General features: G+C 64.1%; 36 protein-coding genes (1 of these 36 running past the window's edge). 29 read left to right on the top strand and 7 right to left on the bottom strand.

Annotated elements, in window-relative coordinates:
- The 15 genes from F2P46_RS29735 to F2P46_RS29665 all read left to right on the top strand — a co-directional run.
- A protein-coding gene (locus tag F2P46_RS29735; RefSeq protein WP_166897113.1) for a hypothetical protein crosses the window boundary here: on the top strand, positions 1 to 3,734 show its 3' portion. 1,285 nt of this gene lie to the left of the window's left edge; the window shows 3,734 of its 5,019 coding nt (coding positions 1,286-5,019); its start codon lies off the left edge, out of view; the stop codon is at positions 3,732 to 3,734.
- Positions 3,735 to 3,743: 9 nt separating this feature from the next.
- Entirely contained in the window at positions 3,744 to 10,328 is a 6,585-nt protein-coding gene (locus F2P46_RS29730) for an Ig-like domain-containing protein (protein WP_166897110.1), read from the top strand.
- A 14-nt stretch (positions 10,329 to 10,342) separates the two neighbouring features.
- A complete protein-coding gene (locus tag F2P46_RS29725) occupies positions 10,343 to 14,956 on the top strand; it encodes an RHS repeat-associated core domain-containing protein (RefSeq protein WP_166897107.1) in 4,614 nt (1,537 codons plus the stop codon).
- Between the two features lie 522 nt (positions 14,957 to 15,478).
- Complete coding sequence (locus F2P46_RS29720; protein ID WP_166897104.1) at positions 15,479 to 19,300, top strand: putative Ig domain-containing protein; 3,822 nt, start codon at positions 15,479 to 15,481, stop codon at positions 19,298 to 19,300.
- A gap of 49 nt (positions 19,301 to 19,349) precedes the next feature.
- Positions 19,350 to 20,606 carry a type II secretion system F family protein gene (locus tag F2P46_RS29715; RefSeq protein ID WP_166897101.1) on the top strand — a complete coding sequence of 419 codons (1,257 nt, stop codon included), beginning with the start codon at positions 19,350 to 19,352 and terminating at the stop codon, positions 20,604 to 20,606.
- Entirely contained in the window at positions 20,603 to 22,285 is a 1,683-nt protein-coding gene (locus tag F2P46_RS29710) for a GspE/PulE family protein (RefSeq protein ID WP_166897098.1), read from the top strand. The genes F2P46_RS29715 and F2P46_RS29710 overlap by 4 nt, the downstream gene beginning before the upstream one ends.
- Positions 22,272 to 23,633 (top strand): hypothetical protein, encoded by a 1,362-nt coding sequence (locus F2P46_RS29705; RefSeq protein WP_166897095.1) that lies wholly within the window; start codon positions 22,272 to 22,274, stop codon positions 23,631 to 23,633. Before F2P46_RS29710 ends, F2P46_RS29705 begins: the two co-directional genes overlap by 14 nt.
- Entirely contained in the window at positions 23,621 to 24,250 is a 630-nt protein-coding gene (locus F2P46_RS29700; protein WP_166897092.1) for a hypothetical protein, read from the top strand. Before F2P46_RS29705 ends, F2P46_RS29700 begins: the two co-directional genes overlap by 13 nt.
- Positions 24,247 to 24,783 (top strand): hypothetical protein, encoded by a 537-nt coding sequence (locus F2P46_RS29695; RefSeq protein ID WP_166897089.1) that lies wholly within the window; start codon positions 24,247 to 24,249, stop codon positions 24,781 to 24,783. The genes F2P46_RS29700 and F2P46_RS29695 overlap by 4 nt, the downstream gene beginning before the upstream one ends.
- Positions 24,784 to 24,785: 2 nt before the next feature.
- Positions 24,786 to 27,167, top strand: coding sequence for a cohesin domain-containing protein (locus F2P46_RS29690; protein WP_166897086.1), 2,382 nt, complete (start codon positions 24,786 to 24,788; stop codon positions 27,165 to 27,167).
- Positions 27,167 to 27,646 carry a type II secretion system protein gene (locus F2P46_RS29685; protein WP_166897083.1) on the top strand — a complete coding sequence of 160 codons (480 nt, stop codon included), beginning with the start codon at positions 27,167 to 27,169 and terminating at the stop codon, positions 27,644 to 27,646. Before F2P46_RS29690 ends, F2P46_RS29685 begins: the two co-directional genes overlap by 1 nt.
- Entirely contained in the window at positions 27,646 to 28,035 is a 390-nt protein-coding gene (locus F2P46_RS29680) for a prepilin-type N-terminal cleavage/methylation domain-containing protein (protein ID WP_166897080.1), read from the top strand. The genes F2P46_RS29685 and F2P46_RS29680 overlap by 1 nt, the downstream gene beginning before the upstream one ends.
- Entirely contained in the window at positions 28,010 to 28,615 is a 606-nt protein-coding gene (locus F2P46_RS29675; protein WP_208296825.1) for a type II secretion system GspH family protein, read from the top strand. Before F2P46_RS29680 ends, F2P46_RS29675 begins: the two co-directional genes overlap by 26 nt.
- On the top strand, positions 28,612 to 29,544 hold the full coding sequence (locus tag F2P46_RS29670) for a rhodanese-like domain-containing protein (protein ID WP_166897077.1): 933 nt from the start codon (positions 28,612 to 28,614) through the stop codon (positions 29,542 to 29,544). Before F2P46_RS29675 ends, F2P46_RS29670 begins: the two co-directional genes overlap by 4 nt.
- A gap of 6 nt (positions 29,545 to 29,550) precedes the next feature.
- Positions 29,551 to 30,426 carry a transglutaminase domain-containing protein gene (locus tag F2P46_RS29665; RefSeq protein WP_166897075.1) on the top strand — a complete coding sequence of 292 codons (876 nt, stop codon included), beginning with the start codon at positions 29,551 to 29,553 and terminating at the stop codon, positions 30,424 to 30,426.
- A gap of 60 nt (positions 30,427 to 30,486) precedes the next feature.
- Here the strand turns inward: F2P46_RS29665 and F2P46_RS29660 are convergent, their stop codons facing one another.
- Positions 30,487 to 31,212 carry a sterol desaturase family protein gene (locus F2P46_RS29660; protein ID WP_166897072.1) on the bottom strand — a complete coding sequence of 242 codons (726 nt, stop codon included), beginning with the start codon at positions 31,210 to 31,212 and terminating at the stop codon, positions 30,487 to 30,489.
- A 416-nt stretch (positions 31,213 to 31,628) separates the two neighbouring features.
- On the opposite strand from F2P46_RS29660, the gene F2P46_RS29655 reads away from it, so the two are divergent.
- Entirely contained in the window at positions 31,629 to 33,689 is a 2,061-nt protein-coding gene (locus F2P46_RS29655; RefSeq protein ID WP_166897069.1) for a S8 family serine peptidase, read from the top strand.
- 98 nt (positions 33,690 to 33,787) lie between these two features.
- Positions 33,788 to 34,426, top strand: a complete 639-nt coding sequence (locus tag F2P46_RS29650; RefSeq protein ID WP_166897066.1) for a glutathione S-transferase family protein — start codon at positions 33,788 to 33,790, stop codon at positions 34,424 to 34,426.
- On the opposite strand, the gene F2P46_RS29645 is transcribed toward F2P46_RS29650, so the two are convergent.
- Both F2P46_RS29645 and F2P46_RS29640 read right to left on the bottom strand, forming a co-directional pair.
- The gene (locus F2P46_RS29645; RefSeq protein WP_166897063.1) at positions 34,427 to 34,918 is read right to left on the bottom strand and encodes a GNAT family N-acetyltransferase; all 492 of its coding nucleotides are present in this window, start codon (positions 34,916 to 34,918) and stop codon (positions 34,427 to 34,429) included. It lies immediately after the preceding gene.
- Between the two features lie 63 nt (positions 34,919 to 34,981).
- A complete protein-coding gene (locus tag F2P46_RS29640; RefSeq protein WP_010395943.1) occupies positions 34,982 to 35,185 on the bottom strand; it encodes a cold-shock protein in 204 nt (67 codons plus the stop codon).
- A gap of 320 nt (positions 35,186 to 35,505) precedes the next feature.
- On the opposite strand from F2P46_RS29640, the gene clpS reads away from it, so the two are divergent.
- From clpS to F2P46_RS29625, 3 genes are all read left to right on the top strand, one after another.
- Positions 35,506 to 35,808, top strand: coding sequence for an ATP-dependent Clp protease adapter ClpS (gene clpS / locus F2P46_RS29635; RefSeq protein WP_099881541.1), 303 nt, complete (start codon positions 35,506 to 35,508; stop codon positions 35,806 to 35,808).
- Positions 35,805 to 38,105: an ATP-dependent Clp protease ATP-binding subunit ClpA gene (gene clpA / locus F2P46_RS29630; protein ID WP_166897061.1), complete on the top strand. Its 2,301-nt coding sequence runs from the start codon at positions 35,805 to 35,807 to the stop codon at positions 38,103 to 38,105. The genes clpS and clpA overlap by 4 nt, the downstream gene beginning before the upstream one ends.
- 448 nt (positions 38,106 to 38,553) lie before the next feature.
- A complete protein-coding gene (locus F2P46_RS29625; RefSeq protein ID WP_166897059.1) occupies positions 38,554 to 40,143 on the top strand; it encodes a phage tail sheath subtilisin-like domain-containing protein in 1,590 nt (529 codons plus the stop codon).
- A 44-nt stretch (positions 40,144 to 40,187) separates the two neighbouring features.
- Here F2P46_RS29625 and F2P46_RS29620 read toward each other — a convergent pair whose 3' ends face one another.
- From F2P46_RS29620 to prpR, 3 genes are all read right to left on the bottom strand, one after another.
- The gene (locus tag F2P46_RS29620) at positions 40,188 to 41,366 is read right to left on the bottom strand and encodes a PLP-dependent aspartate aminotransferase family protein (RefSeq protein ID WP_368737974.1); all 1,179 of its coding nucleotides are present in this window, start codon (positions 41,364 to 41,366) and stop codon (positions 40,188 to 40,190) included.
- 8 nt (positions 41,367 to 41,374) lie between these two features.
- Positions 41,375 to 42,751 carry a cystathionine beta-synthase gene (locus F2P46_RS29615; RefSeq protein ID WP_166897056.1) on the bottom strand — a complete coding sequence of 459 codons (1,377 nt, stop codon included), beginning with the start codon at positions 42,749 to 42,751 and terminating at the stop codon, positions 41,375 to 41,377.
- Positions 42,752 to 42,905: 154 nt separating this feature from the next.
- Positions 42,906 to 44,534 carry a propionate catabolism operon regulatory protein PrpR gene (gene prpR, locus F2P46_RS29610; protein WP_166897053.1) on the bottom strand — a complete coding sequence of 543 codons (1,629 nt, stop codon included), beginning with the start codon at positions 44,532 to 44,534 and terminating at the stop codon, positions 42,906 to 42,908.
- Between the two features lie 206 nt (positions 44,535 to 44,740).
- Between prpR and prpB the strand changes: the two genes are divergently transcribed.
- From prpB to F2P46_RS29585, 5 genes are all read left to right on the top strand, one after another.
- Positions 44,741 to 45,625, top strand: coding sequence for a methylisocitrate lyase (gene prpB / locus F2P46_RS29605; protein WP_166897050.1), 885 nt, complete (start codon positions 44,741 to 44,743; stop codon positions 45,623 to 45,625).
- Positions 45,626 to 45,658: 33 nt separating this feature from the next.
- Positions 45,659 to 46,825, top strand: a complete 1,167-nt coding sequence (gene prpC / locus F2P46_RS29600) for a 2-methylcitrate synthase (RefSeq protein WP_166872925.1) — start codon at positions 45,659 to 45,661, stop codon at positions 46,823 to 46,825.
- A gap of 9 nt (positions 46,826 to 46,834) precedes the next feature.
- Positions 46,835 to 49,432, top strand: a complete 2,598-nt coding sequence (acnD, locus tag F2P46_RS29595; protein WP_166897047.1) for a Fe/S-dependent 2-methylisocitrate dehydratase AcnD — start codon at positions 46,835 to 46,837, stop codon at positions 49,430 to 49,432.
- On the top strand, positions 49,432 to 50,631 hold the full coding sequence (prpF, locus tag F2P46_RS29590) for a 2-methylaconitate cis-trans isomerase PrpF (RefSeq protein ID WP_166897044.1): 1,200 nt from the start codon (positions 49,432 to 49,434) through the stop codon (positions 50,629 to 50,631). The genes acnD and prpF overlap by 1 nt, the downstream gene beginning before the upstream one ends.
- Before the next feature lie 169 nt (positions 50,632 to 50,800).
- Entirely contained in the window at positions 50,801 to 54,421 is a 3,621-nt protein-coding gene (locus tag F2P46_RS29585) for an EAL domain-containing protein (protein WP_166897041.1), read from the top strand.
- 250 nt (positions 54,422 to 54,671) lie between these two features.
- On the opposite strand, the gene xth is transcribed toward F2P46_RS29585, so the two are convergent.
- Entirely contained in the window at positions 54,672 to 55,442 is a 771-nt protein-coding gene (gene xth, locus F2P46_RS29580; protein ID WP_166897038.1) for an exodeoxyribonuclease III, read from the bottom strand.
- A gap of 473 nt (positions 55,443 to 55,915) precedes the next feature.
- Here xth and F2P46_RS29575 point away from each other — a divergent pair, with 473 nt between their 5' ends.
- From F2P46_RS29575 to F2P46_RS29560, 4 genes are all read left to right on the top strand, one after another.
- Complete coding sequence (locus F2P46_RS29575) at positions 55,916 to 56,293, top strand: hypothetical protein (protein WP_054267055.1); 378 nt, start codon at positions 55,916 to 55,918, stop codon at positions 56,291 to 56,293.
- Positions 56,293 to 56,481, top strand: coding sequence for a DUF1653 domain-containing protein (locus tag F2P46_RS29570; RefSeq protein ID WP_166897035.1), 189 nt, complete (start codon positions 56,293 to 56,295; stop codon positions 56,479 to 56,481). Before F2P46_RS29575 ends, F2P46_RS29570 begins: the two co-directional genes overlap by 1 nt.
- A 67-nt stretch (positions 56,482 to 56,548) precedes the next feature.
- Positions 56,549 to 57,022 (top strand): CreA family protein, encoded by a 474-nt coding sequence (locus F2P46_RS29565; protein WP_166897033.1) that lies wholly within the window; start codon positions 56,549 to 56,551, stop codon positions 57,020 to 57,022.
- Between the two features lie 74 nt (positions 57,023 to 57,096).
- On the top strand, positions 57,097 to 57,549 hold the full coding sequence (locus F2P46_RS29560) for a hypothetical protein (RefSeq protein WP_166897030.1): 453 nt from the start codon (positions 57,097 to 57,099) through the stop codon (positions 57,547 to 57,549).
- Positions 57,550 to 57,671 lie beyond the last annotated feature (122 nt).

The following is a 57,671-nucleotide window of genomic DNA, read 5'->3' as shown; positions in this document are numbered from 1 at the left end:
CGCAACTGGCACTCACGCCAGCGAGCGCATCGATCGTCAAGGGCGCGGTCCGGACGTACACGATTACCTTGCCTTACCCGGCCCCGGCCGGCGGCTCGTCGGTCAATCTGGTCTCGAGCGTACCGACCGTCGCCAACCTGCCGGCCAGCGTGCTTGTGCCAGCGGGCCAGAGCAGCGCGACGGTCCAGTTGACGGCCGCCGAACTGGGTGCCACAACCATTACCGCAAGCAAAGTTGGACTGGGCAGCGCGCAGGCCCAGATCACCGTTGTTGCGCCTCCGACCCTGACATTGGCGCCTAACCTGTTGAACCTGGGTGTCGGCCGCAAAGCCGAGTTGACCTTGAGTTCGAGCGTGCCGGCGGGTCCGGGCGGCCTCGTGGTTGCGGTCACTTCCAGTTCGCCCGCAACAGCCACGGTGGTCTCGTCGGTCACCATCGCCGCAGGCAGCAGCAGTGCCGTGGTCAGTGTGTCCACGCTCGCCTTGGGTAGCACCATCATCAGCGCCGATGCGCCGGAGTTCGTTAAGGCGAGCGCGACGGTCAAGGTGCGTCCTTTGTCCCTGAACCTGCCTGCCGGAGCGCTGGTCGCACCCGGCCTGACCCGCTCGATTCCGCTCACCTTGTCCGATCCGGCGCCAAGCGGTGGCCTGGTGGTCAAGCTGGTCAGCGATAACCCGTCCGCCGCCACTGTGCCGGCATCGGTCACCGTGCCGCAGGGCGAGAGTTCGGTCAATTTCATCTTGACCGGGGTGGGGACTGGTTCGGCATGGGTCAATGCGAGCGCCGCCGGCCATGAGGCCGCCTCTATGAGGACGGACGTCGATACGGTCAGCATCCGCTTCGGCAGCCCGGCCGTGAACAGTCTGTTTTTGCCGGAAGAAATCAGCAGCACCTTGGTAGTGACCTTGTCACGCCCCGCTCCGGCGGGCGGCGTGGTGGTGGCCTTGGCCAGTGGCAACGCCGGCGTGGCTGCGGTGAGTCCGGCAAATGTCACCATTGCTCAGGGTGAAACATCGAGCGGGGCGGCGACGGTCCGGGGCGTCCTCAAGGGAAGTACGACTTTGTCAGGCACGGCCCAGGGCCTCAGCCCGGTCAGTATTCCGGTCAGCGTCAGCGCCAAGCCGTTCCTGCAATTCGAAAGCAGCGCCATCGTGGTCGGCAAGGGTCTGCAAACCTCTGAAGTCTATCTTTATCGGCGCACCGAAAACGGCGCCTATTCGGCAGGCACAGCCTTGACAGTGACCCTGACCAGTAGCGATCCCGGCAAGGTGAGCGTGCCCGCCAAGGTGGTGATCCCAGCCAATTCATCGTATGTGAATTTCAATATTGCCGGCGTTGAGCTGACGGCGACCGACGTCACCATCAATGCCACCCCAGGCGAGAGCGCCTATGCTGCGCCGTCGGGCAAGCTTGCGGTGAAAGTCGTCAACCCGCTATTCAATTTTGGAGCCCTCGATAAGGACCGTATGGTGGGTAGCGCCCGCGATGATTTCTACCTGCAGGTCAACGTGCCAGGCGCGTCCAGCCCAACGAGTCAGACAGCAGCGGCCGACCTGCCGATCAGCCTGTCGATCGTCGATGCCAGTGCGGCGGGGATTGTTTCTCAATTCTTCGCCGCGAGCACCGGTGGCGCCCCCGTGACGCAAGTTGTTTTGTCGAAAGGCCACTCCTACACACATTACGCCAGTGGCGTAACCTACCTCGACTCGCCACTAGCCGTCGGTACCTACAAGGTGAAGGCAACTGTCTTCGGTGGTGCCGGCTCGGTCTCGCCGCTGGTGACGGTTGGAACACCGCAGTTGAAGTTCTCGCGCACCGATGTCGTCGTGGTGGGCAAGGGCATGCGGACCAATAGTTCCGAGATCTCTGTGTCGCGCGTCGCTAACGGCGTCGCTAACAACGGCGCCGAAACCCTGACGGTGGCCTTGACCAGCAGTGATCCGTCGAAAGTGACGGTGCCGGCCACGGTCACCATTCCGGCAGGCAGTTCGGAAACCCCCGTTTATGTGACCGGTGTGGAACAGACAGGTGCGAGCCCGGTGACGATTACCGCCAGCGCCAGCGGTATCGCGCCGGTAACCTTTACGGCAAAAGTCATTGTGCCGGTGTTCAAGTTTTCGCACTTCGAAACCATGCGTACTCCTGCGAGCGTACGCGACGATTTTCTGCTTCGCGTCAATGTGCCGGGCGCTAACTACCCCGATCAGACGGCCGCCAGGGATACGCCGATCGACCTGACGATTGCCGACGCCAATCCCGCCGGCGTGGCGCCCGAGTTCTACAGCGTGCAGAGCGCCGGGACCCCGATCAAGCAGGTGATCTTGCGTAAGGGGGAGACGTACACTCATGCAACGGAAGGGGTTTCCTACGTCGGCACCCCTGGCATGCCCGGCAGCTACAAGATGCAGGCAAGCGTGGCCGGTATCGGCAGTGCTGTGTCGGAGTTGGTAACCGTATCGCAACCGGATCTGATGTTTAACCGATCAAGCGTGGTCGTTGCCAAGGGCTTTGATACCGCCAATGAAGAACTGTTTATCTCGCGCTCGGTGGGCGGCACCAGGTTCAAGGGTACCAACCCGCTGACGGTCACGCTGACCAGCAGCGATCCCACCCGCGCCAGCGTGCCGACGACCGTCACCATCGCGGCTGGCCAAGAGTACATATCCGTGCCGGTGAGCGGTGTGAATTTGACGAGCGCAACGCCGGTCACCATCGAAGCGACAGCGGCAGGCTACAACGCTTCCGGAAAAGTTGCGACGCAGGTCGTAGCGCCCGTGTTTTCCTTTTCCGAGCTGGACGCGGACCGCAGCCCGGCCAGCGGGCGCGACGATTTCTATATCACGGTTGCCACGCCGGGATCCAACAATTCGGGAAGCCAGGTCGCCACCACCGATCTGCCGCTGGCCTTGTCGATCGTCGACGCCAGTCCAGCCGGCACGGTGGAAGGGTTCTACAGCGCCCAGACCGGCGGTGCCGCGATTACCGAGGTCGTGATACGCAAGGGGGCTACTCACTCGCGAACGACTAATGGCTACACCTACGTGGCCACGCCAGCCACGTCCGGCAGCTACAAGGTCAGGGCAGCAGTGCAGGGGGGCGCCAGCGTGACGTCGAGCGGAACCAATGTCAGTGCCCCGGAATTGCGCTTCAGTCTAGCCAGTTTCCCGGTTGGCAAGGGTTTGACAAGCTACAACGGCGACCTGACCGTGCACCGCGCTTCGAACGGAAAAGATTTCAAAGGTGTTGCCGCGCTGACGGTGAACCTGAGCTGTACATCGACCGCCATCTGTTCCGTACCGCCGAGCGTCGTCATTGATGCTGGCAGCTCGTACGCCACGGTCCAGGTGACCGGTACCGGTATCGGCAGTACCACGGTCACCGCCAGCGCCGTCGGCTATAGCGCCTTGCAGGACCTGGCGCTGAGCGTGATCGCGCCTGAGCTGCTGATGAGCGGACCGGGCAATACCAAGGTCGGTGAGGCGAGCAACGTGTCGGTGTACTTCAGTGTGCCCGGCGCCTCGAACAGACAGTCGCCTGACAAGGACCTCGTAGTGAACCTGACCAGCAGCGCACCAGGGGTGGCGACCGTGCCCTCGACGCTGACGTTCAAGGCTGGCAGCACCACTTCCCAAAGCGTCAAGATGACCGGTGTGTCGGCGGGAACCACGACGGTGACCGCCAGCGGTATCGATATGAAGAGCGTGACGTCCGACGTCATCACCGTGTCACCCTAAGGAACGGCGATGACTCATTTCAAGAACAATTTAAGCGCGCACCTCATGCATAACAACGTGACCGATTACCGCACTCCCAACACTTCCCAGCGCCTGGTGGCGCGGGCGGTGATGACGGCCATGCTGGCCCAGATGATTCCGCTTCCGGCGCTGGCCGGCCAGTTGACGGTGGCCGACGGCGTAACCGTCAAGTTCGGCCAGGATGCCCAGCTGGTCGTGCGCGACCAGCTCACGGTCGGCAAGAGCGTCGTGCTGACCAGCCAGAAGGACGATAGCGCCGGCGGCGCCAGCGGCGCCACGGCGCAGAAAGCCGCCCCCGGCGACTGGCGCGGCGTGCGCCTGGAAAAATCGGCGGCCAGCTACGGCACCGTGAACCTGTCGGACCTGGTGCTGCGCTTCGGCGGCGGCGCCGATATCGATGGCGCGGGCGCGGCGCTGACCGTGCGCGCGGTCAATTCGGTCATGCAGAACCTGGACTTCAGCGACAACCTGGTCGGCCTGCGCCTGCTGGACGTGTCCAACGCCACCTTGCAAGGCACCAGCTTCATGCGCAACGGCACCGGCATGGACGTCGACAAGAGCGCGCCGACGGTCTCGGCCAGCCAGTTTGTCGGCAATACCGCCTTTGCGATCAATAACAAAACCCCGGCCACAACGGTGCTTGCCACCAACAATTGGTGGGGCAACGCCAGCGGTCCGCGCGAAGCGGGCGCCAATCCGCAAGGGCAGGGCGACAAGGTCTCGACCGGCGTCAACTTCGCCAGCTACCTGGCGGCGCAGCCCTTGCTCAATCCGACCTTGCGCATGGCCGTGCCGGCCATCTACGTCGAGCAGCACGCGGTGGCGCTCGAACTGTCGTGCCTGAACGCGACCGAATATCGCCTCGCTGAAAAGGGCGCCTTTGCGAACGTCGCGTTTGCCCCGTTGACGAACGGGCGCGCCCAGGTCACGTTTACCACGTCCGACGGCGACGGTAACAAAGGGATCGAGGTCCAGTACCGCAATGCGGGCGGCGCCATCGTCAGCGCGTCGCTCGCCGGCGGCGTGCTGGTCGATACGCTCGCCCCCGTGGTCAGCATCAGCTCCCCCGCAGCCGGCAGCGTGGTCGCCCAGCCGGTATCGATCCAGGCCAGCGCGACCGATCTCGGCGGCATTGCCAACGTCCAGTTCTTCATCGACGGCGTGTTGGCCGCAACCAGCGTCAATGCGCCGTACAGCTACGCCTGGAATCTCGACGGCAGCCCCGACGGCGCGCACACCATCAAGGCCGTCGCCACCGATGTTGCCGGACGCAGCGCCGAAAGCAGCAGCGCCATCACCGTCAAACGCTCGGCCGTGGTACCCGATACCGCCGGCCCGGACCTGAGCAATATCAGTTTCAATGGCGTGGCCCTGGCCAACGGCGCCGTGCTCACGCGCAGCGCGGCCCTGACCTTGTCGGCCAGCGACCGCAGCGGCATTGCGCGCATCGAATTGCTGCTCGACGGCGCCGTGATCGGCACCGCCAGCGGCAGCGCGACCTACACCCTGATGCTGGACCTGGTCAATGTGGCCAATGGCGCCCACACGCTGGCCTTGCGCGCCACCGATTCGCTCAATAACGTCAGCACCAGCAGCTACACGGTAACGGTCAACCATGCGGCGCCCGCAGCGCCCGCACTGACCTCGCCGGCCAGCGGCAGCACCACCCGCGAGCCTGCGCTCACGGTGTCGGGCAACACTGTGCCAGGCGGTACGGTGCAGTTGGTCCTGAACGGGAAAAACGCCGGCCCGGCCATCGTCAGCGGCAGCGGCGGCCAGTTCTCCGGCAGCCTGACCCTGGCGCCCGGCGTCAATGAGATCAAGGCCACGGTCACCAGCCAGTACGGCACCAGCGCCGCTTCGGCCGCGCTTGCCGTCACGCTCGACGCCACCGTGCCGTCCAGTCCGGGCAACCTGACGGCCCTGGCGCAGCTGGCCGGCAAGGTGCATCTGGGCTGGACCCGCTCGGTCGATCAGAACACCACCGGCTACCTCGTGTATCGCGCCGCCGCGCCCTTCGATTTGATCAGCCAGGCCGTGAAAGTGAGCAGTGCGCCACTGAACGCGGTGCAGTTCGACGACCTCCCGCCGCAAGACGGCGCCTGGTCGTACCGCGTGGTTGCGGTCAACCAGGCCGGCACGCCTTCGCTGCCGAGCAATCCGGTGCAGGCCAGGTCGGACAGCACGGCGCCGAAGGCGGTGTCGATTGTCTACACCCCGCTCGGCAAGACCGATGCGGCAAGCGGCCGGGTCGGCCAGGGCAAGGTGAATGTGGTGCTGACCGTCAGCGAACTGCTGGAATCGGCGCCGTATCTGTCGTTGATCGTGCAGGGCACCCCGCCGATGCCGGTCGAACTGGCCAAGGGCGCCGGCAATACCTATACCGGCAGCTTCGTGATCGACCAGAAGACCGGTTCCGGCACCGCCAATGCGCTGTTCTCGGCGCGCGACGCGGTCGGTAACCGCGGCACCGAGATCGATGCCGGCGCCACGCTGGCCATCGATACCGCCGGCCCCGCGCTGTCGGGCATCGTGCTCAATCCGGGCTCGCCGATCAAGAATGAAACAGGAATAACGGTCAACGCCAGCCTGAGCTTCAGCGAAGCGCCGGCAAGCATGCCGCAAGTGAAGTTCTCGCTGTCCGGTTCCACGGGCAACCCAACCGCGCTGAGCGGGCTGGCCAAGGTCAGCGCGACCACCTACAGCGGCACGCTCACCTTGCCGGCCAATGCCGGTATGGCCAGCCCGGAAGCGCTCAGTTTCAGTGTGGTGGCGCAGGACGAGCTGGGTAATGTCTCGACCCGGGTGTCGGCGTTCAACCGCTTCCAGGTCTACAAGGGCGATTTGCCGCCGCTGAACGTGCCGTTCGGCTTTACCGCGCTGGCCCAGCCCGGCGGCAAGGTCAAGCTGAGCTGGCAGGCAGTCGAGGAAGCATCCAGCTACCAGCTGTACCGCCAGGCGCCAGGCCAGCAAAGCCTGACCGTGCTGAAACGGACGTCGGGCATCGAGTACATCGACCAGGCCAGTCCGGACGGCGTCTACAAATACGCCGTGGCGACGGTGCGCGCCTCGAACGGGCAAGAGTCGGTTTCCGGCCAGAGCGCCGCGCAGGAAGTGACTTCGCGTGCGAATGCGCCCGGGGCGCCGCAAAGCTTGATGCTCAAGCTGGCCGGGCCGGGCGTTGCGGCCAGCTGGCAAGCGCCGCTGTCGAGCTCTGTCGCGTACTACAACCTGTACCGCGCCGGCGGCACCAGCATCGGCAGCATTGCCGGGCTGACCCCGCTCAAGTCGCGCATCACGACCTTGCTGACCTACGACAGCAATCCGTCGCCGACCCAGGGCGCGTATGTGGTCACCGCGGTCGACGCGGCCGGGAACGAGTCGGCGATGTCGAACTCCAGCTACCTGAACGCCAGCCTGTTTCCAGTGCGTCAGCTCAGGGTGGAGCAGATCGACAACAACTTGCCAGTGGTCAGCTGGAGCGCGCCGAACGGCAGCGTGGCCGGTTACCTGGTGTACGCCGGTCCGGACAGCGCCAAATTCAAGCTGACTCCAGCGGTCAGCGGCGCCACCAGCCTCACCGATACCGGTTACACCGCCGGCGAGCGCCGCTACACGGTCGCCTCGGTGGACGCCAACAACGCCGAACAGCCGCGCAGCATCGTCTTGCCAAGCGTGAGCACGGCCATCGTGAGCGGCCTGCCGATCAAGCGCGGCATGATGAACCGGCTGCAGGCGCAGGTCGTCAATACCTCCGCCAGCAAGCTCGATAATGTGCGCGTGGTCGTGCGTTTGCCGATCGACAAGGAAGGCAAGCAGTTCAAGGACCACAAATCGGATCCGTTCCCGCTCGGCGCCAACCAGACCCGCCTGGTATCGGTGATCGTCGGTGGCTACGCCGACCTGGGCGGTGCTCCACTGGCGCAGGTCGGTGTCGAGATCGCTCAGGACGAGGACAGCCTGGTCAAGGTCGCACGCAGCCAGACCCTGTCGGTGAGCGAAGGCTCGCTGGTGGTCGGCATCAGCACCGACGGGTTCACCCGCGGCGGCACCGGCAAGGTCAAGCTCAACATCGAAAACACGGGCGACGTCGACGTTGAACTGTTGACCGCGACCGCCGGCGGCGCCAAGGAGTCGACCGAACTGCGCTTCAAGTTGTTGGACAGCGACGGCAATGTGCTGGCAACCCAGCCGTACAAGCAGGTATTCGGTGCCAACGTCGTGACCCTGCCCAACGGCCAGACCGTGGCCCGGATTGCCGCTGGCGAGACTTATGTATCCGAGGTATTCGAACTGATCGTACCAGCCTCCAGCCCGAACGCGATCCGCGTCAAGCTTGAAGTCGACAAGCTGCGTTACCACAGCGGCGAGCCGGATGAAGTTCAAGTCGCGGGGCGTGGTTCCGCGCGCACGGTGTCGCTTTTGGATACAGCGTACTTTGCCGAGTTGATCGATATTTCCCCGGTAAATTCGTTCGGCGACGAAGACATCGTCATCAATGGACATGCACTCGACCGTATCGGCAATGCTCGCTTACCGAATGCGCGCGTGAAAATTGTGTTCAACCAGGAAGGTTTCGAGCGCTCGTTCAGCGTGCTGACCGACGGCGCGGGCGATTTCAAGTACACGTTCAAGCCGACCATCACCGATGCCGGTCTGTATAAAGTCAGTGCAGTGCATCCGAGCATTACCGATCGTCCCGAGCAAAAGACCTTTACCATTCATCGCGTTAGCGTCGGGCCATCGCCGTACAAACTTGACGTGCCGAAAAATGTGCCGTTCTCGATACCGTTCGTCGCCAAGACCGGAGCCGGCACATCCGCAAGCAAGCTGCGTCTGACGTTGGATGCAGCCAGCCAGCCTACCGGGAAAATTCCTGCAGGTATAAGCGTTCAGTTTGCTATGCCGGTATTGATGGGCGAACGCGAAACCAAAAATATCCCGGCCATATTCACGGCTAGCAACGAGGCCCAGCCTTCTGGCAGTCTGATCTTCAACCTCGTCAGCGCCGAGCATGAGAACGCGCCGATGGGACAGGTGACCGTCAACTACATGTTGACAGAAGCGAAACCATTTTTGGGCTACTCTCCGGCCGTTCTTGAAACGGGAATGGCGCAAGGTGGCAGTCTGGTCGAGACAGTAAAGGTCAAGAATAATGGTGCCGAACAGGCTGTCAATCTGCGCTTCAGCCTGGCCATGCGCAATGGCAGCGCCGTGCCGGCGTGGGCGACGATCGCCAGCCAGTCAGGCGGTTCGCTGCCCGTCGGGGCCGAGCGGGCGGTCGATCTTTCGTTCATGCCGCCAGCGGCGACCGTGGCCGATACGTACGAATTTGTGCTGCGTGCGGTCGGTGACAACCTCCCGGCGCAGGACAGTTACGTCTATGTCAACCTGAGCCAGAGTGGAATAGGGAACGTGGTGTTCCGAGCGTCGGATATTTACACAGCCACGCCCGGCAAGGACGGCAAGGCTATCCAGGGATTGGCAAACGCGCGCATTACCGTCACCAATGAAGATGTTGCGACAACGACCAAGGAACTGGTCACCGATGCGATAGGCGAGGCCCGTTTCGATAATTTGCCCGCCGGCAGCTACAAATTCCGCGCGAAGGCGGCCAATCATCAGGAAACCGCCGGGCGCCTTCTGGTCAAGCCAGGTGTGACTGCGCTCCAAAGTGTCTTCCTCGATTACAACCTGATTTCGGTGGAGTGGAGCGTGCGTGAGATCAGCATTCAGGACCGCTATGAGATTGTGCTTCACACCACATTCGAAACCAACGTCCCGGCAGCGGTTGTGTTGTTGCAACCCGCCAGTGTGACACTGCCTCATATGAAGCCAGGTGATGTGTACTACGGAGAGCTCACGCTGACCAACTACGGTTTGGTACGCGCGGACAATGTGAAACAAAAATTGCCATTTGATAATTTATATTTCCGTTTCGAATTTCTTGTCGATGTGCCAGCTACGCTCGAGGCAAAGCAACGGCTTACCATCCCCTACCGGGTCATTGCTTTGCAGTCGGACATCAGTGGCAGCGGTGCCGCCTCCGGTGGCGGTTGTCTGGATTTTTCTGTGAGTTACGGTATTACTTGCAGTTACGACTGTGCTAATGGCGTGATCACAATGACGTGCGGCAGTGGGACCCTCTTTTCGCGCGATGGTGCCTCTTCGTGTCCGATTGCCGGTGGCGCCGGCGGTTGGGGCGGGGGAGGTGGCAGCGGCGGGGGAAGCGGCACAGCGGGGCCTCCGGCTAAAAAACTTCCCGGCGCGGATGTGGAGCGTTGTACCAACCTGCCCTCAACCAGCGGCGGTGCCGGCGGTCGAGGCGGTCGAGGCGGTCGCGGTGGCGGCGGCGGTGGTGGTGGTGGTGGTGGTGGTGGTGGCGCAGGCGGCGCAGGCGGCCCAGGCGGCCCAGGTGGCGCCGGCGGCGGCTCTGGCGGTGGCTCGGGAGCCAGTGGTGCCGGTGCCGGTCCGGGCGGTCCGGGCGGTCCGGGCGGTTGGGGCGGTTCCGGCAACATGGGCATGGGCGACAATGGCGCGGGAAGTGATGATCAAAATCAATGCGGTGTTTGACGAAGATGAAAAGAATGAATACGAGCAAGATAGATAAAAGATCCCGTGCCGTGCGCCAGACCGGTCTGTTGGTGCTTCAGGTGCTTGCTGGTCTGGTATGCGGACTGAGCGCGGTGTCCGCATCTACCCGCGCCGATACATCACGCACGGGATTGAACGTAACGCTGCCGAACGGCTTTGCGAACATCGACATCGATGACCTGTCGCTTGCCAGCACGGCCGGTCCGGTGCGCTGGAGCCGTGGCTGGGACGGCAAGGAGTGGAAGTTCAATGGTCATTGGGAGAGTTTGTCGCAAAGCTGGACCAATCTGACCGGAACCGCGGCAGGGGCTGCTTCCGGGAGCGGCGCGACGGCGATGCCGGGCGATGCCGGTTCTTCTTGCTGGATCCTGGTCGACGAAGAATGGAAACGCTCGACCGAGATTGTCATGAGCGATGGCTTGCCGTTGGGCCCGGCCATGCAATCGGAGCGCATTGCTTCGTTCAACAAGCGCTTGGGCGAGAAGGGCGCGGCACAAAAGGACTATGCCGATGAGCGTTCGGTCAATGTTGATTATGGCAATTTGTGCGCCGGGATGGGCATGCAGCCGGCACCCGTTCAGGATCTTGAGGCGCTGCGCCGCGGAAGCGAGCTGTACATGGGGTCCAATGGCAGGTACGGCTTTTCGAACCGTGCTTTTATTGAAAAACGGAAGATCAGCGCGCTGCCCGAACTGACCGCAGCCAATTTGTCGGCGAAGCTGGAAACCGGTAGCGTCAGCCTGACGCCGCTGGAAAAGGTGCCGGGCTACCGGTGGCTGGATAAGGCGGGAGAATGGATCGACTACAATAGCGCCGGGCAGGTGGTGGCGTATGGCGACAAGAACAATAACACCGTCTGGATGGCCCGCGACAATAGCGGAACGCTGCGCGGGGTGCTTGACGCAAACGGGCGCGTTCTTTTAACGCTGCATTACACCGGCCTTCTGATTACCGAGGTGCGCGATTATCCCATTGCCGGCGTCAGCCAGGATCTGGCTCCGCGCAGCGTCAAATACACCTACGACAAAGCCAATCGCTTGACAGCAGTGACCGACGCCCGCGGAAAAAGCACTTTCTATGCCTATGATAAGGCGAACCAGATTGTGAAGATAACCGACCCCGAGGACCGCGATCACTTGCTGGCCTACGTCGGCAGGACCGTTTCCAAACATACCGCGCCGGACGGCGGCGTGACCGATTACGCCTTCGATTACGACGATGTCAACAAGCAGTTCTCGAGCCGGATCACCTTGCCCGAATCGGCGGCAGGCCGGCGTGTTGAGCAGGTTGTCCATAACCGTGCGGGCCAGCTCGTCCGCACGCTCGTTAACGGGCGTGTCGATGAAGAAGTACGTTATGATCCGGCATCCCGGACTGAAACCCGCACCAACGCGCGCGGCTTTATCACCTCGTTTACGCGCAATGAATTCGACCAAGTGGTGCAGCAGCGCCAGGAAGACGGCTCCATTCTGAAATGGAATTACTCGGCTGGGAATCTGACGGTGCTCGATGCGGTCGATGTGATGGGGATCAAGACGGAGTACCAATATGATGTAAACGGCAATACGACTCGCATCATCCAGGCCGCCGGCACGGCTGAAGCACGAGTTACTGAATTGGATGTCAATCCGCTTGGCCAGGCCGTCAAAGTGACGCGCAAGGGCCGAACCGAAGTGAACGGTTTCGTTACGCCCGATTCAGTTGTGTCTCTAACGTATGATTCACTCGGTAACATTGAGACCTGGACCGAGCCTGAACACGGTGACCGCCGATTTATCCATAATCGTATTGGTATCCTGGTTGGCGTAAAAGACCCGCGGCATCACTGGTCGTATATGCAGGTCAACCCACATGGCCAGCCGGTGAAGCTGACCAATGCCCTTTCCCGCTCGGTTTCACTGGATTATGACAACGCTGGCAATCGCGTGCTGGGCATCGATTCGAACGCACATTCGATTCGATGGGCTTACGATAAGATGAACCGCTTGCTCCGCACCACCGCGGAGCTCGAGGCGATGACGACGACCGACTACGACAGCGCGGGCTTGGCGACCAGTTCCAGCGATGCGGACGGTCGCAGCGTGAAATTCGAATACGACGGATTCCAGCGCATCACCAAGCTCGTCGACGGCATGGGGAATGCGACGCGATTCGACTATCAAATCGGCGATGGCACCGCTGCCGGTCAACTCGGTAGTTTGGGATGGCCTACCGAAGTGGTGTTCCCGACCTTCGTGCAACGCAACCGCTACGATGAGCGCGAACGCATCACTTCTGTCGTGCAGGCAGACCAAAAAACGGTCAAGCAGAGCAGCTTGTCGAAGTATGATCAGCGCGGCTTGCGTGTCAGCGAGACTGATGCTTATGATAAGACGAGCAGGGCTGAATATGATGCTTTCGGAAACCAGTTGATCGTCACTGACAGGAACGGGAAGAAGAATCAGTTCGCCTACGATGTGCGGGGAAATTTGCTGCAGGTTACCGACGCCAATCTTCACATTCGGAAGTTTGAATACGACCGCAACGATCGTTTGGTCAAAGAAACGCTGCCGTTGGGGCAATCTGCGCGGATCAAGTACGATCTGGCTGGGAATATTGATGAATATGTCGACTTCAATGGCAACAAGATGGTCCACACCTACAATCCCCTGAACCAGATTATCGAAGTTGTTGACTTCGACCCCGCTGGCACGCAGCAGCGCAACGCGACATACAAGTGGGGGAAAAACGGCGAAATTCTCGAGTGGACGGGCAAGCACGGCGCGCTCGAAGCGAGCGGCAGTATGATATATGACAATCTCGATCGCAAGCTGAGCGAGACGGTGACCTATCCCGGCGGCTTCAGCATGGGATATTCGTATACCTATAGTCCTGCTGGCAAGAAAACAAGTTTGAAATGGCCGGACGGCACAATGATTCGTTACGGATACAGCAAGCACGGCTATCTCGACAGTGTCGAGCTTCCAGGCGAGGGCCGCATTAGTGTCAACGAGTTCAAGTGGACGGCGCCGGCCGCCGTCACGCTGCCAGGCGGCAGCGCCCAGGGTTACGGCATGAACGGCCTGTTGAAACCGACGACGCTCACCGTTAAGGGGCCGGACCAGCAACCATTGCTGGCACTTGATGCCGCCTATGGCGCCATGCAGGAACCAAAGCAGCTCAGCCGCACCAATGCGGGCGCGGGCATGACTACGATGACGAGCTATGCCTATGATGACGAACTGCGGCTTAAACAGGCAAGCACGTCCGGTGCAGGGGCAAGTGCGCATACCGAAACCTACACACTCGATCCGGTCGCCAATCGCATTGCACACAGTCAGGTTGCGGGAGCGTGGACCTACGATGCAAACAACCGCCTGATACAGCAAGGAACGGCGCCAGGCGCCATCACCTATAAGTATGACCCTGCCGGGAACATGACGCTGAGGACTGGGCCGGGAAATAGTGTCACAGAGTACGCCTATAGCCTGCAAAATCGTCTCATTTCCGTGAAGGACGGTACGCAGGGATTGATTGCCCGCTACGGCTACGATCCTTTGGGCCGGCGCATCTGGAAGGAGCAATACCGCGACCAGGCTGGCGCACCGATGGCGCAAGCGCTGCGAACCTACTTTCTGCATGCCGACGAGGGCCTTATTGCGGAAGCGACCCAGCCGATCCGGCTCAACGCCGACCAGAGTGTCGGCGTCGATGGCCCGGCGGTGATCACCACCGAGTACGGTCCGCGTCCCGATTCCCGGTTCACGAGCGGCGTGTTGTTCATCAAGACGAAAAACAGCAATGGCGAGGATACCGTTGGCTACTACCATCACGATTATCGAATGGCACCGGTACAGGCTACCGACCGTTCCGGAAAGATCGTGTGGGCTGCCGACTACGATGCGTTTGGCAGGGCAAGCATCACCACGCCTGTGGCGACAGCGGCAAACCCGACCATTACGTCGCATCTGCGCCTGCCGGGGCAGCGTGAGGACGTGGAAACGGCCTTGTATCACAATAATTTCCGCGACTACGATCCACGGATCGGACGCTACATTCAAAGCGACCCGATCGGCATAGCCGGGGGAATCAATACGTATGCGTACGTGTTGGGTAGTCCGACCACCCTGATCGACCCGAGCGGCTTGATTTGTGTTTCCGACGCTGTCAAAGACGGTATCGGTGGCGCGGCAGGGGCGGCAACTGCAGCGGCGATCAACACGCGCAATCCTTATGCGGCTGGGGCGTTCGGGGCGCTTGGTTTCGGGGCTGGCTACTTTGGGGGGTCCAAAGGCGCCGGCTTTGCGACCGGTTTTGCCTCCGGGGCGATGTCGGGTGGTCCCGGTACCTTTTCGTGGGGAGGAGCATGGTTTGAGGGAATTGCTAACGGTGCCGCCGCCCAAGAAGGCAGCGTTACTGCTGGCGCGATCGGGGGCGCAGTAGCAGGTGCTTTCAATCTTCCGCCGCTGCCGGCAGGTGCCAACCCGCATCACTGGACCTCTTTTATGAAGCCAGTGGGACGAAGTGCGTTGGCTGGCGCGGCAGGAAATGCTGCCGGCATCGCGACGAATTGGCTGGTCGACGAGTTTAATAAGAATTTCGGGGATTGCGATTGTGAGAAAAAATAAATCGATATGGCTGCGGTGTGTGCGCATCGTGTTACTGCTCGGCTTGTTTGGAATAATGATGGCTGGGTCGCGTTTGCTAGTTGATTGGCTAAGCGTGCAATTTCCTGAACACGCAAAGTTAATAGATATGCATGGTTTTCTTCCGTTGATGGGACTCTGTTTCGCCTTAGTGACCAAACCGCTGTTGCGGGCATGCGGCGTCCAGGTGGCAAAGCCGGGGCGTTCCGAAGACCGAAGTACGGAGGATCGCTAAAGCTGACACCCTCCCGAGAATCAGCCTGTGCTTGGCATAAGGGAGAACTGGCGCAACAAATGCTTTTCGATAACGATCACGACTACACAGACGAACAAGGCCGCCGAACGAAAATGGTAACGACCCAATATATGCCCCGCACTTCAATAGTTTTTGCTGGAAAACGGCACCTCACTTTGGCGCTGATGTCGCTGGCCGCTTTGCCTTCGGCTTACGCCCAAGACTCTGTCTGCGCGCGCGTCAAGCTCGAGATCAAGCAGGAACTCACAATGGAACGCCAGGGCTTCGATGCCGAAATGAAGATTCACAACACCACCGAGAGTGGCGTGATCGACAACGTCGCCGTGATCATTAAAGTGACCGACGAGTACGGCGTGCCGGTTGCCGTGTCGGACAACTCGAACGACACCTCGGCCAAGTTTTTCGTGCGCCTGTCGAACAAGGAAAACATCGCCAATGTGGATGGCAGCGGTGTGGTCGCATCGAAAACCACTGGTGTCGTCAACTGGCTGCTGATCCCCGCTCCCGGCTCGGCCGGCACCGGCGCGGCCGGCAAGAAATACCTGGTTGGCGCAACATTGAAATACCGCTTCGGCGGCGCCGATTCGGTGCTCGAGCTCGATCCCGACGTGATCACCGTCAAACCCTTGCCCTTGCTGACCCTGGACTACTTCCTCACCAAAGACGTGGTGGCGGACGACCCGTTCACGCCGCAGATCGAAGCGGCCGAGCCGTTCACCCTCGGCGTGCGCATCAAGAACAATGGCCTGGCCACCGCCAAGAACATGAAGATCGACTCGGCCCAGCCGAAGATCATCGAGAACAAGCAGGGCCTGCTGATCAACTTCCTGCTCACCGGCAGCTACATCAACGACGCGCCGGCGCAAAAGTCCCTGTTGCTCGATTTCGGCGACATCGCCGGCAACAGCAGCAAGATGGGCCGCTGGAACATGGAAACCACCCTGGCCGGCAAATTCGAGGAATTTACCGCCCGCTTCACCCACGCCGATGAACTGGGCGGCGCGCTCACCTCGATCCTGCAGGCCACCAATACCCACCCGCTGATCCACGATGTGCGGGTCGACCTGCCCGGGCGCGACAATGTGCGCGACTTCCTGGCCCAGGATGGCGACGTGATCCGCGTCTACGAGTCGGACGGCGCCGATACCATCGTCACCAACCGCAGCGCCGCGGCTAGCCTCACCCCGGTGCCCGGCAGCAGCAATTACCGCCTCACTTTCCCGGCCACCGCCGGCTTCGCCTACGCGAAAGTGGCCGATCCCTTCAAGGGCACCAAGACGGTCGGCACCATCGTCCGTTCCGACGCCAAGCAGCTCGGCCCGGAAAACACCTGGCTGTCGAAGGCGCGCAATACCAGCACCAATCAGTGGGATTACTACGTCAACTTCTTCGACGTCAACACCACCGGTGCCTACGACAGCGCCTTCGACGTGCCGGACACCGGCGTGCTGCCGCCAGTCATGCAGTTCATCGCCGACCGTACCGTCGAAGTAGGCAAGCAGACTTCCTTCATGGTCGAAGCGAGCAGCCCGGCCGGCAAGGCGGTGACCATCTCGGCCGCACCGCTGCCGGGTGGCGCCAAACTGGTCGCGCAGGCGGCCGATCCGGCCGCGCCGGGCCTGGCGCGCGCCGCCTTCGACTGGACTCCGCCGGCCGGCAGCGCCGGCACCTATCCGATCACCTTCAGCGCCAGCGACGGCGCCCTGAGCGTCAAGCGCGTGGCCACCGTCACGGTGAAAGAGACCATGATCGCCTCCGGTCCCGGCACCCCGTCGATCGCGCTGCCGCGTGCGGGCGCGACCAATGTGGAAGTGACGCGCACCGACATGCAGGTACAGACCTCGATGGATCCGAACGACAAGACGTTCAAGATCCAGTATGAGCTGTACCTCGACGAGGCCGGCACGAATCTGTTCACCAGCAGCATGTCCGACAAGCCGCCCCAGAAGGACGCCAGTGGCGCCACCGTCCCGGTGCCGACCACCTGGACCCTGCTCGGTCCGCTCGCCTTCGACACCACTTACTGGTGGCGCGCCCGCGCCACCGACGGCACCCATTACAGTCCATGGGTGTATTCGCATTTCCGCACGGCGTCGATCGCGCCCGCGCCGGCCGCCTTCAACCAGACCAGTCCGGCGCCGGATGCCGTGGTCAGCAGCCTCAATCCCGTGCTGGCGTGGACCAACAGCGCCGCCGACAAAAATGCCTCCCCGGTCAGCTACGCCGTCACGGTCTACAAGGATGCCGCCCTGACCGAGGTGGTCGCGACGGTCGCCAATGTGCCTGAATCGGCCAGCGGCACCACCAGCTGGACCGTGCAGCCGGCGCTGACCAACCTGGCCAAGTACTACTGGCGCGTGGTGGCCACGCGTGCCTTGGGCGCGATCAACACCGCCACGCCGGCGCCCGAGCCGGTGGGCGCAAAAACCTCGTCGACGCCGCGCGCTTTCACGGTCAACAGCGCCAACCGCGCGCCGGGCGCACCGGTGCTGGTGGCACCGGCCGCCGGCATCAGCGCCTCGCTGACCCCGACCCTGAGCGTCGAGCCTGCCGTCGATCCGGAGCAGGATGCGCTGACCTATGTGTTCGAAATCGATAGCGCCAACACCTTCGATTCCCCGGCCAGGCGCAGCAGCGGCAAGCTCGCCGGCGGCGCCGGCCGCGTCAACTGGGTCGCGCCCGCCCTGACCGAGAACACGCTCTACTGGTGGCGGGTCAAGGCCCAGGATGCCCAGGGCGAGTCGGCCTGGACCCAGGGCAGCTTCCGCGCCAGTGTGGTCAATGAAGCGCCGGCGGTGCCGAAGTTCAAGAATCCCGGCGCCGATGCCTGGACCACGTTCGAGCAGCCGATCCTGGAAGCGTTCGCGGCGGCCGATCCGGAAGGGGACGCCGTCAGTTATCAGTTCGAAGTCTACAGCGACACCCGCCTGGCCAGCAAAGTCGCCTCGGGCACGTCGCCGAACACCTCGCTGGTGGTGCCGGTGCCGCTGCTCAAGAACACCAAGTACTGGTGGCGCATCCGCGCGCTCGATCCACAAGGCGCGGCCAGTAACTGGTCCTTGCTGTCGGCCTTCACGGTCGGCAGCGGCGGCTCGCAAGGGCCGACCATCGCCCTGACCACGCCGACCATCTCGATGCTGCCGGATCTGGTGACGGCGGCCGGTGGCATCAAGAAGCAGGTGACCTTGCGTTGGGAAGGCACCGATCCGAACCTGGAGCCGACCGTCTCGCTGTACTACGGCACCGACAAGGGCAGCTATACTGGCACCCCGATCGTCGAGAACCTGCGCCAGGGCCGCGGTATCCGCTCCGGCAGCTATGTGTGGGATGTCAGCACCCTGGCGCCGGGCGCCTACCGGGTGTATGCGAAAGTGTTCGATTCGCGCGGCATGGGCCAGGCTTATGCGCAAGGCGCCGTGGTGATTCCGCATCCGGTGCAGAGTGCGGGCATGAAGGTGTTGCGTATCATTCTCAATACCACCGAAGGTGCTGGGCGCCCGGTGACGGTCATGTGGGGCAAAATGGACACGACCCCGGCGTTTCTGCCGGTGGCGGGCAATGGCAACCATTGGCAACCGATTGCACCGGTCAACCTGGTGTCCGGTAACCGCTCGACGTTCACGGTCTATCCTTATCAGTGCAGCAAGCAAGCCGCTTTCTTCCCGGTCACCGTCGGCCCGGTCAGCACCGACGATCCGGATTTCGCCGGCCAGGTCGCGCAAGCCCCCGACACGGGCATTATCAAGTACATGGCCTCGAATACCGGCGACGAAACGTTGCGTGTCTGCGACATCCGGATTCTGTCGTCGCGCGTCGTCAGCGGCACCCTGTCCGACTATACGGTCAGCGCACGCTTGAGCAACCTGGGGGCCGGCCTGGCGTCCGCGCTGGCCACGCCATCGATCAGTGGCGCCGATTTGACTGCTACAGGCACCTTGAAATTCGGTACAATCGCGGCTGGCGAAACCGGAAGTTCCGAAACCGTTGTAACGGTACGGGCGCCGACAATCGACGGTTCCGCCGAGATACTTAAAAGAGGTTTGCAATGGTCGGTACAGTTGACGCGGTAAGCGCGGGAAAGAGTTCGATGGCGCGCGTTGACCGAGAGGTTGCATTGTAATGAAGCCAGCAGACCGGACGACGGCCACGCCGTCGTCCAGTGCCGTTCCCGGCACAGTAACGCCGGCAGTGCGCTGGCGGCTGACCGTCGAAACAAGCGACGGCCGTACCCAGACCCTCGAACTGGCCGACATGGCCGAAGCCGAAGCGGTGCGGCGCGCCGCCGCGCGCGGCTTGCGCGTGCTCGGCGTCGAGGCGTTGGGGGCCACCAGTGCGGCCAGCGCGGCGCATGTCCAGTTTCCCCTGATCCTGTTCAGCCAGGAATTGCTGGCCCTGCTGGACGCCGGCCTGAACCTGACCGAAGCACTCTCGACCCTGCAAGCGAAGGAGCGCTCGGCGCCGGTGCGCGCCGTGCTCGGCCAGTTGCTGCAATCGCTGCGCGAAGGGCGCACCTTGTCCGACGTGCTGGAGGCAGCCCCGCAGTATTTTTCGGAAGTGTATGTGGCCACCGTGCGCGCCTCGGAACGCACCGGCGACCTGCCGCAGGCGCTGGGGCGCTACATCGCTTACCAGACCCAGTTTGAAACGCTGCGCAAGAAGCTGGCCTCGACCGCGATCTATCCCGCCATGCTGCTGCTTGTTGGCGGCTTCGTCACCCTGTTCCTGCTCGGCTATGTGGTGCCGCGCTTTGCGGTGGTGTACGAATCGTCCGGGCGCGACATTCCATGGCTGTCGGCCATGCTGCTCGCGTTCGGCAAACTGATTTACCAGAACTGGCAAGTCGCGCTGCTGCTGGTGCTGTCCGGCTTCGGCACGCTGGGCTGGGCCGCCAGCCGCCCGCAGGGCAGGGCCTGGCTGCTGGCCTGCGTGCTGCGCCTGCCATGGCTGGCGGCGCGCGCCGACGAGTACCGGCTGGCGCGCTTTTACCGCGCCGTGAGCCTGCTGCTGTCGTCGGGCGTGTCGCTGGCGCGCTCGATGGGCATGGTAGGCGGCTTGCTCGGGTCGCACCAGCAGGCGTCGCTGGCCGCCTGCCGGCTGGCGGTGGAGCAGGGCCGCAGCCTGTCGAGCGCCCTGGTCGACGCCGGCCTGGCCAGCGCCGTGGCCGAGTCGCTGGTGAAGGTGGGCGAGCGTTCCGGCCAGATGGCCGAGATGCTCGAACGCGCCGCGCGCTTTGCCGATGATGAATTTTCGCGCTGGATCGACTGGGCTTCGCGCCTGCTCGAACCGGTCTTGATGGTGGTAATTGGGTTGGTGATAGGGACTGTTGTGGTATTGATGTACATGCCGATTTTCGACCTGGCCGGGAGCCTGCAATGAACGCGCCGCAAGCGCTGGCGCACGCGCTCACGCCGGCGCTGCTCGTGCAGGCCAGGCAGCTGTGCGCGCAGGGCGACCTGTCGCTGCTGGCGGCCTTGCAGCAGGCCAGCGGCTGGCCAGCGCCCCAGCTGATGGCGGCGCTGGGCGAGCAGTTCGGTTATCCGGTCGTGGCGATGGCCGAGCTGCACGCGCTGCAGCCCGATTTCGACCTGATCGCCTACACCGACGCGGTCCAGCGCGGCGTGCTGTGCGCGCGCGCCGGCGCCGGCCAGGCCACGCTGCTGCTGTCGGACCCGTTCGACGGCGCCGCCGAGGAATGGGCCCTGCGCCGCTGCGGCGGCGTCCATCCGGTGCTGGTGCTGGTCCATCCGGACGATCTGCAAGCCTACCTGGTCCAGCAGGAGCGCCTGCTGCGCGCCATGGACGGCTTCGAGGCGGGCCTGGCCGTGGGCGGCGACGAAGAAGTCGCCGCCGTGATCACTTTGTCGAGCATCAACGACGACGCCAGCGCCGTGGTCAAGCTGGTCAATTCGACCATCTACGACGCCCTCAAACTGCAGGCCAGCGACATTCATCTCGAATGCGACGCCGGCTGCCTGCACGTGCTGTACCGGATCGACGGCGTGATGGTGGCGATCACCCAGGTGCAGGGCCAGGACATGGCCGAACAGGTCATCTCGCGCATCAAGGTCATGGCCGAGCTGGACATCGCCGAACGGCGCGTGCCGCAGGACGGGCGCTTCAAGGTGCGCGTCAACGGGCGCGACATCGATTTCCGCGTCTCGGTGATGCCCAACATCTTCGGCGAGGATGCGGTGCTGCGCCTGCTCGACCGCCAGTCGCTGACCGAGGAAGCGAAGGCGCTGCGCCTGGAGCACCTGGGGCTCGACGCGCACGCCATCGCCGGGGTGCGCAAGCTGGCCGCCAAGCCGCACGGCATGCTGCTGGTGACCGGCCCGACCGGCTCGGGCAAGACCACCACCCTGTATGCGGCGATCACCGAAATCCATACCGGGCGCGACAAGATCGTGACGATCGAAGACCCGGTCGAATACCGCCTGCCGCGCGTGCTGCAGATTCCCGTCAACGAGAAAAAAGGCCTGACCTTCGCGCGCGGCCTGCGTTCGATCCTGCGCCACGATCCGGACAAGATCATGGTGGGCGAGATCCGCGACAACGAAACCGCCCAGATCGCGGTCCAGGCCGCGCTCACGGGCCACCTGGTGTTTACCACGGTGCACGCGAATAATGTCTTCGATGTGCTCGGGCGATTCCTGCACATGGGGGTGGACGCCTACAGTTTCGCCGCCGCGCTCAACGGCATTGTGGCGCAGCGCCTGTTGCGCAGCAATTGCCCGCTGTGCGCGGTCGCCATCGAGCCCGACCCGGCGCAACTGGCCGAAGCGGGGCTGAGCGCGGACGAGGTGCGCGACTGGCGCTTCAAGGCCGGGCGCGGCTGCGGCCATTGCCGTGGCGTCGGCTACAAGGGGCGCAAGGCGGTGGCCGAAGTGCTCATTCTCGATGACGCGATGCGCGAACTGATCGTTGCCCAGGCCCCGATTTCGACCATGAAGGAACGGGCCGCGCTGGCCGGCCTGCGCCCGCTGCGCGTGACGGCCCTGCAGGCGGTGGCCTGCGGCGAGACCACGCTCGAGGAGATCATCCGTGTCGCAGGCTGATACCAGGTTCGCGCCGTCCGGCGACACCCTGCTGCTGGTGATCGGCGCCGAGCGCATCGAATGGGCCGTGCGCGCCGGTGCCCGGTGGCGCGCCGACTGCGCCGGTAGCGAGGCGCTGGAGCCCGGCGCCGGCGAGGCCCTCGCCGGCGCGCTGGGCCGGCTTGCGGTGGCGCTGCCGCTGGCCGCCATGCGCGTGGTGGTGGCCGACAACTGGCTGGCCAGCGCCACCTTGCCGTGGAGTTCCGTGGTCGAACGCGGGGTCGGCCTCGATGGCGCCGCGCGCGCGCGCCTGGCCGCCGCCGGTGCCGATGTCGGCGGCGCCGATACGGTGCGGGTCGACGCGGCGCCGTTCGGCGCGCCGCGCGCGGTGCACGCCTACCCGGCCGCTCTGCTGGCGCTGTTGAACCAGACTGCGGCCCGGCTCGACACGCCGCTGGCCTCGGTCCTGCCATTGTCGGTGGCGTGCTGGGAATATGCGCGCCGGCATGGCGCGCGCGCGCCGGCCGCCCTGGCCGTGCAGGATGCCGGCCTGCTGATGCTGGCGCGGCGCGCCGACGGCGCGGCCAGGCACATGGCCGACCTGCTGGTGCGTTACGCGCCGCAGGCGGACGCCGACGGCCCCCGGCAATTGCACCAGTTGTGGCAGCGCCAATGCCTGCGCGATCCGCAACTGGCCGCGCTCGAACAAGTGACGCTGCTCGACCTGGCGCCCGATGGCGCGCCGCCGGCGGCGCCGTTTGTCGCGCCCGTCTGGGACAGCGGCGAGCGCGCAGGACCCTCGCGCGCGCTGCAGGTAGCGGCCGGCGCGCCGGCGCACCGGCTCGATGCGCTGCCCCAGCGTAGCGGCCTGACGCCGCCGCGCATGGCGGCGCTGGCGCTGCTGGCGCTGCTGGCGCTGGTGACCGTGGCGGCGCTGCTCAACGCGGCACAGGCCAGCCGCAGCGCCGCCATGCTGCGCGAGCGCCTCGAGGCGACACCAGCGCGCACCAGCGCGGCCGCGCCAGTGCTGGCATGGAGCCGTACCGAGCTGGCGCGGGTACAGGCGGTCAACGTGGCGATCCGTGAACTCAATTTGCCGTTCCCGGCCATCTTGCGCGCGCTCGCTCCGCCGCCCGACCTGCGCGTGTCGGTCTTGAGCGTGACCACGGCGGCCAGCCAGTCCGCCGCCCAGCCGTCGCATGTCAAGCTGGTGGCCGAGGCGGGCAGCGGGGCCGAGATGGCGCGCTACGTCGCCTTCCTGGCCGAACGCGCACCGTTTACCGGCGCCTATCTGACGGAGCATGAAATCGACGAGACCTCGCCCGGGCGGCCGTATCGTTTTACTGTGGAGGCAGCATGGAAGGATTGAGCCGCGCGCGCTGGACGCATCCGCTGCGGCGCCCTCTCGCGCGCGCGGCATGGCATGTGCGGCGACTGGGACCGTTCGGCTGGTCCGTGCTGGCGTGCGCCGGCCTGACGCTGGGTGCGCTGTTGCTGGCGCACCAGCAGGCGCTCAGTGCCGGCGCGCTCGAAGCGCGCCTGGCACAGCGCGGCGCCGAGCGTGGCGCCGGCGCGCCGCGCCGCGCCGCCAGCTTCGACCAGGCGGGTGCGCGTGCGCGCCTGGACAGCTTCGACCGCTTGCTGCTGCCGCATGGCGAGATCCCGGCGATGGTGCAGCAAATGATTGAACTGGGCGCCGCCGAAGGGCTGATCATGCAGCGCGGCAGTTACCGCGCCCAGTCCGACAGCGCCGGCCGGTTCTTGCGTTACCGCATGACCTTGCCGGTGAAGGGCTCGGGAAAAGCGATCCAGCGCTTCATGAAGACCGCCCTGCGCGAACAGCGCAGCCTGGCGCTCGAGAGCGTGCAGTTCCGGCGCGCCGCCGTGGGCGCCTCCGAGGTCGAGGCACGCATCCAGTGGATTGTCCTGAGCGCGTTGCCGCAAGCCGATGGCGCGCACGCCGACCTGCCCGAGGAGGCGCCATGAGCGCCGCGCTCAAGCGCGCTTTGCTCGGCGCGGCGTTGCTGGCGACGCTGCTGGCGGCGTGGTATGCGCCGGCTCCGGACGGCGCTGTGGTCGAGTCGAGCGCGCCCGCGCGCGCGCCGGGGCCGGCGCAAGGGGCGCGCGTGCGCGGCGCCAGCGCCCCCCTGGTCGACGTGTTGGCGATACGCGCGCGTGACGGCGACGACGATGACGATGACGACGCCGGCCTGTTCGTCGGCGCGGCGCGGCCGGCCGAGGCGGCAACTGCGCCGCCGCCTGCGCCCGCGCCGCTGGCCGAGCCGGCGGCGCAACTGCCGCCGCTGCCATTTCGCGTGCTCGGCACGCACGAACAAGCCGGTAAAACCGTGGTCTTCCTTCAACAAAATGAATTCAACCACGTGGTACGGGTCGGCGACACCATTGGCGACACCTACAAAGTGGAAAGCCTGGAAGGCAGTACCCTGACATTGCGCTACCTGCCCATGAACCAGACGCAAACGCTCGACCTGGGCCGCACGCTGAAAGAAGAAAAGTGAGAATGACAATGAAGTTGATGCAAAGCCGGCCGCTGCGACGCATGCGCTCGGCCACGGGAACAGCGCTGCTGGGCGTGGCGTTGTGCGCGGCCTTGCTGGCCGGCTGCGGCGCCGCGCGCGTCTACGGCGAGGGCACTGCGCTGCTGGCCGAGGGCAAGACCATGCAGGGGCTGGCAAAGATGGAGGAAGCGGTCAAGATGGACCCGAAGAATCCGGAGTTGCGCATCGGCCTGGCCAACCGCCGCCATTCGCTCGTGACCGCGCTGGTCGGCGCGGGCGAGGGCGCGCGCCGCGAGGGACGCCTGAGCGACGCCGAGAAGGCTTACCGCGAGGTTCAGGTGCTCGAGCCGGAAAACGCGATGGCGCGCCAGGGACTCGAGTCGCTGGTGACAGCGCGGCGCCACCGCCTGGTGATGGCCGAGGCCGAGGAATTGCTCAAGCAGGGCGGGACGGCCAACATCGCCGATGCCATCGAGAAGATGCGCCCGGTGCTGGCGGAAGGGCCAAAGCAGAAAGAAGCCATGAACCTGAAGGCGCGCCTGGAAGAGGCGCGCGCCAAGGATGCCCGTCCCGACATCAAGCTGGCGGCCGCCTTCCGGCAGCCGATCTCGCTCGAGTTCCGCGATGCGCCGCTCAAGTCGGTGCTGGAAGTGGTGGCCAAGGTGTCCGGGCTGAACTTCTATTATGACAAGGACATTCGTCCCGATCTGAAGGCGACCGTGTTTGCGAAAAACACCACCACCGAAGACGCGATCCGCTTGCTGCTGGTCACCAATCAGCTCGAGCAGAAAATCCTCAACGAGAATTCGCTGCTGATTTATCCGAGCACGGCGCAAAAGCTCAAGGAGTACCAGACCCTGGCCGTGCGCAGCTTCTATCTGACCAATGCCGACGTCAAGGCGGTGTCGAACTCGATCAAGACCATTGTCAAGACCAAGGACATGGTGGTCGACGAGCGCCTCGGCATCATCATCGTGCGCGATACCCCGGAAGCGATCCGGATCGCCGAACGCATCGTCGCGCTGCAGGACCTGGGCGACTCCGAAGTGCTGCTCGACGTGCAGGTGATGGAAGTGAAGCGCTCGCGCCTGATGGACCTCGGCGTGCAATGGCCGAGCCAGCTTGCACTGTCGCCGCTGCAGGTGGGCAGCAACCCGCTGACCCTGGACACCTTGCGCGGACTAAACAGCGGCAATATCCAGGCGACCCTGGGCAATGTGCTGATCAAGGCAAACAAGGAAGACCAGACCGGCAATATCCTGGCCAATCCGCGCATCCGCGTGCGCAACAAGGACAAGGCCAAGATCCAGATCGGCGACCGGGTACCGGTGATTACGACCACCTCGACCTCGACCGGTTTCGTTTCCGAATCGGTGGCCTATGTCGATGTCGGCCTGAAGCTGGAAGTGGAACCGAATATCTATCTTGATGACGACGTCGCCATCAAGGTCAACCTGGAGGTGTCGAACCTGGTGCGCGAAATCGTCAGCCGTTCCGGTACGCTGGCCTACCAGATCGGCAGCCGCGGCGCCAGCACCGTGCTGCGCCTGAAAAATGGCGAGACCCAGATCCTGGCCGGCTTGATCAGCGATGAAGACCGCACCACCGCCAACAAGGTGCCGCTGGTGGGCGACCTGCCGATCGCCGGGCGCTTGTTCGGCAGCCAGAAAGACGATACCCAGCGCACCGAGATCCTGCTGTCGATCACGCCGCATGTGGTGCGCAGTATCGGTCGCCCGGACATGCTCGATGCCGAATTCGATTCCGGCACCGAGGCGAGCATCGGCACGCCCACGCTCAGGCTGGCGACCGCGCTGGCGGAGCCGGCCGACAAGGAGGGCGCCAAGGAGGCGGGCAAGGGCGCCGCCAGGGATGGCGCGCGCGAGGTCGCCACCGTCAGCGCCGGCACCGGCGCGGCCGCAGGGGCGGTCGCGCCCGACAGCAGGGCGGGCGCGGTGGGCACGTTCAGCCTGGCATGGCAGGGACCGGCGCAAGTGAAGGTCGGCGAGCAATTTAGCGTCGTGCTCAAGCTGAGCAGCGAGCAGGCCTTGCGCGGTTTGCCGGCGCTGATGGGCTTCGATCCGCAGGTGTTTCAGGTTGCCAACGTCCAGGAAGGCGACTTCTTCAAGCAGGGTAACGGCAAGACCAGTTTTACCCAGCGTGTCGATGCGGCGCAGGGCAAGGCGTTTTTTGCCCTGGTGCGCCAGAGCGAAAGCGGGAGCGACAATGGTATCAATGGCAGCGGCGCGCTGGTGACCGTGACCTTCAAGGCGCTCAAGGCGGCGGCCGCGACCAAGCTGCAATTGCTCTCCGCCACGCCCGAACCGGTGTCGGTCGTGCCGCCGGCTTTGCCGGTCGAACACGTCATGCGCGTGGTGCCCTGATGCGTGGGGCGCGCCGGCGGGGCGGCTTTACCTTCATCGAACTGATGATGACGCTTGCCATCATGGCGGTCATGGTCACGGTGGCGGTGCCGCTGGCGCAACTGACCGCGCAGCGCCAGAAGGAGCATGACTTGCGCGCCGCGCTGGGGCAGATCCGCGAGGCGCTCGACGCCTACAAGCGCGCCGCGGAGCAGGGGCGGATCCTGGTCAGGGTGGGCGAATCGGGGTATCCCAAGACCCTGGACGAGCTGGTGGACGGGGTCGAGGACCAGCGCAATCCGGCCCGGCAGAAGCTGTATTTCCTGCGCAGCTTGCCGCGCGACCCGATGGCGCCCGAGGCGCGCGCCGCCGCCGCGACCTGGGGGCTGCGCAGTTACGCCTCGCCGGCCGACGATCCGGGCGAAGGCGACGATGTGTTCGACGTGTTTTCCAAGTCCGGGCAGCAGGGTCTCAATGGCGTACCGTACAGGAAATGGTAATGAACGATGCACTACCTGGCCGGCGCGCCGGCTTTACCCTGGTTGAATTGCTGGTGGTGATGGCGATCGTCGCCTTGCTGCTGACGATTGCCGTGCCACGGTATTTTGGTTCGCTGGCACGCTCCAAAGAGGTCGCACTGCAGGAAAACCTCAAGGTCATGCGCATCAGCCTGGATAAATTCTCCGGCGACAAGGGACACTTTCCGGAGTCGCTGGAGGAACTGGTGAGCGAGCGCTATTTGCGTGCGGTGCCGCTCGACCCGATCACCGAATCGGCCCAGACCTGGGTGCTGGTCGAGTCCAGCGAGCCGGATGCGGGCGGCATTGTCGACGTCAAGAGTGGGGCGCCCGGTGAGAGCGGGGATGGGCAGCCGTATGCGTCATACTGAACGGTTGCCGGGGATGCGCGGCCAGGGCGGCTTTACCTACTTGTGGGTATTGCTGCTGGTCGCCTTCATGGGGCTGGGGCTGACGGTTGCGGTGGAAGTCGATGCGACCGCCGCCCGCCGCGACCGCGAGCGGGAGCTCCTGATCATTGGCCGCCAGTTCCAGACGGCGCTGGGGCGCTATCACGAAAGCGAGTTGACGGCCGGTAAAAAGGATTACCCGGCCAGCCTCGAGGAGTTGCTGGAGGACCGCCGCTTTCCCGGCGTGCGTCGCCACCTGCGCAAGATCTTCGTCGATCCGATGACCGGAAACGCCGAATGGGGACTGGTCATGCTGGGCGGGCGCATCGTCGGGGTGCATTCCCTGTCGGACAAGACACCGATCAAGCAGGCCGGATTTGCGCCCGAGCACGCTGCCCTGCGCGGCAAGCAGAAATACTCGGAATGGCAATTCCTGTATCCGCCCGATCTGGCCATGTCCGAGCCAGCCGCGGGCGGCGCGGGCGTCGCCGCGCCGCCCGCGACCATCGTCCCAGCCACCACAGAAACCACCGAAATCAATCGCCAGGAAAATTTGAAATGATGTCTTCAATTACAGGGGCGCGCACGCGCCAGTGGCCGCGCCTCTTGCTGCTCGCGTTGGCCTGCGCCGCGGCGCCGGCCTCGGCCCAGGCGCCGCAGTCCAGCAGCCTGGCCGAGGGGCTCAAGAGTATCAAGCGCGCCGATAATGTGTGCCGCAGCGACGATGGTGGCGTTGCCGGCGGCGCCGGCGCGGCCCAGCCGGCCGAAGCGCGCCCCGACCTGGGATGCGCTATCACGGTGGACGCCGCGCAAGCACTGCTGCAAAAACCGGAGACCATCCTGTTCGATCTGCGCCCCGACGTCGAATATCAATTATTCCGTATCAACGGCGCCTTGCATGTCACGCTGGCGGACCTGCGCGGCAAACCGTATTGGCGCAACAAGACGGCCATTTTGGCCGGGAACGGCAAGGCTGAGCGCGAACTGTACAGCGCCTGCACCCAGCTCAAGCAGCTCGGTTACAAGTCGGTGCATGTTTTGCGCGGCGGCACCCCGGTGTGGCTGGCCGCCGCACAGCCGGTGCTGGGCCGGGCGCCGTCCGCCTCGCAATTGCAGCGCCTGGCCGCATCCGAATTCTGGACCGAAGCACAGAACGGCGACAATCTGGTCGTGCTGGACAAGTCGCAGAGCGCCTTCTTGAACGAGATCGCCTTTTCGGTGGAATTGAACGACACCACGGCACTGGCGATCCGCACCGTGCTCGAGCGCCGCCGGCGCGCCATGAAAACGGGCGGCGTGTCGGCCGTGGTGCTGGCGGCCGGGTCGAATGTCTCCGACCAGCGCCTGGAACAGATGCAGCAAGCCTTGCTCCCGATTCCCTTGCTGGTCTATACCGGCACGCGCGAGAGCTATGTGGCGCAGGTGGCTGTGCAAAAGGCGGTCTGGCTGGCGCACGAAAGTGGACCAAAGCAGCTTCCCTGCGGACTGTAGAACGCCATGCAACGGCGCAGCGTTCTGAAGGCGGGGTTGGCGGCGCGCCTGTGCTCGCCGCTTGTCCTGCTGGCGCGTCCGGCGCGCGCCGGCCAAGAGGCGCCGGTGCGGCGCCTGCGCTTCGCCGTCACGTTCATCAATCCATTCGAGCGCGACCTGGCGAACCAGGCATTCTGGTGCTATCTGCCGGCCGAGCTGGCACCTCGGCAGCGCCTGCGGCAAGTGCAGGTATCCATGCCGCACACCATGCACAGTGATGCGCTGGGACACCGCATCCTGGGCTTGTCGTTCGCACGTTTTCCCGGCATGGGGCAAAAAGTCGTCACCTTGACCGCCGAGGTCGATGCCAGCCCGGCTGCCGATACGGGCCTGGCCGCGCCGCCCGATGGCGGCGACTGGCTGGGGCCTGAGCGCTATGTCGAGTCCGATGCGGAGCCGATCCGGGCGCTCGCCGCGCTCCTGCGCAGGCCGACAGCAAGCGAGACCACACGCGCCATCTACGATTGGGTGTGCGGCAATCTGACCTACGCCGGTTATTTGGCGGACGACTTTGGCGCTTTGTACGCCTTGCGCGAGCTTGGCGGCGACTGCACCGAATACGCCGGTCTGGTGGTGGCGCTGGCACGCGCCAATCGCATTCCCGCGCGGGTGCTGGGGGGCTACGTGATGACGCAGGACGGCGTGCCGCGCCCCCAGGATTATCACAACTGGGCCGAAGTGTTCATCGACGGCGCCTGGCGCACCGTCGACGCGCAGAAACAGAGCTGGTTGCCGCCTGCGGGCGCCTATGTCGCATTTCGCATATCGCGTGACGCCTTGAGTAATCCAGTGGGGCAGGCCCACCGCTACCGGACCGACGGTGAGATGCAGGTGCGCTTCTAGGCCCGGCCTGGTCCCGCCAGGGTGCCTAAAGTGGGTTTTTCCAGGCGCCCGGCCAGGCCGCTACGGCGCGTCCCGGTGCACATCCCGATAAGCCAGCATATCGAGCAAACGCTCTTCCTTGTCCGCATCGAAGCCGCAGGTCGCCTCGAAGCGCGCCGGATTCTCGTACGTCCCGAACAGCATGTCCCACCATACGATATCGCCGTAGTTATTCTTGTGCCGTCCGTACTGATGGTGGATGCGGTGCATTTCCGGGCGCTGGAAGACGTAGCCGATCCAGCGCGGCGTGCGCACGCTGGTGTGATAAAAGAACTCGCCCAGCGCCGTGCAGAGGGTGTAATACGCGCCAGCCTCCGGCGACAGTCCCAGCAAGGTGTACACCAGCAAGCTGCCGATGACCGAGTTCACCAGCATTTCCCCCGGATGTTTATAGAACGAGGTAATCACCTCGATGCGGCGCGGGCTGTGGTGAATCTGGTGAAAATGCAGCCACAGCCAGTCGACTTCATGGCGCCAGCGGTGCCACCAGTAAAACACGAAGGTGGCGATGAAGTAGGCCAGCATGCCGCCCGCGACCGGGTTCAGGTAATGCGACAGCCGGAACACGGACACGGCCGACAGCCAGCGCTCCCAGCTGATCCCGGCCAGCACCACGATGCCCAATTGGGCCGCGTTGATCAGCAACACCCGCAGCGGCCAGGTGCGAATTTTCGGCAATGTCCAGCCGGGTATGATGCGTTCGAGGACGAAGCACGCCGCGAACACGGCGAAGATGATGGGTAGCATAAGGAACTCCTGTGCGGGTCGGGAAGGCAGTTTTGCACGACCGGCTGCGATGTAAAGCCGGCATGCTCCCGGTACTGCCACACGGTGCCGTTGGTATCGCGCCACGATGCTGCGCTGCGCCCGCCCGGTGCCGGATATCCCCGTTTCCTGCCGCATGCCGACGCCACGCCCGACGTCCTTGGCGCCGTTGCGGCAGCCTTTTTCGGGCTTGCCAACCCGTGCCGATGCAGCCGTCATGAGCAGCGTCATGCCCCGCGCATAGCTTCGCCATCCTCGCTTCCACAGCAATAATTAATTTTCAAAATGTTAATAATCTTTAACCAATACTTACGTTAAACTTGTTTCGTTGTTGATATTTATGCAACGCATTCTGCATATTCACGACCGTGGATGTGCTAACCAATACAAGGAAGAAAATGACAAGAGCAATTGGTAAACGTATGTGTGCGATCGTGATCGGTGGCGTGGTCGGCGCTGCGGCGCTGGCGGGCGGCGCCAGCGCCCAGAACGGCGGCGCTGCGCCGGGCCAGCCGGCTGGCGCTGCGGCGCTGCGGCAAGCCCCGGCAGCGCTGCAGGCGCCGATCCGCAACGAAGCAGGTACCATCCGTTACATCGTCCTGTTCGCCGACACGGCCACGCAGCGGTATTCGGCCAAGGCGGTCAGCGACCCGCGCTTCGGCGCCGAACACGACGGCAAAGTGATGCGCCTGCTGCACGAGGTCGAAGCCGCGCACCGGGTGGCCGCCACCCATGCCTACAGCCACACCTTGCAGGGCTTTGCCGCCTATCTGACCGAACAGCAGGTGACGGCGCTCAGGCGCGATCCGCGCATCAAGTCGGTGTCTCCGGACATCCAGGCCGAGGCCAGCGCGAGCGCCGTGTGGACCGACGTGCAGGTGGGCGCGAGCACCTTGCCCTGGGGCGTGCAGGCCGTTGGCGGCAGCGCGGCCAGTACCGGCGCCACCACCGTATATGTGATCGACAGCGGCATCGCCAACCATGTGGACGTGCCGGTCAGCGCGCGCTGGAACGCCCCTGGCGCTTGCGCAATCGGCAAGTATCCGCATGCGACCTTCGTGGCCGGCATCATCGCCGCCAAGAACGACAACGCCGGCGTCACCGGGGTCAACGCCGGCGCCAAATTGGTCTCGCTGGCCTACGGCGACCCGACCTGCGCGGTGGGCAGCAACAGTTTTGCCAACGTGATCGCCGCCCTGGACGAAGCCAAGCGCCGCATCCTGGCCGAGGGACGCATGGGCGTGGTTAATCTGTCGAGCAATTTCCAGATGGTCAACCTGACACCCGACCGCATGCCGCTGGTCGCCGCTTTCCAGAAGAGCGTGCGCACCCTGATCGCGCCGGACAGCGCCAGCGGCTATCGCGGCGCGGTGTTCGTGCAGTCGGCCGGCAACCGCTACAACGACGCCTGCTTCTACAGCTTCAACGACAAGCTGCCGTCCGACGGCGCGCTGGTCGTTGGCGCGATCGACAGCAACGGCCAGCCGGCCCAGCCCCTGAACGGCAGCGGCGCCTTTGCGCCGCTCGACCCCAAGGGCGTGACCGAGATGGGCTCGAACTTCGGCGCCTGCGTCGACGCCTGGGCGCCTGGCAAAAACGTCAGGTCGACCTGGATGAACAGCTACGCATCGACCTACGTGGTCAGTTCCGGCACCTCGTGGGCGGCGCCCCACGTGAGCGCGCTGGCGGCGCGCCTGATCGAAACCACGCCCACCCTGCGCACCCCGGGCGAGGTGGAAAACGCGATCCGCGCGCGCCTGGTCAGCGGCGGTGCGCTGACCCAGGGCACGCCGTTGCGGGTGGCCAGCATCGCCGGCGCCGCGCACAAGGCCAAGCCGACTGTCGAATTCAAGATCGGCGGCCAGCGCTCGAGCCCCAACCCGGCCATGCTCGGTGTGGCGCCCAACCCGGCGCTGACCGCCGCCACCCCGTTCGAGCTGCGCTATGAGGCGCTGGGTGCGCAAAGCTGCGATATGCGTGCCTATGTCGACGGCAACCTGGTCGAGCAAAAGCTGGCCGGTCCGACCTCCTTCAACTGGGGCAGCGTGACGCGCGCCCCGGGCGTGCACCGCTGGGATGTCGACTGCCGTTCCGCCAATGGCGAGACTAATAGCGCCAGTGCGTCGGCGCGGGTGGCGCGCGGCCTGGAGCCGGTCATCACGTTCAGCGTCGACGGCGTGCCGACGACCAATGGCGTGCCGCCTGTGTCAACCAGCGTTCCCGTCACCGTGTCCTACCAGGTGACGAACGCAACATCGTGCACGGCGGAGGCTTACCGCCGGCTCCCGGTGGAATTCTTCGAAACGTGGTACGACAACAAAAACGCGCCGACCTCGATGCGCTGGGCGCCGCTGAAGCTGGTGAGCGGCGGCGAGTACTACTGGCGTGTCGTTTGCGTCAATCGCAATGCGCCGGGCGCGCCCGAGTCGCAGGAGAGCGTGGGACTGCAGGCCTTCTGATCGGTCGATGAGGCGCGCCGCAGCTGGCGGGCGGCGCGCCCGACGGCCAGAACGGTTTATGATCCGGAATCAAGATCAACTTTCCGGAGAATCCCGCCATGCCGACGATCAGTGCCTTCCAATACGTTCCTCCCTTCGCCCAGGGCGTGGTGCGCGATCTGCGCGTGCGCTGGGCGCTCGAAGAAGCCGGCCTGCCTTACGACGTTCGCCTGATCGGGCGGGCCGACCAGAGCGCGCCCGACTACCTCGCCTTGCAACCGTTCGGCCAGGTGCCGATGCTGCAGGACGGCGACTTTGCGATGTTCGAATCGGGCGCGATCGTGCTGCATATCGCGCAGCGCAGCGGCGCCCTGTTTCCCAAGGATGAAGCGGGCAGGGCGCGCGCCGCCAGCTGGATCTTCGCGGCCCTGAATACGCTCGAGCCGCCGATCCAGCAACTGGCCGCGATCGACCTGTTTTTCGCCGGCGAGGAGTGGGCCGGGCTGCGTCGCCCCGGCGCGCTGGACGACGTGCACGTGCGCTTGAGACAGCTGGCCGCGTGGCTTGGTGAGCGCGACTATCTCGACGGCGCCTTCAGCGCGGGCGACCTGATGATGACCACGGTGCTGCGCCTGCTGCGCCACACCGCCATCCTCGACGCGTATCCGACCCTCAAGGCTTACCAGGCGCGCTGCGAAGAGCGCCCCGCGTTCCGCAAAGCGCTGCGCGACCAGATGGCCGCGTTCGAGCGAGCCTGATCAGGCGCTCTTGCGCAGCACCCACTGCACCAGGGCGTCGCCCTCGGCGTCGACGACGGTGGCGCCAGGTTCGAAGCCGAGTTTGCCGACCACGCGCAGCGAGGCCGTATTGTCCTTCGCGATCTGCGCCAGCACGCGCTCGACCGCGCCGCTGGCAAAGGCGATGCGCGCCAGTTCGGCCACGCCCTCGGTGGCGATGCCTTGGCCATGCCAGTCGGACGAGACGCCGTAGCCGATTTCGACCTGGCCGTCCTGTGGCTCATCCTTGAAGCCGCAGGCGCCCACCACCATCTGGTCGCTCACGCGCAGCATGACAAAGGTGGCGCACCAGGCGGGGCTTTTGCCGGCCTCGATCAGCGCCAGCGCGCGCTGGGCGACAAAGGGGGGCGGCAGGGCGCCGGGGGCGGCGTGGCCGGTGAGGTGGCGTGGAACGCGCGCGGCGGCAAGCGTGCGCAGGTCGGCAAGGCTGAGAAGCTGTAAGATGATCGTCATGGAATGTGTAGCGGGGATAAAAAAGCCCCGCTCGAGAGCGGGGCTTTTTACATCGGTGAGTGCTTAAGCAGCCTGGATGTTGGAAGCTTGCTTGCCTTTAGGGCCTTGCGTGACTTCGAATTGAACTTTTTGACCTTCTTTGAGGGTCTTGAAACCGTTCATGTTGATTGCGGAGAAGTGCGCGAACAGATCTTCGCCGCCGTCATCTGGAGTGATGAAGCCAAAACCTTTGGAATCATTGAACCACTTAACTGTACCTGTTGCCATAAAAGAACTTTCAAAATTATAACCAATCACACGAGCCATAAAAGCAAGAAGCTTCTGCCCCCTCCTCAGCCTGCTCACTTCTTATCAACAAGTACATAAGTACAAGTCGATAACCGCATTGTTGGTTGAAAAAATATTCAAGTCAAGCGCTTTTGCATTGGAATTGCCAAATTCTTCACACTCTGCGAAAAAGCAACTCTTGATTTACCGAATTGGGGTCCCATCTGCGCATAGATCGGAAAACGCGTAAGATGGAAAACAAATGTACATGCCCTGATATTTACCCATAGCATCATCGTCGAAAGCATTAGAATAAGCGTATGGCCACTAAGCAAGATACCGAACAACTGCTGGAGCGGCAGACGGTCAAGCCGCCGCCGCTGTACCAGGTAGCACTACTGAACGATGACTACACGCCCATGGAGTTCGTGGTCGCCGTCATCCAGGAATACTTCAACAAAGACCGAGAGACGGCCACGCAGATCATGCTGTCCGTTCATCGTCATGGCAAGGGAGTGTGTGGCGTGTTTTCCAAAGATATAGCGTGTACCAAAGTGGAGTTTGTATTAACGCATGCGCGCAAGGCGGGGCACCCCCTGCAGTGCGTGATGGAGGAAGTATGATTGCGCAGGAATTGGAAGTCTCTTTACACATGGCCTTTGTCGAAGCTCGGCAAGCACGGCATGAATTCATCACCGTTGAGCATTTGCTGCTGGCGCTTCTGGACAACCCATCGGCCGCGGAAGTGCTGCGCGCCTGTGCCGTCAACATTGAAGACCTGCGCAAGACGCTGACCAATTTCATCGGCGACAACACCCCGACCGTGCCTGGCACGGGCGAGGTCGACACGCAGCCGACGCTTGGTTTTCAACGTGTGATCCAGCGTGCCATCATGCACGTTCAATCCGCCTCCAATGGCAAGAAGGAAGTCACCGGCGCCAACGTGCTGGTGGCGATCTTCGGCGAAAAAGACTCGCACGCGGTCTACTACCTGCACCAGCAGGGCGTGACCCGCCTCGACGTGGTCAACTTCATTTCGCATGGCGTGCGCAAGGACCAGCAGGTCGACTCGCAAAAAACGTCCGAAGGCGTGGAAGAGGCGCAAGTCGAAGGCCAGGCCAAGGAAAGTCCGCTCGACCAGTTCACGCAGAACCTGAACAAGGCCGCTGCCGAAGGCAAGATCGATCCCCTGATCGGGCGCGAGGACGAAGTCGACCGCGTGATCCAGATCCTGTGCCGTCGCCGCAAGAACAATCCGCTGCTCGTCGGTGAAGCCGGGGTCGGCAAGACCGCGATCGCCGAGGGCCTGGCCTGGCGTATCACGCAGGAAGAAGTGCCCGAAATCCTGCAGAATGCCATCGTGTATTCGCTCGACATGGGCGCGCTGCTGGCCGGCACCAAGTACCGTGGCGACTTCGAACAACGCCTCAAGGCGGTCCTCAAGCAGCTCAAGGAAACCCCGCACGGCATCCTGTTCATTGACGAGATCCACACGATCATCGGCGCCGGCTCGGCGTCCGGCGGCACGCTCGACGCGTCCAACCTGCTCAAGCCTGCGCTCGCCAACGGCCAGCTCAAGTGCATCGGCGCGACCACCTACACCGAGTTCCGCGGCGTGTTCGAAAAAGACCACGCCCTGTCGCGTCGCTTCCAGAAGGTCGACGTCAACGAGCCGACCGTCGAACAGACCATCCAGATCCTGCGCGGCCTCAAGTCGCGCTTCGAAGAGCACCACGGCGTGAAGTATTCGTCGTCAGCGCTCTCCACCGCGGCCGAACTGGCGGCGCGCTTCATCAACGACCGTCATTTGCCCGACAAGGCGATCGACGTCATCGACGAAGCCGGCGCGGCGCAACGTATTTTGCCGAAGTCGAAGCAGAAGAAAACCATCGGCAAGGCCGAGATCGAGGACATCATTGCCAAGATCGCGCGCATCCCGCCGCAAACGGTCAACCAGGACGACCGCAGCAAGTTGCAGACCATCGACCGCGACCTGCGCAACGTCGTGTTCGGGCAGGAGCCCGCCATCGATGCGCTGTCGTCGGCGATCAAGATGGCGCGCGCCGGTTTGGGCAAGACCGACAAGCCGATTGGTTCCTTCCTGTTCTCCGGTCCGACCGGCGTCGGCAAGACCGAGGTGGCCAAGCAGTTGGCCTTCATCCTCGGCATCGAGCTGATTCGCTTCGACATGTCGGAGTACATGGAGCGCCACGCCGTCAGCCGCCTGATCGGCGCGCCGCCGGGCTACGTCGGTTTCGACCAGGGTGGCTTGCTGACCGAAGCCATCACCAAGAAGCCGCACGCGGTGCTGCTGCTCGACGAGATCGAAAAAGCGCATCCGGATATTTTCAACATCCTGCTGCAGGTGATGGACCATGGCACCCTGACCGATAACAACGGTCGCAAGGCGGACTTCCGCAACGTGATCATCATCATGACGACCAATGCCGGCGCCGAGAGCCTGACCAAGCGGTCGATGGGCTTTACCGACTCCAAGGCGGCGGGCGACGAGATGGCCGACATCAAGCGCATGTTCACGCCGGAGTTCCGCAACCGGATCGACGCCACCATCAGCTTCCGCGCACTGGACGAAGAAATCATCCTGCGCGTGGTCGACAAGTTCCTCATGCAGCTGGAAGAACAGCTGCACGAGAAGAAAGTCGAAGCCATCTTCACCGAGAAACTGCGCAAGTTCCTCGCGAAGAAAGGATTCGATCCGCAGATGGGAGCCCGGCCGATGGCGCGCCTGATCCAGGACATGATCCGCAAGGCGCTGGCCGACGAACTGCTGTTCGGCCGCCTGGTCAGTGGTGGCCGGGTCACGGTCGACATGGACGACAAAGATGCGGTCACGCTCGAATTCCCCGAGTCCGACGCCGCGCCTCCACCGGCGGCACCGGAAACGGTCGAAATCGAATAAGCACTGGCAGCAAGCAAAAAGCAAAAAGCCCGCAGACGATGCGGGCTTTTTTATGTCCAGCGCGACAACACCGCCGGTGTCACCGGAACGGACACCGGAACGTGTCAATGTCCAGCGCGACAACACCGCCGGTGTCACCGCCGGTGTCAGGTCTGACATTCGGACACGGCCTCGGCAGTATTGCGGCAGAGCTCGTGTCCGTTTGTCAGACCTGACACCGGAATGGGAATGCGGGATAAACAACCACTCTGCATATTGCATGCCAGCCAATGGATGCGAACATCGTCCGGATTTTCCTCCACGAATGTCAAGCCGATTGCGCAAATCTATTGCCGAGTCCGCCTGTTTCATTGACAAATGTCAAAGATATCGTTTTCAAAGCGCATCTAATAGCTATGTCGCCGCAATTTCACGCGGCCGTGAATAGTCGAATGAAACAGGAGATCCCATGCATGCCGCAATAAGCTACGCCAGCACCGTGAACGAGCAGCTTCGCACAGCCGTGCACCCGATAGCCGGTGTGGCCACCGCGATCACCGCGTTCGTCGGTCGCGCCTTGCGCGGACCGGTGGATGAACCGGTCAGCATCGCCAGCTTCGCCCAGTTCGAGCGCCTGTTCGGCGGCTTGTGGGAGGACAGTGCGCTCGGCTTCGCGGTGCGCGATTTCTTCCTCAATGGCGGCATGCAGGCAGTTATCGTGCGCCTGTACCGCGCCCCGGCGCCGGTCGATGGCGTGGCGCCCAGCCACGCCATCCTGCGCGCCGGCGCATTGACCCTGCAGGCGCGCGACCCCGGCACATGGGGCAACGCGCTGCAGGTGCGCGTCGACCATGAACTGCTCTCGGGCGATCCTGACAGTTTCAATCTGTCGGTGCGCGACAGCGGCACCGGCCAGGTCGAACTGTTTCGCAACGTCTCGCTCGGCGCGTCCCATCCGCGCCGGGTCGACCTGGTCTTGCGCAGCATCTCGCGCCTGGTGAGCGTGAGCGGCAAGCTGCCCGCCCAACGCCCCGCCAGCCATCCGCGCGCGCCGGAGCACGGTGACGCCTGGGAGTGCGGCGCCGCCAGCAACGCCGGCGTGATGCAGGCCGACCGCGCCGCCGACGAACTGCCGCTCACGCTGGCGGACTTCATCGGCAGCGGCAACATGGCGCGCAAGGCCGGCCTGTACGCGCTGGACCGGGCCGATTTGTTCAACCTGCTGTGCATTCCTCCTTACCTGGACAACGGCGGCGACCTGCTCGACGCGGGCGTGCACAGCGCCCTGATGGCCGAAGCGGGCGCTTACTGCGAACTGCGGCGCGCCATGCTGCTGGTCGATCCGCCGCCGGCCTGGCGCAGCGTCGACAACGCCCTCGAAGGCGTGGCCGCACTCGGCACCAGCAGCAGGAATGCGGCGCTGTTCTTCCCGCGCCTGCTGCAGCCGGTCGACCAGCGCGGCGGCCAGCTCACGCGGCTGGCACCATGCGGCGCGGTGGCCGGCATCATGGCCCGCACCGACCAGCAGCGCGGCGTCTGGAAGGCGCCCGTCGGCATGGACGCCATCCTGATCGGGGTACCGGAACTGAGCGTGCCGGTGTCCGACAGCGACAACGGCATCCTCAACCCGCTCGGCATCAACTGCCTGCGCAGCATGCCGGCGGCCGGGCGCATCGTGTGGGGCGCGCGTACCCTGCACAGCGACGACCCCGATGGCGCGCAGGGCAAATGCATCCCGGTGCGGCGCACCGCCCTGTATATCGAAGAAAGCCTGGTGCGCGGCACCCGCTGGGTCGCCTGCGAGCCGAACGACGACCAGCTGTGGGCGCAGGTTCGCCTGTGCATCCACGCCTTCATGGTCGGCCTGTTCCGCCAGGGCGCCTTCCAGGGCAAGGCGCCGCACGAAGCGTTTTTTGTCAGCTGCGGACCGGAGACCACCAGCGGCGACGATGTCGAGCATGGGGTGCTCAACATCACCGTCGGTTTCGCTCCGCTCAAGGCTGGCGAATTCGTGCTGGTGCACGTGCAGCAGGCGGCGGGGCAGGTGCGCAGTCACTGAGCGGCCTGGTGGCGCCTGTCCGGCTTGAGCCGGTCAACAGGCGTTCAGATGGCCGCGAGCGCGGCGCGCAGGTCCTCGCGCAGGTCTTCCACGTGTTCCACGCCGACCGACAGGCGAATCAGGCCATCGCTGATGCCGAGCAGCGCGCGCTGCGCCGGGGGAATGGTCGCATGCGTCATCAGGGCGGGATGCTCGATCAGGCTCTCGACGCCGCCCAGGCTCTCGGCCAGGGTGAATACCTCGCAGCGTTCCAGGAAGCGGCGCGCGCCGGCCAGGTCGGTGTCGAGCTGGATCGAGATGATGCCCCCGAAGCCGTTCATCTGGCGCCTGGCCAGTTCGTGCTGGGGATGCGAGGCCAGGCCCGGATAGAAAACACGTCCGACCTTCGGTTCTTTTTCCAGCCACGCGGCCAGGTCCAGGGCGCTGGCGCAGTGCCGTTCCAGGCGCAGCGCCAGCGTCTTGATGCCGCGCAGGACCAGGAAGCTGTCGAACGGCCCCTGGATCGCGCCCACCGAATTTTGCAGAAAGCCGATCTGCTCGCCCCACGCCGCCTGGTGCGGCTCGGCGCCGATCACCGCAATACCGCCGATGACGTCCGAATGCCCGTTCATGTACTTCGTGGTCGAGTGGACCACGATGTCGATCCCCAGTTCGAGCGGACGCTGGACGATCGGGCTGGCGAAGGTGTTGTCGCACACCGAGATAATGCCGCGCTCGCGGCAGATGTCGCCGATGGCTTTCAGGTCGGCCAGCTTGAGCATCGGGTTGGTCGGCGTTTCGACCCACACCATGCGCGTTTCGGGACGGATCGCCGCCAGCAGCCTGGCTGGATCGGTCAGGTCGACGTAGGTGAAGTCGTGGCCCGCGCTGCGCCGGCGCACGCGCTCGAACAGGCGGTAGGTGCCGCCGTACATATCGTCGCCGGCGATGATGTGCGAGCCGGCGTCGGCCAGTTCCAGCACGGTCGAAATGGCGGCCAGCCCCGAGGCGAAGGCGAACGCCTGGGCGCCGCCTTCCAGGTCGGCCACGCAGCGCTCCAGCGCCCAGCGGGTGGGATTGTGCGAGCGCCCGTAATCGAGGCCCTTGTGCACGCCCGGGCTCTCCTGCACGTAGGTGGAGGTGGCGTAAATCGGCGGCATGACCGCGCCGGTGGACGGATCGGGCGACTGGCCGCCGTGGATCACGCGCGTGGAGAGGTGTTTCTTGGTATTCGAATCAGTCACGGGTTTGTTCACGATAAGGTCCTGCGCAAGTGGTTGAGAAGGTCGAAGCGGGTGATCAGGCCATGGAAATGATCGTCTTCGCTGATCACGGCGGTCAGGCCGCGGTCGAGTATATCGCGCAGTTCGCTCATGCTGGCGGACGGACGCAGGGTTTGCAGTTCGGACGTCATGGTCGTGCCGACCGGGTCGCGAAAGCGCGTGGCGTCGCCCGTCACATGCAGCAGCAGGTCTGATTCGTCGACAATGCCGGCCAGGCGGCCATTCTCGATCACAGGCAGCTGTGCCAGGTCGGCGCTGCGCATGCGGTTGAAGGCCGTGAGCAGCGTATCGGACGGCGCCACGGTCACCACGTCGCCATCGTCGAAGCGGCGGCCGATCAGGTCGCGCAGGTCGCCCAGGGTGGGGCGCTGCAGCAGGCCCTGGTCGACCATCCAGCCGTCGCTGTAGACCTTGGTGAGGTAGCGCGTGCCCGTGTCGCAGACAAACGTCACCACGTTTTTCGGCGTGGTCTGCGCGCGGCAGTAGCGCAGCGCGGCGGCCAGCAGGGTGCCGCTGGACGACCCGGCCAAAATGCCTTCTTCGCGCAGCAGCATGCGCGCGCTGCCGAAGCTGTCGGCATCGCTGATGGTGTAGGCGCTTTTCACGCGCGACAGGTCGGCAATGGCGGGAATGAAGTCTTCGCCGATGCCTTCCACCGCCCACGAGCCGGCGTCGTCGCGCAGCACGCCGGTGTTGATGTAGTCGGCCAGGATCGAGCCTTCCGGATCGGCCAGCACGAATTCCAGGTCCGGCTGCACCGTCTCGAAATAGCGCGACAGGCCGCTCAGCGTGCCGGACGAGCCGACGCCGACCACGATGGCGTCGAGGGCATGGCCGGTCTGCTCCCACAGTTCCGGGCCGGTGGTGTTCTGGTGCGCCAGCGGATTGGCCGGGTTGTTGAACTGGTCGGCGAACCAGGAGCCGGGAATCTCGCGCGCCAGGCGCGCCGCCACATCCTGGTAGTACTCCGGATGGCCCTTGCCGACGTCGGAGCGGGTCAGGTGGATTTCGGCGCCCAGCGCTTTGAGGTGCAGGATTTTTTCGATCGCCATTTTGTCCGGTACGACCAGCACCACGCGGTAGCCTTTCAGGCGCGCCACCAGGGCCAGGCCGAGGCCCGTGTTGCCGGCGGTCGCCTCGACCACCACGCCGCCCGGTTGCAGGCTGCCGTCGGCTTCCGCCGCTTCGATCATGGCGCGCCCGATACGGTCCTTGATGGAGCCGCCGGGATTTTGCGATTCGAGTTTGAGGAACAGGCGGCATGGGCCGGTGTCGATGCGGGTCACTTCGACCAGCGGGGTGTTGCCGATCAGGGAAAACAGGGCAGGCTGCGGTGCGGATGACATAAGAACCTCCGAAAGCCGGGCGTGGCAGCCTTGTGGGCAGCCGCTGCGGCGGAAAAAGGGCGGATCATAGGCGTGCGATAACGGCAATGGAACGAATAATTCTATGCTTTGATATATGAATCCTGATCCGGTTTGCGCAAATGCGATGCGTTTCCTACCGCTCGTCGTTCCCGCGCAGGCGGGAACCCAATTTCAACCTGCGCCACAAGGTAGTGCGGCTGATGCCCAGATACGCCGCCGCTTCATCGCGCCGCCCCCCCAAACGTGCCAGGACCTCGTCTACCGTTTCAACGACTGGCGCCTGCGCAATCAGCGGCGCCTGCGCCTCCCGCCCCAGTTCCGGCGCGACCGACAGCACGAATGCCGGCGTCAGCGCCTGCAAGGGCTCGGCCGCCAGGAACAGCGCCACCCGCTCCATCAGGTTGCGCAGTTCGCGCACATTGCCCGGCCAGCCGTAGCGCTCGAGCAGCGGCGCGCAACCCGCCATTTCCGCATGCAGATTGGGATGCGGGCGCGCGCCCAGCGCCGCCAGCGCATTCTTGAGCGACCATTCGGCCAGCCCCACCACGTCGCGCGCGCGCTCGCGCAGCGGCGGCAGCGACAGCCGCAGCACCGCCAGCCGGTAAAACAGGTCGGCCCGGAAGCGCCCCTCGCGCACCCGCTGCTCCAGGTCGCAGTGGGTGGCGCTGATGACGCGCACATTGATCGCGATCGGGCGCGTGCCGCCGACCCGCACCACCTCGCGTTCTTCCAGCACGCGCAGCAGGCGTGTTTGCAGCGGCAGCGGCATTTCGCCGATCTCGTCGAGGAACAGCGTGCCGCGGTTGGCCGCCTCGAACAGGCCCGCGTGGCCGCCACGGCGCGCCCCGGTGAACGCCCCTTCTTCGTGGCCGAACAGTTCCGATTCCAGCAGCGACTCGGCCACCGCTCCGCAATTGACGGCCACGAACGGCCGGTTCGCGCCCAGGCTGCGCGGGCTTTCGCGGTGAATCGCCTGCGCCACCAGCTCCTTGCCGGTGCCGGTTTCGCCTTCGATCAATACCGTGGCGGGCGAGCGCGCATACAGCACCACCGCCTGGCGCAAGGTCTCCATGGCTTGCGACTCGCCGCGCAAGTCGTTCAGGCCATGCCGCGTGCGTAAGGTGTCGCTGACCACCGGGCGGCGGCCGCTGTTCGATTCGAGCTGGGTCAGGCGCGCCAGCTCCAGCGCATCGTCGAAGGCCTGGCGGATCGACGCCGCCGAATACACGAACACGCCGGTCAGTCCCGCTTCTTCGGCCAGGTCGGTAATCAGGCCGGCGCCGACGATGGCTTGTATGCCGGCCGCCTTCAGGTCGTTGATCTGCGCGCGCGCGTCTTCTTCGGTGACGTAGGAGCGCTGGGCGATATGAAAGCCGAAGGTACTGGCAAATTCGGCCAGTTCGGGCAACTGCTGCTGATAGGTGATCACGCCAATGCGCTCGGCCACGCGGCGCGCGCGCGCCAGCGCCTGCATCACATCGAAGCCGCTGGCCTTGGCGATTACCACCGGCACCGACACGCGGCCCTTGAGGTAAGCCGCATTCGACCCGGCCGCGATCACCACGTCGCAGCGTTCGCTGGCCATGCGCTCGCGGATATGCCGCGCCGCCTCGTCGAAGCCCAGGTTGACCGGCTCGATCGACGCCAGATGGTCGTATTCGAGCGTGATATCGCGGAACAGGTCGGACAGGCGCGAGACGGACACGGTCCAGATGACCGGCTTGTCGTTGGCGTCGGAAGCGGTACGGGAAGAGTAGGGCATGTTTCAATTTTACTCCAGTTGCGTTTCAAGTGTTTCAATGTGAAACGTAATGAAACATGCCAGGAATGGCGGGGTTTGTTTCAAATCCGCGCAAGGCATTGAATATAAAGATGTTTCGGGCGCGGCCTTGCGATGGTCGGGCGTGGCACGCCGCTTGCAATGCACACAGCATGGCATTCCAACGCATCACCCGAGGAGAAAACGCAATGAGAGAATCACGAGGCGCGATGTTCCGCCGCGCAGTCCAGGAAGAGTCGCCGTTGCAGGTCGTCGGCACCATCACCGCCTACACCGCGCGCATGGCCGAGCAAACCGGCTACAAGGCCGTGTACCTGTCCGGCGGCGGCGTGGCCGCCAACTCGCTCGGCATGCCGGACCTCGGCATCAGCACCATGGACGACGTGATCACCGACGCCCAGCGCATCACCGACACCTGCGGCCTGCCGCTGATGGTCGATATCGACACCGGCTGGGGCGGCGCCTTCAACATCGCGCGCACGATCCGCCACATGATCCGCGCCGACGTGGCGGCGGTGCACATGGAAGACCAGGTCTCGGCCAAGCGCTGCGGCCACCGCCCGGGCAAGGAAATCGTCAGCAAGGAAGAAATGGTCGACCGCATCAAGGCCGCCGTCGACGCCCGTCATGACGAAAGCTTCGTCATCATGGCGCGCACCGATTCGCTCGCCGTCGAAGGCCTGAACGCCGCCATCGACCGCGCCTGCGCCTACGTCGAAGCGGGCGCCGACATGATCTTCCCGGAAGCGATCACCAAGCTCGAGATGTACAGCCAGGTGCGCGACGCGGTCAAGGTGCCGATCCTGGCCAACCTGACCGAATTCGGCGCCACGCCGCTGTTTACGCTCGACGAACTGCGCGCGCACAAGGTCGATATCGCCCTGTACTGCTGCGGCGCCTACCGCGCCATGAACGCGGCGGCCCTCAATTTCTACAAGACGCTGCGCGCCGAAGGCACGCAGAAAAACGTCGTATCGACCATGCAAAGCCGCATGGAGCTGTACGACTACCTCGGCTACCACGAGTACGAGCAAAAGCTCGACTCGCTGTTCGCCCAGGGTAAAGAAAAGTAATCACACAAATTTAGAAGAATCGCGGAGCCTCACATGACTGACATCACCACCCCGGCCGAAGCCGTCCCGTTCAAGCCGAAAAAATCGGTCGCCCTGTCCGGCGTCACCGCCGGTAACACCGCACTGTGCTCGGTTGGAAAAACCGGCAACGACCTGCACTACCGCGGCTACGACATCCTCGACGTCGCCGACAGCTGCGAGTTCGAAGAAATCGCCTACCTGCTGGTACACGGAAAACTGCCCAACGACGGCGAACTGCGTGGCTACAAGGCGCACCTGAAATCGATGCGCGGCCTGCCGCAGGCGGTCAAGAACGCGCTCGAAGCGCTGCCGGCGTCGAGCCACCCGATGGACGTGATGCGCACAGGCGTATCCACCCTCGGCTGCGTGCTGCCGGAAAAAGACGATCACAATGTGCCGGGCGCGCGCTCGATTGCCGACCGCCTGATGGCGTCTTTCGGCTCGATGCTGCTGTACTGGTACCACTTCAGCCACAACGGCCGCCGCATCGACACCGAAACCGACGACGACTCCATCGGCGGCCACTTCCTGCACCTGCTGCACGGCTTCAAGCCGCCGGAAGCCTGGGTCAAGGCGATGCACACCTCGCTGATCCTGTACGCGGAACACGAATTCAACGCCTCGACCTTCACCGCGCGCGTGATCGCCGGCACCGGTTCGGACATCCATTCGGCCATCACCGGCGCCATCGGCGCGCTGCGCGGACCGAAACACGGCGGCGCCAACGAAGTCGCGCTCGATATCCAGAAGCGCTACGAAAACCCGGACGAAGCCGAAGCCGACATCCGCAACCGCGTCGCCAACAAGGAAGTCGTGATCGGCTTCGGCCACCCGGTCTACACCGTGTCCGACCCGCGCAATAAAGTCATCAAGGAAGTGGCGCGTTCGCTGTCCGAAGGCGCCGGCTCGACCAAGATGTTCGATATCGCCGAGCGCCTGGAAACGGTCATGTGGGAAGTCAAGAAGATGTTCCCGAACCTGGACTGGTTCTCGGCCGTGTCGTACCACATGATGGGCGTGCCGACGGCGATGTTCACGCCCTTGTTCGTGATCTCGCGCACCTCCGGCTGGGCCGCCCACGTGATCGAGCAGCGCATCGACAACAAGATCATTCGCCCGAGCGCCAACTACGTCGGCCCGGACGACCTGACCTTCGTGCCGCTGGCTGACCGCAAGTAAGGATCTGACATGAACACGAACCACCGCAAAAACCTGCCGGGCACCAAGCTCGATTACTTCGACGCGCGCGCCGCGGTCGACGCCATCGCGCCTGGCGCCTATGACAAGCTGCCGTACACCTCGCGCGTGCTGGCCGAGAACCTGGTGCGTCGCTGCGACCCTGCGACCCTGAACGCCTCGCTCGGCCAGCTGATCGAACGCAAGCGCGACCTGGACTTCCCGTGGTTTCCGGCGCGCGTGGTCTGCCACGACATCCTCGGGCAAACCGCGCTGGTCGACCTGGCCGGCCTGCGCGACGCCATCGCCCTGCAGGGCGGCGACCCGGCCCTGGTCAACCCGGTGGTGCCGACCCAGCTCGTGGTCGACCATTCGCTGGCGGTCGAATGCGGTGGTTTCGATCCCGACGCCTTCGACAAGAACCGCGCCATCGAAGATCGTCGCAACGAAGACCGTTTCGACTTCATCAACTGGACCAAGAAGGCCTTCAAGAACGTCGACGTGATCCCGCCGGGTAACGGCATCCTGCACCAGATTAATCTGGAGCGCATGTCGCCGGTGATCCAGGTGCAGGGCGGCGTGGCCTTTCCGGACACCCTGGTCGGCACCGACTCGCATACCCCGATGGTCGACGCGCTCGGCGTGATCGCCATCGGCGTCGGCGGCCTGGAAGCCGAAAGCGTGATGCTGGGCCGCGCCTCGTGGATGCGCCTGCCGGACATCATCGGCGTCGAACTGAGCGGCAAACCGCAGCCGGGCATCACCGCCACCGACACGGTGCTGGCGCTGACCGAATTTCTGCGCCAGCAGAAGGTCGTCTCGTCCTATCTCGAGTTCTACGGCGCAGGCGCTGCCCACCTGACTCTGGGCGACCGCGCCACGATCTCGAACATGGCGCCGGAATACGGCTCGACCGCCGCGATGTTCTACATCGACGAGCAGACCATCACCTACCTCAAGCTGACCGGCCGCGACGACGAACTGGTGAAACTGGTCGAGCTGTATGCGAAACACACCGGCTTGTGGGGCACGACGCTTAACAACGTCGAGTACGAGCGCGTGCTGCGCTTCGACCTGTCGTCGGTGGTGCGCACCATCGCCGGTCCGTCCAACCCGCACAACCGTGTGCCGACCTCGGAACTGGCCGCGCGCGGCATCAGCGGCGTGGTCGAAAACGAACCGGGCCTGATGCCCGACGGCGCCGTCATCATCGCGGCCATTACCAGCTGCACCAACACCAACAACCCGCGCAACATGATCGCCGCCGGCCTGATCGCGCGTAACGCCAACAAGCTCGGTTTGACGCGTAAACCTTGGGTAAAAAGCTCGCTGGCGCCGGGCTCGAAAGCCGTCACCTTGTACCTGGAAGACGCCGGCCTGATGCCGGAACTGGAAAAGCTCGGCTTCGGTGTCGTCGCTTACGCCTGCACCACCTGTAACGGCATGTCCGGGGCGCTCGATCCGGTGATTCAAAAAGAAGTGGTCGAACGCGACCTGTACGCAACGGCCGTCCTGTCGGGCAACCGCAACTTCGACGGCCGCATCCACCCGTACGCGAAGCAGGCCTTCCTGGCGTCGCCGCCGCTGGTGGTGGCCTACGCGATCGCCGGCACGATCCGCTTCGACATCGAGAAGGACGTGCTGGGCACCGGCGCCGACGGCAAGCCGGTCACGCTCAAGGACATCTGGCCGAGCGACGAGGAGATCGACGCACTGGTGGCGTCCAGCGTCAAGCCGGCGCACTTCCACAAGGTCTATATTCCGATGTTCGCCAAGCAGGAAGACGACGGCGTCAAGGTCAGCCCGCTGTACGACTGGCGTCCGAATACCACCTACATCCGCCGTCCGCCGTACTGGGAAGGCGCGCTGGCCGGCGCCCGCACCCTGGCGGGCATGCGTCCGCTCGCGGTCTTGGGCGACAACATCACCACCGACCACCTGTCGCCATCGAACGCGATCATGCTCGATTCGGCAGCCGGCGAATACCTGGCGAAAATGGGCCTGCCGGAGGAAGACTTCAACTCCTACGCCACCCACCGGGGCGACCACCTCACCGCGCAGCGCGCCACCTTCGCCAATCCAACCCTGAAAAACGAGATGGTCAAGGTCGACGGCAAGGTCAAGGCGGGCTCGCTGGCCCGCATCGAACCGGATGGCACGGTCACGCGCATGTGGGAAGCGATCCAGACCTACATGGAGCGCAAGCAGCCCTTGATCATCATCGCCGGCGCCGACTACGGCCAGGGCTCGTCGCGCGACTGGGCCGCCAAGGGCGTGCGCCTGGCCGGCGTGGAAGCCATCGTGGCCGAAGGCTTCGAGCGCATCCACCGCACCAACCTGGTGGGCATGGGCGTGCTGCCGCTGGAGTTCCAGCCTGGCGAGAACCGCATCACCCTGGCGATCGATGGCAGCGAAACCTTCGACGTGCTGGGCGAGCGCACCCCGCGCGCCACGCTCACCTTGGTGATCAGGCACGTTTCCGGCGACGTGGTGGAAGTGCCGGTCATCTGCCGGCTCGACACGGCCGAGGAAGTGGCGATCTACGAAGCCGGCGGCGTGCTGCAGCGCTTCGCCCAGGACTTCCTCGAATCGACCGTCAAGGAGGCATGATGGCGCACCTACCTCAAATCAGGATTCCCGCCACGTATATGCGCGGCGGCACCAGCAAGGGGGTGTTCTTCCGCCTGGACGACTTGCCCGAGGCCGCGCAGGTGGCCGGCGCCGCGCGCGACGCGCTGCTGCTGCGCGTGATCGGCAGCCCCGACCCCTACGGCAAGCAGATCGACGGCATGGGCGGCGCCACCTCGAGCACCAGCAAGACGGTGATCCTGTCCAAAAGCGCCAGGCCGGAGCACGACGTCGACTACCTGTTCGGCCAGGTCGCCATCGACAAGGCGTTTGTGGACTGGAGCGGCAACTGCGGCAACCTGTCGGCCGCTGTGGGTTCGTTCGCCATCAGCGCCGGGCTGGTCGACGCCGCCCGTATTGCGCACGACGGCGTGGCGCTGGTGCGCATCTGGCAGGCCAACATCGGCAAGACCATCATCGCGCATGTACCGGTCAGCGGCGGCGCGGTGCAGGAAACGGGCGACTTCGAACTCGATGGCGTCACCTTTCCGGCGGCCGAAGTGCAGCTCGAATTCATGAACCCGGCGGCCGATGAAGAAGGCGCTGGCGGCGCCATGTTCCCGACCGGGCACGTGGTCGACGACCTCGAGGTGCCGGGCCTGGGCACGCTCAAGGCCACCATGATCAACGCCGGCATCCCGACCATTTTCGTCAATGCGCAGGCGATCGGCTACAGCGGCACCGAGCTGCAGGACGCGATCAACGGCGACCCCAAGGCGCTGGCCATGTTCGAGGCGATTCGCGCGCACGGCGCCGTGCGCATGGGATTGATCAAGCATGTGGACGAAGCGGCCACGCGCCAGCACACCCCCAAGGTGGCCTTCGTGGCGCCACCGGCCGGTTACGTGTCGTCGAGCGGCAAAGCGGTGGCGGCTGGGGACATCGACCTGCTGGTGCGCGCCATGTCGATGGGTAAGCTGCACCACGCGATGATGGGCACCGCCGCCGTGGCCATCGGCACCGCAGCCGCCATTCCCGGCACCCTGGTCAGCCTGGCGGCCGGCGGGGGAGTGCGTAACGCGGTGCGCTTCGGCCATCCGTCCGGCACCCTGCGCGTGGGCGCCGAAGCAACCCAGGTCGCTGGCGACTGGAGCGTCGCTAAGGCCATCATGAGCCGCAGCGCGCGCGTGCTGATGGAAGGATGGGTCCGTATCCCCGGCGACGCCTTGCAGGGGCCTTAACGGCCCTGCGTGAACGTTTTGGCAAAGCGCCCACCCGCCCCGTGCGTGGTGGGCGTTTCTGTTTTTTGGGTTTTCCCGGATTTTCCCGTAAATTGCGGTCAATTGTGGTTTATGATCAAGCTCTCCGTTGCCCATCACAGAGGCGGCGGACTTACGCCGTCGTGGGGACATGGATCGCTTATCAACCAAGCCTGATTTCGTCGCTGAAGCGCTCCAGTTAATCGGATCGCCCGCCTGTGCCTGCGACGCGGACGGCATCGTCCATGCCGCCAACGCGGCCTTGTGCGACCTGCTCGGCGCACCTCCCGTCGGCCTCCCCCTGCTTGAGTTGTTCGCCCCTGCGGCGCGGCACGACGCCTCGCTGCGCCTGCGCGCGGGTGACGGCGCCGACCGCTTATGGGAAAGCGCGTTGCACGCGCACGGCCAGCCGATTGCGGTCCAGGTGCTGGACAAGGCGCTGCCGGGCGGTGGCGCGACGTTCGTCTTTACCGACATCCGGCGCTACGACCGCGACCAGGCCGCGCTGCGCAAGACGGTGATGGAGCAAAAGGCCATCCTCGAAAACGCGGCGGTCGGCATCATCCTCAGCAAAAACCGCGAAATCCGCGAATGCAATATCCGCGCCGCCGAAATCTTCGGCTACACCGCCGACGAACTGATCGGCGCGGCCACCGTCACCGTTTTCCCCAGCGTGCGCAGTTACGAGCAAATGAGCGGCGAGGCCGGTCCACGGCTCGCCGCGGGCGGCTCGTACGCCGGCGAACTGCGCCTGCGCCGCAAGGACGGCGTGCTGCTCTGGTGCCGCCTGTACGGGCGCGCGGTCGATCCGCGCGACGAGTCGCACGGCACCATCTGGATCGTGGAAGACATCGACGAGCTGCACCAGAACGAAACGCGCCTGCGTCGCGCGCTGCTCGAAATGCAGGCCATCATGGACAACGCGCCGCTGGGCATCGCCTTCCAGCGCGACAACCGCATCCTGCGCTACAACCAGCAGTTCGGGCGCTGCTTCGGCTTTGCCGGCGAGACCGGGCTCGGACATGCGGCCGCCGAGCTGTTTGCGTCCGGCGCCGCCTACGAGGCGCTGCGACACGAAGCGCAGCCGCTGCTGAGCGCCGGCCATCCCTACCAGGCCGACATCGAGATGCTGCGCCAGGACGGCAGCGTGTTCTGGGCGCACGCCTACATTTACGCCATCAACGCCGGGCGCGGCAAGCAGGACACCATCTGGATCGTGGACGACCGCAGCGCGCAAAAGGCGGCCGAGGAAGCGACCCGCCAGGTGCTGCTGGAGCAGAAGGCGATCCTGGACAATGCCTCGGTCGGCATCCTGTTCAGCCGCAACGGGATCATGTTGTCGTGTAACCCGCGCATGGCCGAGATGTTCGGCTACACGCGCGAAGAGATGACCGGGCTGCCGGCGGTGGCGGTGTTTCCGTCGCCCGCGGCGTACGACGAATTCGGCCTCGCCGCCGGGCCGGTGCTCGGTAACGGCCTGCCGTTCGAAAGCCCCGAATGCCAGTTCCGCCAGCGCGACGGCACCCTGTTCTGGTGCCGCGTGCGGGCGCAAACGGTGGACGCCGAGCGGCGCGAACAAGGCACCATCTGGATACTGGAAGACGTGACCGAAGCGCGCCAGACCCTGGTCGAGGTGCAGGCCATCATGACCAACGCCTCGGTCAGCATTTTGTTCACCAAGAACCGCATCATCACGCGCTACAACCGCGGTTTTGCCGACATGTTCGGCTACCAGGGCAGCGAGGGACTGGGCCTGCCCGGCCGCGCGCTGTATCCGAGCGACGAGGTCTACGCCGCCATCGGCGCCGCAGCCAGCCCGCTGCTCTCGGTCGGCAAACCGTTTCATACCGAAGTCGGGATGGCGCGCAAGGACGGCAGCGTGCTGTGGGCGCAGCTGATCGCCTACGTCGTCAATCCGGCCGACCCGACGCAGGGTACGATCTGGATCATCGAAGACCGCACCGATGCCAAGCGCGCCGAAGAATCGCTGCGCAACGCGCTGCTGGAAAACCAGGCCATCCTCGACAGCGCGGTGCTCGGCATCGCGGTGGTCGAACACGGCATGAACCTGCGCTGCAACGCCAAGATGGAAGAACTGTTCGGCTACGGGCCGGGCGAAGTGGCGGGGCTGTCGGTGCGCGCGCTGTATCCGGACCGCGCCAGCTGGGACCTGGCGCGCGCCGAGACCACGCGCGACTTCCACGCCGGGCGCGTGCACATGGCCGAATACCGGCTGGTGCGCAAGGATGGCAGCACCTTCTGGGCGCGCCTGTCGGGACGCCCGTTCGACCTGGCGCATGCCACCGGGCGCTCGGTGTGGCTGGTCGACGACGTGACGGCGCGGCGCGAGGCCGGCGAAGCGGTGCGGCGCGCGCGCGACGAACTCGAAGTTCGGGTGCTCGAGCGCACCGCCGAACTGGCCGGCGCCAACGCCCTGCTGCAGGGCGAGATCGTGGAACGGCGCCAGGCCGAAGCGCGCGTGAACCACATGGCCTATCACGACAGCCTGACCGGCCTGCCCAACCGCGCCTTGCTGTCGGACCGGCTGACCCACGCCATGCTTGTCGTGAAGCGTTCCGGCGCCAAGCTGGCCGTGATGTTCATCGACCTTGACCGTTTCAAGACCATCAACGACTCGCTCGGGCACCTGATGGGCGACCGCCTGCTCAAGGAAGTGGCCGGGCGGCTGTGCCATGCGGTGCGCGCCAGCGACACCGTGGCGCGCCTCGGCGGCGACGAATTCGTGGTGCTGGTGCCGGGTATCGACAGGCCTGACGAAAGCAGCCAGGTGGCGCAGAAGATCATCGACGTGCTGGCGCTGCCGTTCCCGGTCGACGATCGCCTGCTGCACATCACGCCATCGATCGGCGTGTGCATGTATCCGGACGATGGCGACGATGTGGCGACCCTGATGCGGCACGCCGACGCGGCGATGTATCACGCCAAGGCGAACGGGCGCAATAATTACCAGTACTTCACCGAGCGCATGAACGTGGCGGCGGCGCAGCACTTCGAGCTCGAGAGCGCGCTGCGCGGCGCGCTGACGCTCGGGCAGTTCGAGCTGTTTTACCAGCCGATCATCGACATCGGTACGCGCCGGGTGCACACCATGGAAGTGCTGCTGCGCTGGCGCCGTCCGGGGCACGGGCTGGTGCTGCCCGACCACTTCATCCCCATCATCGAAGAAAACGGCTTGATCGTGCCGATCGGCGAATGGGTGATGCGGCGCGCCTGCGAGCAAAGCATGGCGTGGCAGCGCGAGGGGATGGCGGCGGTGCCGCTGGCGGTCAATTTATCGCCGCGCCAGTTCATGCACCGCGGGCTGATCGAATCGATCCGGGGCGTGTTGGACGAAACCGGGATCGACCCGGCCCTGATCGAATTCGAAATCACCGAAACGGCGCTGATGCAGCATGGCGAACAGACCATGGAGATCCTGGGGCAGATCAACGGCATGGGCATCCGCCTGTCGATCGACGATTTCGGCACCGGCTATTCGAGCCTGGCCTACCTCAAGCGCTTCCCGGTCAAGAAGATCAAGATCGACCGGGCCTTCATCAAGGACCTCGAGAGCAGCACCGAAGACCGCGCGATCGTGGCGGCCATCATGGCGCTGTCGAACAGCTTGCAGTTGTCGGTGGTAGCGGAGGGCGTCGAAACCGAAGCCCAGTACGCGCTGCTGAGCGGGCATGGCTGCCAGTACGCGCAGGGCTACCTGTTCGCCCAACCCCGGCCCGCCGACCAGGCCCGCAAGCACCTCTCCAGTCACTAATTCCCCAAGCAGAATCAGCGTCTTCCTACAACCGGGGTCAGAGCTCTAATTAGAAATTCTTTCCCTTCACCAATGCCGATCGCCTTATACATGCGCATTTTTTGGTCCGCACGGGCATACCCTCAGGCCCTTCGCGTTCTTCAGTTGCCGAACAGGATGAGATCTGGCTGGTGCGAGCAAAAACTTGCGAATTAAGGCTCTGACCCCGGTTTGCGGTTTGGGGGCGCTGATCCCGGTTAGGAGAGGTTTGTCAGTCCAGGGTGGCGATGACGGGGGCGTGGTCGGATGGTTGCTCCCATTTGCGTGGAATGCGGTCGATCGCGCACGCCGTGCAACGCTTGGCCAAGGCTTCCGACAGCAATATGTGGTCGATCCGCAGACCTTTGTTTTTCTGGTAACCGAGCTGCCGGTAATCCCACCAGCTGAATGATTTATCGGCCTGTTCGAACAGGCGGAACGCATCGGTCAATCCCAGGTCGGTCAGCGCCGTCAACGCCGCGCGCTCCTTGTCCGAACACAGCACCTGGCCGGCCCATGCAACCGGGTCGTGCACGTCGCGGTCTTCGGGGGCGATATTGTAATCGCCGAGGATCGCCAGGCCAGCGCCGGCGTGCGCGCGCACTTCGTCGGCGAGCCATTCGCGCAGCGATGCGAGCCATGCGAGTTTATAGGCGTATTTGTCGGTCCCGACCGCCTGCCCATTCGGTACATAGGCGCAGATAAAACGCGTGCCGCCGATCGTCGCCGCGAGTATCCGTTGCTGCTCGTCCGGAAATAATGGATTGTTTCTTATAACGTCATTAAGTGGTAATTTAGATAATATTGCGACGCCGTTATAGGTTTTCTGACCGCTGAAGGCGACTTCATAGCCGGCAGCTTTAATTTCAGAAACCGGGAACTTATCGTCCGTCAATTTTGTCTCTTGTAAGCAAAGTACATCGACCGGATTTGCCTCCAGCCATTGCAGGAGGTGAGGAAGTCGTACTTTGAGGGAATTAACATTCCATGTTGCTATTTTCATAGGGGGTTCCAGAGCGCCATTGGTGCTAAAAACGCTTAGTATCGCGTTAAATGGTGCGTTCGTGCAAGAACATGCTGTTAGTTAACAAGTTTGGCCATGTATGCAAGATGCATACGCTTGTGTTATCAACACTTTTATCGAAAAAATACCGTGGAGATGTTAAACTTTGTTGTCCCCGAGATTTAACCACTCGCAAGATGTAATTAGATGTAACAAGAGGCAGACAAAACAACGATTTTGGACTATTGTTACTCACGGGGAATAAAAAATTGCATTCTTATAACGCACGGGGTAATATACTTAAATCTGGTCGGTGGTGGTGAGAACCAACGGTCGGAACCCCTAGCGTGAAGAGTTACACGCCCTTAAAGTTTGTGACGGCTTCATGACACATTCTGCAAGGTGGTACTAGTTAAAACAATTCTGTTTTGATTAGTGTAGAAATGCGAAGACAGCATTTGTAAAGGATTAAAATGCGAAGTGCATTTGAAGCATGGGCGCAGCGCGATGGTCATATCGTTCGACGCCGAGAAGATAAACCCGATGAATATCTCGTGTTTGAAACACAACGTCGCTGGGTAATCTGGCAAGCGGCGCTGGCGCACGGCAAAACAGCCGCGGCGACAGCGAAGTATTCGGCGCAAAAGGCCGCCTCGAAAGAGTCGGCCGAACCGGTACGCGCAAGCGCACCGGCGTCGGATGAAACCGCAGTGCGTAACCGGGTTCTGAATGAGGTTCTTGATGCTTTTAGCGATCTCGACGATACCGCTGGTATCGAAGGTGTCCTGAAGGTCATCCAGGGCTTGAAGAAGAAGCAGAAAGCTCTGGCCGAAGACAAGACCGAGAGTTGATGCAATACCGGCACTACAAGGGTGGCCTGTACGAATTGGTGTGCGTGGCCACTCTTGAATCGGATCTCTCAGAGATGATCGTGTATCGCGCAGCGGACGGTTCATTATGGACGCGGCCGAAAGACGTGTTTTTTCAACTGGTCGAAGTCGACGGCATTCTGGTGCCGCGCTTTGCGCCGGTGCCCTAGTCTTGCCTGCCAACTGGAGTGCAAGCTCCAGCATCACTCTCCCGCACCACTCTCCAGGAATAACATTATGCGAATGATTCGCCTCGCTTTGAGCCTCGCGCTGTCGGCTGCCGCCTTTGGCGCCGCTGCCGAAACCGTGGGCTCGGTCGATACCGCTTTCAAGCTGATTGGCCCCGACCACAAGGTCGTGGTCGAAGTATTCGACGACCCGGTCGTCGGCGGCGTGAGCTGCTACCTGTCGCGCGCCAAGACCGGCGGCATCAAGGGCGCCGTGGGCCTGGCCGAAGACAAGGCCGAATCGTCGGTGGCCTGCCGCCAGGTCGGCCCGATCACCTTCAACGGCAAAGTGCCGCGCCAGGAAGAAGTGTTCAGCGAGCGTGCCTCGATCTTCTTCAAGCACGTACGCGTGGTGCGCATGGTCGACGCCAAGCGCAATGCGCTCGCTTACCTGGTCTATTCGGACCGCCTGATCGACGGCAGCCCGAAAAACAGCGTGACCGCGGTGCCGGTGCCGGCCAACCAGCCGATTCCGCTCAAGTAGTTTTCATCGGGTAGTATTCAGAAATCCTGGGCGGCTGCCGTAAACAGGATGAACTACTACCTTGGATGAACGCGATGGCGATTTTTTTACGGACCGGCGCGCTGGCGTTGTTGGCCGCCCTGGGCGGCTGCGCGACGATCAGCGAGTCGAACCAGCAGACGTTGATGCTGCATACCATCCTGGACAACCGCGAAGTTGGCGGCGCCGGCTGCGTGCTGACCAATGACAAGGGGCGCTGGTTCGTCACGTCCCCCGGCCACGTGACCGTGCAAAAGAGCGCGGGCAATCTGTTCATCGATTGCAGGAAGGATGGCGTGGGTGCGGGGCAGGACCGGGTCGCGTCGAGTGCCAACGCCAGCGCCACCGTGGGCAACGCGGTGCTGACCGCGGGGCTGGGATACCTGCTCGACAAGCGCACCGGGGCCGGGTTCGATTACCCGGAAACGCTCACGGTGCTGATGCGCCGCAGCGGTACGCGCGATTATCAGAACGATCCGCCGGAGACGGCGGGGACGGCGCTGCACTAGTCTTACTGTGTCACAAAGTAAGTTTAATCTGAAAGCAGCAAGGGCAACGCTGTAGTTGAGTTGCGATTGCACTGGCGATGAGCGCGCGTAGCGTTGTAATGGAGTCAGGGACATGACGTTGC

This window comes from Massilia sp. CCM 8734, assembly GCF_011682155.1.
GTDB lineage: Bacteria > Pseudomonadota > Gammaproteobacteria > Burkholderiales > Burkholderiaceae_D > Telluria_A > Telluria_A rubra.
The sequence above is the reverse complement of the archived record's forward strand: the minus strand, read 5'-3'. Positions and strand labels throughout refer to the sequence as shown.

What these genes read in the sequence shown, in the direction of transcription:
- F2P46_RS29615 (WP_166897056.1), bottom strand. Translation starts at nt 42,751, where the DNA reads ATGTCATCCGCACCGCAGCCTGCCCTGTTTTCCCTGATCGGCAACACC.
- F2P46_RS29730 (WP_166897110.1), top strand. Translation starts at nt 3,744, where the DNA reads ATGACTCATTTCAAGAACAATTTAAGCGCGCACCTCATGCATAACAAC.
- F2P46_RS29570 (WP_166897035.1), top strand. Translation starts at nt 56,293, where the DNA reads ATGCAATACCGGCACTACAAGGGTGGCCTGTACGAATTGGTGTGCGTG.
- prpR (WP_166897053.1), bottom strand. Translation starts at nt 44,534, where the DNA reads ATGCCCTACTCTTCCCGTACCGCTTCCGACGCCAACGACAAGCCGGTC.
- F2P46_RS29720 (WP_166897104.1), top strand. Translation starts at nt 15,479, where the DNA reads ATGGAACGCCAGGGCTTCGATGCCGAAATGAAGATTCACAACACCACC.
- F2P46_RS29675 (WP_208296825.1), top strand. Translation starts at nt 28,010, where the DNA reads ATGGGCAGCCGTATGCGTCATACTGAACGGTTGCCGGGGATGCGCGGC.
- prpC (WP_166872925.1), top strand. Translation starts at nt 45,659, where the DNA reads ATGACTGACATCACCACCCCGGCCGAAGCCGTCCCGTTCAAGCCGAAA.
- F2P46_RS29680 (WP_166897080.1), top strand. Translation starts at nt 27,646, where the DNA reads ATGAACGATGCACTACCTGGCCGGCGCGCCGGCTTTACCCTGGTTGAA.
- F2P46_RS29715 (WP_166897101.1), top strand. Translation starts at nt 19,350, where the DNA reads ATGAAGCCAGCAGACCGGACGACGGCCACGCCGTCGTCCAGTGCCGTT.
- F2P46_RS29645 (WP_166897063.1), bottom strand. Translation starts at nt 34,918, where the DNA reads ATGACGATCATCTTACAGCTTCTCAGCCTTGCCGACCTGCGCACGCTT.
- F2P46_RS29665 (WP_166897075.1), top strand. Translation starts at nt 29,551, where the DNA reads ATGCAACGGCGCAGCGTTCTGAAGGCGGGGTTGGCGGCGCGCCTGTGC.
- F2P46_RS29585 (WP_166897041.1), top strand. Translation starts at nt 50,801, where the DNA reads ATGGATCGCTTATCAACCAAGCCTGATTTCGTCGCTGAAGCGCTCCAG.
- prpB (WP_166897050.1), top strand. Translation starts at nt 44,741, where the DNA reads ATGAGAGAATCACGAGGCGCGATGTTCCGCCGCGCAGTCCAGGAAGAG.
- acnD (WP_166897047.1), top strand. Translation starts at nt 46,835, where the DNA reads ATGAACACGAACCACCGCAAAAACCTGCCGGGCACCAAGCTCGATTAC.
- F2P46_RS29655 (WP_166897069.1), top strand. Translation starts at nt 31,629, where the DNA reads ATGACAAGAGCAATTGGTAAACGTATGTGTGCGATCGTGATCGGTGGC.
- F2P46_RS29660 (WP_166897072.1), bottom strand. Translation starts at nt 31,212, where the DNA reads ATGCTACCCATCATCTTCGCCGTGTTCGCGGCGTGCTTCGTCCTCGAA.
- F2P46_RS29725 (WP_166897107.1), top strand. Translation starts at nt 10,343, where the DNA reads ATGAATACGAGCAAGATAGATAAAAGATCCCGTGCCGTGCGCCAGACC.
- clpA (WP_166897061.1), top strand. Translation starts at nt 35,805, where the DNA reads ATGATTGCGCAGGAATTGGAAGTCTCTTTACACATGGCCTTTGTCGAA.
- F2P46_RS29575 (WP_054267055.1), top strand. Translation starts at nt 55,916, where the DNA reads ATGCGAAGTGCATTTGAAGCATGGGCGCAGCGCGATGGTCATATCGTT.
- F2P46_RS29690 (WP_166897086.1), top strand. Translation starts at nt 24,786, where the DNA reads ATGACAATGAAGTTGATGCAAAGCCGGCCGCTGCGACGCATGCGCTCG.
- F2P46_RS29670 (WP_166897077.1), top strand. Translation starts at nt 28,612, where the DNA reads ATGATGTCTTCAATTACAGGGGCGCGCACGCGCCAGTGGCCGCGCCTC.
- prpF (WP_166897044.1), top strand. Translation starts at nt 49,432, where the DNA reads ATGGCGCACCTACCTCAAATCAGGATTCCCGCCACGTATATGCGCGGC.
- F2P46_RS29685 (WP_166897083.1), top strand. Translation starts at nt 27,167, where the DNA reads ATGCGTGGGGCGCGCCGGCGGGGCGGCTTTACCTTCATCGAACTGATG.
- F2P46_RS29695 (WP_166897089.1), top strand. Translation starts at nt 24,247, where the DNA reads ATGAGCGCCGCGCTCAAGCGCGCTTTGCTCGGCGCGGCGTTGCTGGCG.
- F2P46_RS29650 (WP_166897066.1), top strand. Translation starts at nt 33,788, where the DNA reads ATGCCGACGATCAGTGCCTTCCAATACGTTCCTCCCTTCGCCCAGGGC.
- xth (WP_166897038.1), bottom strand. Translation starts at nt 55,442, where the DNA reads ATGAAAATAGCAACATGGAATGTTAATTCCCTCAAAGTACGACTTCCT.
- clpS (WP_099881541.1), top strand. Translation starts at nt 35,506, where the DNA reads ATGGCCACTAAGCAAGATACCGAACAACTGCTGGAGCGGCAGACGGTC.
- F2P46_RS29640 (WP_010395943.1), bottom strand. Translation starts at nt 35,185, where the DNA reads ATGGCAACAGGTACAGTTAAGTGGTTCAATGATTCCAAAGGTTTTGGC.
- F2P46_RS29625 (WP_166897059.1), top strand. Translation starts at nt 38,554, where the DNA reads ATGCATGCCGCAATAAGCTACGCCAGCACCGTGAACGAGCAGCTTCGC.
- F2P46_RS29700 (WP_166897092.1), top strand. Translation starts at nt 23,621, where the DNA reads ATGGAAGGATTGAGCCGCGCGCGCTGGACGCATCCGCTGCGGCGCCCT.
- F2P46_RS29560 (WP_166897030.1), top strand. Translation starts at nt 57,097, where the DNA reads ATGGCGATTTTTTTACGGACCGGCGCGCTGGCGTTGTTGGCCGCCCTG.
- F2P46_RS29710 (WP_166897098.1), top strand. Translation starts at nt 20,603, where the DNA reads ATGAACGCGCCGCAAGCGCTGGCGCACGCGCTCACGCCGGCGCTGCTC.
- F2P46_RS29565 (WP_166897033.1), top strand. Translation starts at nt 56,549, where the DNA reads ATGCGAATGATTCGCCTCGCTTTGAGCCTCGCGCTGTCGGCTGCCGCC.